This window comes from Herbaspirillum sp. FG34, from assembly GCF_057809315.1.
On sequence record NZ_JBMDJS010000021.1, the window covers coordinates 1 to 55,541 of the forward strand.

The window sequence follows — 55,541 nt, forward strand, 5'->3', positions numbered from 1 at the left end:
CAACACTTGTTTTTCTGGCATCTCAATTCCTTTTGAATCCTTGTCCGGTGCGGCTCAGGGACGTCTTTACATGTTTTCAATTTTTCGCTCTCCCTCTTGCCTCCTTGCGCTGGTCCTCGGTCTGAACCTGGTCATTCCACTTGCCGTCGCACAAACCGCCGTCAACCAGGAGCAGTTGCAACGCCAGCGAGAACGCGCTTTGCGCCAGCAACAAGAGCCGCGTCCCGACGTGAAGCTGGGCGTGCCCGCCGACAACGTGATGGCACAGGAATTTCCCGAGCACGAGCAACCGTGCCGGAGGATCACCTTGATTAGCTTGGAGGGTGAGGAGGCCGACCGCTTCCGCTTTGCGCTCGACAGCGTGACCGGGCCGCAGGGTGCGACTGGCCGCTGCCTCGGTTCGCAAGGGGTCAACCTGGTGCTGGCTCGCGTGGAGAGCGCCATCGTCGCGCGCGGCTACACCACCACCCGCGTGCTGGCGCGTCCGCAGGACTTGTCCACGGGGCGGCTGGTGTTGAGCGTGGTGCCGGGCCGTGTGCGCCACATCCGCTTTGCGGCCGATGCCGACGCGCGCGGGACCGCCTTCAATGCCCTGCCGGTCAGTCCTGGCGATATCCTCAACCTGCGCGATATCGAGCAGGGACTGGAAAACTTCAAGCGTCTGCCGACCGTCCAGGCCGATATCAAGATCACGCCCTCCGAGGATGAGGGCGCCCAGGCAGGTGATAGTGACCTGGTGATCCATTACCGGCAGTCCTTCCCCTTCCGTCTCACGGCATCGTTCGATGATGGCGGCAGCAAGGTCACCGGCAAATACCTGGCCGGGATTACTTTGTCGTATGACAATTGGTGGACCCTCAATGACCTCTTCTACGCGAGCGTGAGCCGCAGCCTGCATCACGATGGCGATCACGGCAGCCAGGCCTACACGCTGCATTACTCCCTGCCCTGGGGCAACTGGATGGCCGCCCTCACCATGTCGGGCAACCGCTATCACCAGACGGTCGCCGGTGCCTTCGAGAATTTCGTCTACAGCGGGCGCGCCGAAACCACCGAGTTCAAGCTGTCACGCCTGCTCTCCCGCGATGCCGGCAGCAAGAGCGTGATCTTTGGCAAAGCCTTGCTGCGCAAGGCCTACAACGCCGTCGATGACCTCGAGATAGGCGCCCAGCAACGCCGCACCACGGCCTGGGAGGCGGGCCTGAATCACCGGCAGTTCGTGGGCGATGTGATTGCCGACGTCACACTGGCCTATCGCCGTTCGCTCGATACGCAAGGAGCCGAACCGGCCTCCTCCTTCGACCTGCCGCAGATCGGTACCCGCTATGGTCTGTGGCTGCTGGATGCCTCGCTCAACGCGCCGTTCCGGCTGGGCGGTGCAAGGCTGCGCTACGACGGGACGCTGCGCGCGCAGTGGAACCGTGGCCGATTGCCGCCGCAGGATCAGTTCTCCATCGGCGGACGTTACACGGTCCGTGGTTTCGACGGCGAGCTGACCCTGCAGGCCGAACGCGGCTGGTTCCTGCGCGATGAGCTGGCGCTGGAAATGGGAGAGAGCGGGCAGGAAGTGTTTGCCGCCGTCGATACCGGCGCGGTAGCAGGCCCGACGGCACAGTTCCTCACCGGCCAGCGCTTGACGGGTGCCGCACTGGGCTTGCGCGGCAGCGTAACCAGGCTGAGCTATGAGATGTTCGTGGGCACGCCGCTATCCAAGCCGCAAGGTTTCCAGACCGCCGCCGTGACGGGAGGCGTCAACCTGCAATGGACATTCTGAGGCGAGTTCTCTGCCGGCAAGACATGCTGCACGATGGGGAGCGCTCAACGGGCGCGGCGGAAAGTAAGGTTGTAGCGGCAGCGTCCGGTGAGCGCATGCTCGCCCTCGCGCAACGGATCGATGCCGTGGAAGGCCAGGCGCGCCGGGCCGCCCCACACCACCACATCGCCACTTTCCAGGCGCATGCGCTGCGGCTTGTCGGTGCGTGCCATGCCCCCGAAGAGGAAAGTCGCAGGCAAGCCCAGCGAGACCGAGACAATCGGTTGGGTCATGTCCAGTTCATTCTTGTCCTGGTGCAGCGACATGCGGGCAGCAGGTTCATAGCGATTGATGAGACAGGCGTCAGGATCGAATCCGGCGAAACCCGCCGCCGCCGCCGCCCGCCCGGCCAATGCCGCGAAGAGGGAGGGCATGGCAGGCCAGTCGCGCTCGACCAGCGGATCGCGTGACTGATAGCGATAGCCGCGACGATCCGTCACCCAGCCATACCGACCGCAATTGCTCATCGCTACCGACATGCGAAAACCTCCCGGTGTCTGCATGTGGCGCAGGGGCGAAGCTTCCAGCACGGTGTCGATGGCGGCCATCAGCCGGATCGCTTCGTCCTCATCGACAAAGGCGCGCAGCAGCAGCGCGCCCTCGGTGAGGGTCTCCATCGAAGGATCACGCGCCAGGCCGGCGAAGAGATCGCCGCTCACCGCGCGGGCTCCGGACGTGGTGGGGGATTGTCGATGAAGTGGCTCACTTCATCCAATGTCGGCGCGATGAAGCGCAGCGGCCTGGCCAGACTGCCGACCAGCGAGGCATGCGAGGTGTTGTCGAAGTAGCGCTCCACCACCGGCACCTGCCGGGCGCGCAGCAGCCTGGCCAGGCCAGCGGTGTTGCGTTCGGCCGAGACCAGCCGGTCCTTGTGCGAGGCGATCAGCAGCGCGGGGGGCGCACCCGCCTGCACGTGGCGCACCGGTTGCGAATCCGGCGGGGAATCGGGGGCGAAGAAAACCGGTTTCACGTCCGCGTTTTCGATGGGCAGGAAATCATACGGTCCGGCCAGTCCGATCCAGCCGCGCAGAGCATCCGGCGAGGCACCCGCTGCGTGCAGCCAGCGTGGGTCCAGCGCCACCATGGCGGCGTTGTAGGCACCGGCACTATGTCCCATGACAAAGACGCGCTGTGGATCGCCACCCAGCTCGCGCACCGAACGCAGGGTCCAGGCCACGGCCTGGGCACTGTCCTTGACGAAATCCGGATAGCGGACTTCGGGATAGACGCGGTAGTCCGGCAGCACCGCGATGTAGCCACGCGAACTCAAGGCCTCGCCGACGAAGGCATAGTCCTTGCGGCTGCCCTCGTTCCAGCTGCCGCCATAGAAGAAGACCACCACCGGCAAGCCAGGACCGGAACCGGCTTGCGGGGCGCCGACCGGGCGATAGATGTCGAGCTTTTGACGCGGGTTATCGGTGTTGGCATACGCCACGCCTTCGGTCTTGACGTAGGAGGAAGTGGGCGTGAGGGCATTGATGGCCGTCAGCGGTGAACAGGCGACGACGCCACCCAGGATCAGTACCGCGCCAGCGAACGCGAGACCGGCCTTGCCAAGTACGTGCATGCGCAACTCCAGCCATGAAGAAAGGCCTATTGTAGCCGCGCACGACAAAGCCTTCAGGAGGGGGCGTCGTCCCGGCTCCCTGCTTCATGCGCGAGCAAGGCGGCCTTCCGCGCGATACCCCAGCGATAGCCCGAGGGCGTGCCATCCAGGCGCACGATGCGATGGCAGGGAATCAGCAAGGCGATCTCGTTGCGGGCACAGGCATTGGCTACGGCGCGCACGGCATTGGGCTGGCCGATGCGCGCGGCCAGTTCGGCGTAGGTCAGCGTGATGCCTGGCGGCACCGCACGCAGGGCTTGCCAGACGCGCTGCTGGAAGGCCGTGCCACGGATGTCCAGCGGCAAGGCAGTGCCCTGGCGAGGGTCGTCCAGCGCTGCCAGTACCTGCGCGAGAGTCTGCTCGAAGGCGGCATCACCGGGGGCGAGATCGGCGTGGGGAAAGCGGTCCTGCAGTTGCTGCAACAGGGGCTCGGGCTCGCTGCCCAGGGCGACAGCGCAGATGCCCTGTTCGGTCGCTGCCACCAGCAAGGCCCCCAGCCAGCATTGCGCCACCGCGAAGCGGATTTTCTCGCCCTGGCCGCCGCGCCGGTAGACGTCAGGCTGCATGCCCAACTGCGCGGTACTGCGGGCATAGAAGCCTCCGCTGGAAGCAAAGCCGACTTCGTAGAGCGTCTCGGTCACGCTGGCACTGCCGCCCAGTTGCGCGCGCAGGCGTGCGGCGCGGTAGGCCTCGGCATAGCCCTTGGGGGTGAGCCCCGTCTGTTGCTTGAACAGACGATGGAAGTGATAGCGACTCAGACCCGCGGCCTGGGCCAGGGTGGCGGTGTCAGGCGGTTCACCGGCCTGCTCGATCAGGCGGCAGGCCTGCGCGATGGCGCGGGCCTGGCGTTCGTGCAGGGGGGGCTGGTCCGGCTTGCAGCGCTGGCAGGGACGAAAACCAGCCGCTTCGGCCGCCGCACAGCTGGCATGGAAGTCCACATTCCTGCGCAAGGGCGTACGTGCGCCACAGGAGGGCCGGCAATAGACACCGGTGCTGCGCACCGAATACCAGAACCGACCATCGAAGCCGGCATCGCGCTGCTGCACGGCTTGCCAGCAGGTTTGCGGGTCGAGGAGCGCAGCATCGGTGGCCGGGCCCGGCATGGGGGTAGAAGTCATGGTCAGCATGGAGTGCTCCCGGAATCAGATGGCACTGATTCTAGGCGCGTGCTACCGACGATGCACTCCGATCATTGCTTTTGAATTTCTGCGTGGATGAAACGCATCATCGGACAATTCAATGATGGCAGCCGTCCATCATTGAATTTTCACATCATGTGGTTCAGCTCATTGCGAGAAACGGATGCGCTGGCGCGACTTCACCGGCTGCATCACGTGTTCCAGCGGCAGCTCGTGCGATTGCTTGACCTTCTTCAAGGTGATGTTGGACTTGACGTTGGTCACGCCCGGCAGGCGCAGCAGCCGGGTCATCATGAATTCGGAAAACGCCGCCAGGTCGGGGGCGACGATGCGCAGGATGTAGTCGCCCTCGCCGGTGACGGAAAAGCACTCGGTCACTTCCGGCATGGATTCCACGGCTTTCTCGAAGAGTTCGCCACGGGTTTCGCCCTGGCGGTCCAGGGTCACGGTGGTGAAGGCGGTCACGCCCAGGCCGACCACGGCCGGGTCCAGCACGGCGGTATAGCGCTCGATGACATGGGCTTCTTCCAGCCGTTGTACGCGACGGCTGATCTGCGAAGTGGACAGATGCACTTTCAGACCCAGCGCGCTATTGGTAATATGGCCGTCTCGCTGCAATTCGGTCAGCAAGGCCAGGTCGTAGCGATCCACGTTGATGATGCTCATTTGTCTCTCCAAAGTTCATATTTAAGAATTATTTGTGCATATTATCTAATATATCGCGCAAAAAACAATCACAAATTGCAGTCTTGACGCAATAAACTCCTCGCATGGGCCGCGCTTGTCGGCCCTCCCTATTCGAGGAGACACCAGATGGGCCACGCAGACACCCAGTTCGCCACCGCAGCCGCCAATACCACCAATACCACCACGGCCAGTGGCGACCTGTTCGACAACCCCATGGGCACCGACGGCTTCGAGTTCGTCGAGTACACTGCCGCCGATCCGGCCGGCATTGCCGCCGTGCTGGAGCTGATGGGCTTCACGGCGGTGGCGCGCCACCGTTCCAAGAATGTCACCCTGTATCGCCAGGGCCAGATCAACTTCATCCTCAACGGCGAACCCCACAGCAATGCCGCCGCCTTTGCCCAGGTGCACGGCGCCTCGGTCAACGCCATGGCCTTCCGGGTGCGGGATGCAGCCCATGTGTACAAACGTGCACTGGAACTGGGCGCTGAAGGCGTGGAAGCCAAGCTCGGTCCGATGGAACTGAACATTCCTGCCATTCGTGGCATCGGCGGTTCGCTGCTGTATCTGGTGGATCGCTATGGCGACAACGGCTCCATCTATGACGTCGATTTTCAGTTCTTCCCCGACGTGGAGCGCAACCCCAAGGGCGTCGGCCTGACCTACATCGACCACCTGACCCACAACGTCATGCGCGGCGCGATGGATACCTGGTCTTCGTTCTACACGCGCCTGTTCAACTTCCGCGAGATCAAGTATTTCGACATCGAGGGCAAGGTCACGGGCCTGCGTTCGCGCGCCATGACCAGCCCCTGCGGCAAGATCCGCATTCCCATCAACGAGAGCGCCGACGACAAGTCGCAGATCGAGGAATTCATCAAGCAGTACAACGGCGAAGGCATCCAGCACATTGCCCTGGGCACCGACGACATCTACCAGACCGTGCGCGCCCTGTATGCACGGGGGGTGCCGCTGCAGGACACCATCGCCACCTACTATGACCTGGTGGAGCGGCGCATCCCCGGTCATGGCGAAGACCTCGATGCCCTGCGCGAGCTGAAGATCCTCATCGACGGCGCGCCCACGGCGGGCCAGGGTCTGCTGCTGCAGATCTTCACCCAGAACCTGATCGGCCCGGTGTTCTATGAAATCATCCAGCGCAAGGGCAATGACGGTTTTGGCGAGGGCAATTTCAAGGCCCTGTTCGAATCCATCGAGCTGGACCAGATGCGCCGTGGCGTGATCTGACCGCCGGGTGAACGCGCTCCTGCAGCCGCCATGCAAAAGACGCAGCGCCCTGGCCGGGCCTGCGTCTTTTCGTTTTTTTACTTTCCGAGACTCAAGATCGCGCCGGGAACGCCGTAAATCCATGCAAAGGCAACACCGCTGTCCCCTTGCAATCCCTTGCGCCCAACGGGCCGGAGTCCGCATGAACGTCGCGTATGAACAAGAAAAACCTGCCCACGCCCCAGCTGAACCGGCCATGGCAGACACGCTGGACCATGACCCCGCCGAACTGGTGGCGCAATTGAGTCATCGTATCCTGCTGCTGCAACAGCAGACCCAATCCCTGGCCCGCTTCCCGGCCAACCGCGACGGCAAGCAGCAGCGTCAGTTGCTGCAGCAGCAGATCCGCACGCTCTACCAGCAGTTGTTCGTGCTGGAACAGCAGCAGGCGCGACAGCGCAGGCGCGGCGAAAACTATCTCAGCATGGCCCTGTCGGTGGCCGCCCATGCCGCACACCAGCATGCCCGTGGCGGGCTGGCGGCAGCGGTGCTTTGAGGACGGTTTTGCTTCCTTGAAGATTCTGCCGGCTCAATAACGCAGCCGCGACAGGCTCACCAGACAAGCCGCACCCGCCAGGGCAGCGGCAAAGCACAGCACCGGTGCATAGGGCGTGGCCGATATGCCCATGAGCATGGCCACCACCGAGGCACCCACAGTCTGCCCGGTCAGGCGTGCCGTTCCCAGCATGCCGCTGGCACCGCCCGTACGCTCACGTGGCGCGGCGCTGATCATGGTGCGATTGTTGGGCGACTGGAACAGCCCGAAGCCAACCCCGCATACCGCAAACATGGCCAGCATCACGCCATCGGGCGTGCTGCGGTCCACCGTCAGCAGGGCCAGCAAGCCCAGGCACATCACCGCCAGCCCCACCCCGCCCAGCAAGCCTGCCGAGATGCGATCCGAGAGCTTGCCCGCCACCACGCCGGTGAGCGCCACCGCAATCGGCCAGGCCGTCAGCAACAGACCGGCGCGCGCTGCGCTCATGCCGAGTTGATTCTGCAGCAGGAAGGGCAGCATCACGAAGACCGACATCTGCGCCGCGAAGGAGCAGAACGAAGTACCGATGGAGAGTGCAAACAGGGGAATGCGCAACAGGTCCAGCGGCAACATGGGCGCACTGGGCGATTGCAGCTTCAACAGCAGCACCAGGCTGATGACAGTCAGCAGCGCGCACAGTGCCACCACCCAGCCGCCTTGCAGATGACCGATGGCATCGATGGTATAGAGCAGCAAGCCGATGAAGCCCATGCAAAGCAAGGCGCTCTGGCGATCAAAACGGCGTTCCGAGAGCGGATTGGCCGGCAAGGCGCGGCTGCCCACGGCCAGCGCTACCAGGCCGAGCGGGATGTTGATGAGGAACAGCCAGTGCCACGAGGCCAGATGCAGGATCAGGCCTGCCACGGTCGGCCCCAGGGCATTGCCGGTACCGGCTACCAGGGCGTTGTAGCCGATGGCACGACCCAGCAGGCGGGCTGGATAGATGAAGCGGATCAGTGCGGTATTGACCGAGAGGATCCCGGCTGCGCCCAGCCCCTGCAGTACCCGCGCCAGGCTCAGTTGCAGCATGTCGCCGCTGGCCGCGCAGGCCAGCGAGGCCAGCGTGAAGAGAAACAGCCCGCCCAGGTAGACGCGCCGGTAGCCGATCACTTCTCCCAGCGACGCCAGCGGCAGCAGGCACACCGCCATGGCGATCTGATAGCTGTTGATGACCCAGATCGCATCGGCGTTGCTGGCCTTGAGATCGGCCGCCATGGCCGGCAAGGCCAGGTTGGCGATGGAGCCGTCGAGCACGGCGATGGTCAGGCCCAACACCACCGTGGCGATGGCCAGCAGGCGCTGGCGCGGCGGCAGGCCGTCATGATCGGGAGAAACGCAAGGAAGAACGGAAGTAACAGACATGACTCTGCGCGGGGGCGCCGGGAAGACAGGGAAAGAAACAGGGCGTCTAGCGGAACGCCGAAATGGGCGTCAACTTCTTGTCGCGGGGAATATTGAACTTGGTCTTGGGACCATACCACTTGGTCCACAGGGCATCGATCTCGCCCTCCTTTTCCAGTGCGGCCAGGGCCTGGTTGACGGCATCGAGCAGCCGGTGCTCTCCCTTCTTGACGCCCAGTGCAGTGGGCTCCCAGGCCAGTGCGCCTTCGACGAAGCGGAACCGTCCGCCCGACTCATTGACGAAACGAATGCCCGAGGGCATCGAAATGGCCAGCGCATCGACCTGACCCTGCGCCAGCGCCAGGAAGGATTGCGGCGTGTCGGTGAAGGTCAGCAAGCTGGCCTTGCGCAGCACGCGCCGCACCGCCTGCTCCGGAGTGGAATCGCGATTGGCGCTGATGCGCTTGCCGTCCAGGTCGGAGACCAGGTTCAGGCCGGAATCACTCTGTACGATCAGCTTGATCGGGTTCTGGTAATGCGAGGCCGTGAAATCGATCAGGCGCGCGCGTTCGCGGGTATAGCCCAAGGCCGCCGAGACCAGGTCCACCTCCCCCTTCATGAGCGCCGGTAGACGCCCCTCCACCGTCACACTGCGGTGCTGCATCTGTACGCCCAGCTTGCGAGCGACCGCGCTGCACATGTCGACATCAAACCCGACGATCTGGCCGGTCAGCGGATCGGAAAATCCCAGCGGCTCATTCTTGGACAGCGTGGCGCAGATCAGCACGCCACGCGCCTCTATCTGCCCCAGGCGGTCTGCGTGCGCCGCAGCGGGAACCAGCCAGGCCCCGGCCAACAGCAGGCTGCCCATGCCCAGTTGCTTGAGTTGCTGCGAAATCTTTTTCATGCTTTTCCTCATCGAGCGTCGAGGATAGCCCGAAACAATCCCGGATGTCACTCGCAGCAGACACTCCCATACACTTTACAAACAAATCTCTCTACGCACCAATACAGTACCCTGACAGTTTTCGGTACACATCACCTGACATGACCTGTTCACCCTGCCCTGCCGCTTCATCTGGCCGGTCCACAAGACAACGGCCCGGTCGGGTGAGGACCGGGCCGTCATCGGACAGCGATCAGACAGTCAACGGACAGTCAACGGACAATTCAGCCGTGGCCCAGATAAGCCTTGCGCACGTCGCTGTTGGCCAGCAGGTTGGCACCGGTATCGGACATGACCACATGGCCGTTTTCCAGCACATAGCCACGGTCGGCCACGCCCAGGGCCTTGTTGGCGTTCTGCTCGACCAGGAACACCGTCACGCCGCTGTCGCGGATGGTGCGGATGATCTCGAAGATCTGCGCAATCACCAGCGGGGCCAGGCCCAGCGTGGGTTCGTCCAGCAACAGCAGGCGCGGCTTGCTCATGAGGGCGCGGCCAATGGCCAGCATCTGCTGCTCGCCGCCGGACATGGTCCCGGCCCGCTGGGCCGCTCGCTCCTTGAGGCGCGGGAAAAGGCCGAAAACGTACGCGATGCCCTGCTCGATCTCGTCATTGCTGGCGAAGAAGGCGCCCATCTGGAGGTTCTCCAGCACGGTCAGACTGGGGAAGACGCGTCGACCTTCCGGCGAGATGGCAAGTCCCCTGCGCATGATCTCGTGGGTCGGCAGCTGGGTGATGTCCTGGCCCTCGAAGATCACACGACCGCCGGAGGCACGCGGACGTCCGCACAGCGTCATCAAGAGGGTGGTCTTGCCGGCACCGTTGGCACCGATGAGGGTGACGATCTCACCCTTTTCCACCTTCAGCGATACGCCGTGCAGGGCCTCGATGGCGCCATAGTGGGTATGCACCTTGTCAAACTGCAGCATCATTCTTCTCCCAGATAAGCCTTGATCACGCGCTCGTCGCTACGCACCTGTTCGGGGGTGCCGGTGACGATGGGCTTGCCGTGCTCCATGACCAGGATGCGGTCGGAGATGCCCATGATGAGGCTCATGTCGTGTTCGATCAGCAGCACGGCCACGCCGTGCTCGCGGCGCAGGCGGTCGATCAGTTGCGACAGCTCCTGCTTCTCCTGCGGGTTCAGGCCGGCGGCCGGTTCATCCAGCAGCAGCAGGCGCGGCCTGGTGATCATGCAGCGGGCAATCTCGACGCGGCGTTGCAGACCATACGAGAGCGTGCCCGCCTCACGATTGGCCAGTGCGGTCAGGCCGAGCTGATCCAGCCAGTAGGCCGCGCGTTGCAGCGCCTCCTGCTCGGAGCGGCGATAGGCCGCGGTCTTGAGCAGGCCCGACAGCAGGTTGGTGTTGACCTGCTGGTGTTGTGCCACCAGCAGGTTTTCCACCACGGTCATGGACTTGAAGAGGCGGATATTCTGGAAGGTCCGCACCAGCCCCTGCTGCGCCACCTGGTGGCTGGGCTGGCGGGCAATCGAGACGCCATCGAGAGCGATCTCGCCCGAGGTCGGCTGATAGAAGCCGCTGATGCAGTTGAAGACGGTAGTCTTGCCGGCCCCGTTGGGACCGATGATGGCGAAGACTTCGCGCTCCTGCACGGCCAGCGAGACGCCATCCACGGCCAGGAGGCCACCGAAGCGCATCGACAGGTTGGACACTTCCAGCATGGTTTTCATGGACGAATTCATTGCGGCAACTCCACGTGCGGACGGGTTGCAGGGAGCAATCCTTGCGGACGCCACATCATCATCAGCACCATCACCAGGCCGAAGATCAGCATGCGGTATTCGGCAAAGCTGCGCGCCAGTTCCGGCAATACGGTCAGCAGGATGGCGGCCAGAATCACGCCCAGCTGCGAGCCCATCCCCCCCAGCACAACGATGGCCAGGATCAGGGCGGACTCGATGAAGGTAAAGGATTCCGGCGTCACCAGACCCTGGCGGGCGGCGAAGAAGGAACCGGCCAGGCCGGCGAAGGCGGCACCGAGCGTGAAGGCGGAAAGCTTCACGCGGGTTGGATTGATGCCCAGCGAGCGGCAGGCGATCTCGTCTTCACGCAGCGCTTCCCAGGCGCGGCCCATGGGCATGCGCAGCAGGCGGCTGGTGACGAACCAAGTAAAGAGCACCATCAGCAAGGCCAGGAAGTACAGGAAGATCACCATATGCGCGCCCTGATAGCTCAGGCCGAACATCTGGTGGAAGGTGGTGCCGCCTTCGGTCAGCGGATTGCGCGCCATCACCACGCCGAACACGGTCGGCTTGGGGATGCCGGAGATGCCATCCGGTCCGCCGGTCAGGCTGGTCATGTTGTTGAGCAAGAGACGGATGATTTCACCGAAGCCCAAGGTGACGATGGCCAGGTAGTCACCGCGCAGGCGCAGCACCGGGAAGCCCAGCAGGAAGCCGAACAGTGCGGCGGCAGCCGCCGACAGCGGCACGCACTCCCAGAACGAGAGGCCGAAGTACTGGTTGCACAGCGCATAGGTGTAGGCACCCACGGCATAGAAGCCGACGTAACCCAGGTCGAGCAGGCCGGCGAAACCGACTACGATGTTCAGACCCAGGCCCAGCACCACGTAGATCAGCGCCAGAGTCATCACGTCCACATAGCCGCGCGAACCGAAGAAGGGCCACACCAGCGCGGCCATCAGCAGGATCATCATGGCCGCGCGCTGCTGGCCCGGCTGCATGCGCGGCAGCGTCGGCAGCTTGATGCCGGCGCGGGTGCGCAAGAGCGCCGGCTTGGCCAGCTGGAACAGGAACACGGCCAGCACCGCCACCAGCACCGGGGTCCAGTGGGTATTGAGGACCACGCGGTAGCCCTCCAGCTGCAGCTGCATGCCCAGCAGCGGGATGGTCAGTACGGCGGTCACCAGCGCCGCCGCCACGGCATTCTTGAAAGTCTCAGGCATCACGCCTCCTTGAATTTGTCGTTGTCCGTCGAGCGCAGCAGGCTCAGACCTTTTCGATGTCGGGCTTGCCCAACAGGCCCGTGGGACGGAACAGCAGGATCAGCACCAGCAGACCGAAGGACACCACGTCCTTGTATTCGGAAGGCAGATAGCCGGCCGCGAAGGTCTCGGCCAGACCCAGCAGTACGCCGCCCAGCATGGCGCCGGGAATGCTGCCGATGCCGCCCAGCACCGCCGCCGTGAAGGCCTTGATGCCGGCGATGAAGCCGATGTAGGGATTGAGCTTGCCGATGGTCAGCGCAATCAACACGCCGCCCACCGCCGCCAGCATCGCGCCCAGGACGAAGGTGAAGGAAATCACCTTGTTGGTATCGATGCCCAGGAGGTTGGCCATGCCCATGTCTTCAGCGCAGGCGCGGCAGGCACGGCCCATGCGCGAGCGTGCGATGAACAGCGTCAGGGCCACCATCAGCACCAGCGTCACGCCCACGATGACCATGCGCGAATACGGCACGGTGACGGTGAAGTCGCTGCCCATCTGGAACTCCAGCGCGCCCGAGATCAGCACCGGCACCGACATGTCGCGTGCGCCCTGGCCGATCTGCACATAGTTCTGCAGGAAGATGGACATGCCGATGGCCGAGATCAGCGGCACCAGGCGCGGCCCGCCGCGCAAGGGACGATAGGCCACGCGTTCGACGGTCCAGCCATAGAGGCCCGTCACCAGCACCGAGACGATGAGCGCACCGCCCAAGAGCAGCGGCAAGGGATAACCGGACTGCACGCCGATGGCTGTGAGCGTCACCAGGCCGACGTAGGAGGCGATCATGTAGATTTCGCCGTGGGCGAAGTTGATCATGCCGATGATGCCGTAGACCATGGTGTAGCCGATGGCGATCAGGGCATAGATCGCACCCAGCGAGAGCCCGTTGACGAGCTGCTGGGTCAGTTGAGGGAGCAATTCATTCATGAGGGAACCCGGAAAGTGGAAATGCCCCATTCCGAAGCAATGGGGCATTTCGCGGTTTGACGTCAGGTCAGACAGTCAGGCCAGCGATTCGAAGAGAATCACTTGGCTTCGGTCTTGGTGGCATCCTTGTGCCAGGTGAAGACCACGAACTTGAAGGCCTTCAGGTCACCCTTCTTGTCGTATTCGACGTTGCCGATGGGGGTCTTGAAGCTGTTGGCATGGATGTAGGCCGCGACCTTTTCGGGATCGGTGGACTTGCTGCCGGTGATGGCGTCGGCGATGATCTTCACGGCCGAGTAGGCCGGCATCTGGAACGGACCGTTGGCGTCACGCTTGGCGGCAGCGAAGGCCTTGACCAGGGCGGCATTGGCCGGGTCGGCGGCGAAGTCGGCCGGCAAGGTCACCAGCATGCCTTCGGAGGCCGGGCCGGCGATGGCGGTGATGTCCTTGTTGCCCACGCCTTCGGGGCCCATGAAGACGGCCTTGACGCCCTGCTCACGCGCCTGGCGCATGATCAGGCCCATCTCCGGGTGGTAGCCGCCGAAATAGACGAAGTCCACCCCCTGCGACTTCAACTTGGTGACGATGGCCGAGTAGTCGCTGTCACCGGCGTTGATGCCTTCGAACACCACCACCGGCACCTTGGCCGCATCCAGCGCCGCCTTCACCGAGGAGGCCACGCCCTGGCCGTAGGACTGCTTGTCGTGCAGCACGGCGACCTTCTTGGGCTTGAGCTTCTCGATCACGTAGCGGGCGGCGGCAGGACCTTGCTGGTCGTCGCGGCCGATGGTGCGGAAGATGAACTTGTGCGGCTTGGCTTCGGTCAGCTGCGGTGCAGTGGCCGAGGGGGTGATCATGACCACGCCTTCGTTCTCGTAGATATCGGAAGCCGGAATGGTAGAGCCGGAGCAGACGTGACCAATCACGTACTTGATATTCTGGCTGACGATCTTGTTGGCCACGGCCACGGCCTGCTTGGGTTCGCAGGCGTCATCCATCATGACGGCTTCGAACTTGTTGCCGTTGGCGCCGCCGGCGGCGTTGATCTGTTCGATGGCGGTGAGGGCACCGGCCTTGACCATGTCGCCGTACTGGGCCACGGCACCGGTCAGGGGACCGGCGATGGCGATCTTGACGGTTTCGGCGTGGGCCAGGCCGGCCGAGGCGGCACAGCCGGCGAAGGTGGCGGCGGCCAGGGCGATCTTGGTCAGACGGCTTGCAAACTTCATTGTCGTTTCCTCCAGGATGGAACGGATTCAAGAGGCGCCGTTACCTGGCCAGCAGGCCGGCGCGCGTAGGGTTGTGGATACCTGACCCCGTTTTACGGGAGGCTGGCCGCAACATGGGGGCAGAGTGTAACACTGCCGTCATTTGGGGCAAATTTTTTTTGAAATTTCGTCAAACCCCATCATTTATGCGCTGCCCACTTCGATTTTGCGCACATTTCATGCTGTTTTTCTTCATTTTCCCACATTCGGTGCAGAACCGCACTGCAACAAGATCCAATTCGGTGCATTGTCCTGAAAGGCTTGATGGGACTGGCTTTGCGGCCTGATCCGGATTTCCCGTGGCAAGCCCGGCTTGCGCCATTTACAATACCGCCTCGCCCTCCGCATTCCCGCAGAACAAGACCTGGTTTCGATGCTTCGCTTCCCTCTTTTTCCCTCCCGCCACCTGCACCCTGCCCTCCTGCGACTGCTGGCCACAGCAAGCCTGGTACCGGGACTGCTCCTGGGAGGCAACAGCCCGCGGGCGCAGGCGGCCGAGGTGCGCCAGTACCAGTATCACCGGGTCTTCATCAGCACCTGCCGCGCCGATCCGCGCAGCGACAGCATCCGCATGTACTGGAAGGATGCCAACGGCACGCCGCTGGGCAATTTCAGCCGGCTCGACGCGCATTTACGCGATCAGGGTCAGCAGATGGTGTGTGCCACCAATGCCGGCATCTATGACAAGCAGTTGCAGCCGCTGGGCTTGTATGTGGAAGGCGGCAACCAGTTGCGCCGCCTCAATACGCGCAAGAACGCGTATGGCAATTTCTATCTGCAACCCAATGGGGTGTTCGTGTTGAGCGAGCGTCAGGCTTACATCGTCGAGACCTCCGACTATCAAGCCGAGCTGGGTCTGTGGAATGCCGTGACGCGCTATGCCACGCAATCAGGGCCCTTGATGATCGTGGACGGCCAGATCAATCCGCGCTTCGATCCCGATTCGGCCAACAAGGTGGTGCGCAATGCGGTCTGCCTGGACGCGGCCGGCATGGTCACGCTGGCCATTGCGCGCAATCCGATCAGCTTTTACGATTTCGCCAGTTTCCTTCGGGATGAACTCAAATGCAGTGACGCCTTGTACCTGGATGGCAGCATCTCGCGCATGTATCCCACGCTGGAAGCCAATATGGGTCCGGCGTTCGGGGCCATGATTGCGGTGGTGAAAGGGGATGGGGGGAAGTAGCGGCGAAAACCGCTACTTGAATGGCAGTACTGAACTTAGATCTTGACCAGCCAGCTTCTGGAAGAATTACCTTGCAGGGGTAAGCACCAGGATCTTGAGCCCAGCGAGCTATCTCGGTACTCGGCATCTTTTCAACCTACATCGAGATCTTTACGAGATCACTGACTTGCGTAGCAACATAGGTTAATTTGAGGACTTGGATGACCACGTAAGGCTCCCACAAGACAAAAAAAAGCCCGCAGCCAATACACTGCGGGCAAGTTCCCTATCAAGAGGGAGGTTGAAGGAACAGTTCAACCACCTGTACGACTACGGGCCGCAAAAAAAAGTTCGGAAAGATTTTTCGCGCACTGATACAGATCCGGCCTGCAAGCCAGGTCATCAGCAAGAAGCTTCACATTTCCCTGAAAAAGCCGCAATCCACCCTCCCCCCCCCGCCAAACAAGAAAACGCCGCGACAGTCGCCCGTCGCGGCGTATGCAGTGCTGTTCCCACTGCGGGAGAGGGTGCGGCTCTTGCCGTTCTTGTTGGCTCTTATGATGTGGCGCTTACTTTTGCGTACCGCTGTCGCCAGTGGTGGCCGGCGGCGTGCTCGGGCTGGTGGCCGCGGAATCCGAAGGCGTGGTCGGGGTCGGAGCAGCCGGCATGGCGGTCGAGCCCGCAGCGGTACCGGAATCCGCCGGCGCCGGCGTGGTCGGGGCGGTGCTTGCCGGTGCCGGTTCCGATGCGGCCGGCGGGGCGGCAGCAGGAGCGGCCGGCGCTTCGTCGCGCTTGTTGCAACCCGCCAGAACAGCGGTGAATACGGCGGCAGCCAAGAGGGTGTGACGAATCTGCATGTGATGCCTCCTAAGGTTGTTGAAGGGATTTGCCGAAATGGCGGCCCGCCAGGCACAGAGCGCCCGCTTGCCGGAATTCGACAGCTTCTGGACACCGATTATTCCCGCTCCGGCCCGCCGAGGCTGTCAGAAAACAGCGCATCTTGATGTCAGCCATCACAGGCAGTGTGGCATCCATGACAACACTTTCCCAGCGAAAAACCCGTATCATCGCCTTCCATGACGACTCCGACCGCCCGCTTCCCTGCCCTCGCCCGCTTGCCTGTCTGCCGCTTGCTGGCCCTTGCCGCCAGCGTCCTGGCCACGTGCCTGCCGCTGGCCGCCCATGCCGACATCACGCCGGTCTCGCCCGCCCAGTGCGCCCAGATGCGCAACAACAAGGTCATCACCTCGGGCAATCCGGTGCGCTGCACGCAACTGGCCACGGTCAGCTTCGACTACACCGATTTCGACGGCGCCACCCGCCACGGCAGCGTGGTGGTACTCGATGCCCTGGCGCCCCAGGTGGAAGCGCTGTTCGGCGAGCTGCTGCTGCGCTCCTTCCCGCTGGCCGGTGCCCAGCCGCTGGAAGCCTATGAAGGCGACGACCAGCGCTCCATGGCCGCCAACAACAGTTCGGCCTTCAATGGCCGGCCCATGACGGGCGGTGGTGGCTGGTCCAAGCATGCCTATGGCGCGGCCATCGACATCAACCCGCTGCAAAACCCGTATGTCAGCAAGGCGGGCAGCACCGAACAGGAGGTCCTGCCGCCGAAGGGCGCAGCCTATCTGCAACGCATGCCGCTGCAACCGGGCATGGCCGAGGAGGTGGTGAGCGTCTTTTATGAACACGGATTCCTGGTCTGGGGCGGCCAGTGGAAACAACCCATCGATTACCAGCACTTCGAGATCGGCAGCCGCAGCTTCATCCTGAAACTGGCCAGCCTGCCCAAGGCCCAGGCACGCGCCGAGTTTGAACGCTACGTCGCCCGCTACCGGCGGTGCGCACATCCGGACGGGGCACAGGCCGATGACGATGCACCCGAAGATACCCGCCTGCGCGATCAGTGCGCCGCGCGCCTGCGCAAGTAAGCAGCGCACGCCGTCCATGCAGGACAGGTAAAGATGCGCAAGTTTCGGTAAACCGCCGCAGCAGACACCAAGTCCCCCCCTATACTGCCCCGGCAATACCGGTCTGGGCGCTGCCCGGGGGACAGCCTTACTTGAGGAGTGTACGCATGTCGATCAATTCCATTTCCGCCATTTATCACGGCAACGCACCAGCCGGCGGCCAGCAGGCGCAGAAGAAACCAGCCATCAATTTCAACGACATCCTGAAAGCCACCGGACAGTCCACCCAAGTGGCCCAGTCCACTACCGCCCAGCCCAGCAGTACGGATACCAGCACCTTCACCACGACACCGACCCGCACGGTGTAAGCGGCACCACCCCGCCCGCAATGACAAAGGCCGGACAGTGCGCAAACACTGCCCGGCCTTTGTTCTGTCACTTCGGGGAAGTGGCCCGGTACAGTTCCACTCCCCCGCGACATGCCACACCATCTGGCCAGTCTCCCCTGCCCGGCCGTCCCTTCAGGATTGCGCATTGGCCTCATTGAGCGCATTGACGATGTCGGCGCGCTTGAGCTCCGGCGCGAACTGCTGGATGAAATCGAAGGCATAGCCGCGCAGATACGCTCCCCGCCGCACTGCGAGCCGCGCGATATTGGCCTTGAACAGGTGCGAGGCATGGATGGCCACCATCTCCTGATGCTTGCCCTGATCCACCGCCATCGAGGCCACCAGCCCCACACCCATGCCCAGCGAGACGTATTGCTGAATCACGTCGGAATCCATGGCCGTGAGCACGATGTCCGGTTCGATGCCGGCCTGGCGGAAGGCTTCATCGATGTGGCCCCGGCCCGTAAAGCCGACGTCGTAGGTGATGAGCGGCCAGGTACCGAGATCGTCCAGCGTGACCTGCTCCAGCCCCAGCAAAGGATGGCCTTGCGGCACCACGATCACGTGGCTCCAGGTATAGCAGGGGAAGGACACCAGTTCCTTGAACTGCGACAGGCCTTCGGTGGCGATGCCGATGTCGGCCTTGCCCGAGATGACCCATTCGGCGATGTGTTCCGGCGCGCTCTGCTGCAGGGCGATGCGCACCTGCGGGAAGGCATCGCGAAACGCCTGCACCACGCGCGGCAGCACGTAGCGCGCCTGGGTGTGGGTGGTGGCAATGGAGAGCGTACCGTTCTGCTCACCGGCGTATTCCTTGCTGGCACGGCGCAGGTTCTCGGCTTCCAGCAGGAGCCGCTCGACGATGCCGAGGATGCCCTTGCCGGGTTCGGTCAGGCCGGTCAGGCGCTTGCCGTTGCGCTCGAAGATCTCCACGCCCAGCTCTTCCTCCAGCTCACGGATCTGGCGGCTCACTCCGGGTTGCGAGGTGAAGAGCACATTGGCCACTTCGGTCAGGTTGAAGCCGCAACGCGCGGCTTCGCGGATGGAACGCAGCTGCTGGAAATTCATCGTGCCTGCCCTCCTTCCTGCTGTGCAAAGACCTGCAGGCGGCGCGGACGCACCACCAGCGTCTCGCCGTTCTTCAAGCCCAGTTGCGCGAAGCGTTCATTGGGGATGACGGCTTCGATCAGCTCGGCATTGTCATCGCGCTCCAGTTCCAGTTGCGCCAGCGGACCGATGGCATGCGCGCGCCGCAGTTGTACCACGATGCCTTCGGCACCGGGCGCATAGCGCTCCACGTCGAGATCATGCGGACGCACGAAACCGACGCCGGCTGCATCGCGGATATCGTCGTGGCCGGGGGCCTCGAAGCGCGCACCACCGGCATCGAGTACGCCTTCATGCAGGCGACCATGGAACAGGTTCACATTGCCCAGAAAGCCGTAGACGAAGGGTGAGGCCGGATGGTTGTAGACCGTCTCGGGCGTGCCGATCTGCTCGACCTGCCCCTTGTTCATCAGCACTACCTGGTCGGCCACTTCCAGCGCTTCTTCCTGGTCGTGGGTGACGAAGATGCTGGTGACGTGCAGTTCATCATGCAGGCGCCGCAGCCAGCGGCGCAGTTCCTTGCGCACCTTGGCATCGAGGGCACCAAAGGGTTCGTCCAGCAGCAGCACGCGCGGCTCCACCGCCAGTGCACGGGCCAAGGCAATGCGCTGGCGCTGGCCGCCCGAAAGCTGCGGCGGATAGCGCTCGGCCAGCCAGTCCAGTTGCACCAGTTCCAGCAGACGCTTGACCTTCTCGCCGATGATGGCCTCCGAGGGACGTTGCGCACGCGGCTTGACGCGCAGGCCGAAGGCGATGTTCTCGAACACGGTCATGTGCTTGAACAGCGCATAGTGCTGGAACACGAAACCGACCTGGCGTTCGCGCACGTGGCGCGCCGAGGCGTCTTCGCCATCGAGCAGCACCTGGCCCGAATCGGGCGATTCCAGACCGGCGATGATGCGCAAGAGCGTGGTCTTGCCGCAGCCGGACGGCCCCAGCAGGGCCGTCAGTTCGCCCGTCGGAAAATCGAGCGAGACGTCGTTGAGCGCGGTGAATCTGCCGAAACGCTTCTGGATGTGATGGACTGCGATGCTCATGGTGACTCCTTAGACTTGTTCGCTGGCGCTGTGCTGCTGGTGCAGCCGCCACTCGATGACACTCTTGATCACCAGCGTGGCCAGGGCCAGGAAGGCCAGCAGGGACGCCACGGCGAAGGCGCCGGTGATGTTGAATTCGTTGTAGAGGATCTCGACCTGCAGCGGGATGGTATTGGTCTCGCCGCGAATATGACCGGAGACCACCGAGACGGCGCCGAACTCGCCCATGGCGCGGGCATTGCAGAGGATCACGCCATACAGCAGGCCCCACTTGATGTTGGGCAGCGTGACGTGCCAGAAGGTGCGCCAGCCGGAGGCGCCCAGCACCAGCGCGGCTTCTTCTTCCTCGCTGCCCTGCGACTGCATCAGCGGGATCAGCTCGCGCGCCACGAACGGGAAGGTCACGAAGAGCGTGGCCAGCACGATGCCCGGCACGGCGAAGAGGATCTTGATGTCGTGCTCGCGCAGCCAGGGGCCGAGATAACCTTGCAGGCCGAACAGCAGCACGTAGATCAGGCCCGAGATCACCGGCGAGACCGAGAACGGCAAATCGATCAGCGTCAGCAGCACGTTCTTGCCACGGAACTCGAACTTGGCGATGGCCCAGGCGGCAGCCACCCCGAAGACCAGGTTCAGCGGTACCGCGATGGCGGCGGTGATGAGGGTCAGCTTGATGGCAGACCAGGCATCGGCTTCGGTGATGGACGCAACATAGACATCCCATCCCTTGCGCAGGGCTTCGTAGAACACGGCCACCAGTGGCACGAACAAGAACAGGGTCAGGAACACCAGCGCGATGCCGATCAGCAGCGCCCGGACCCAAAACGGTTCGGTGGTGGCAGCCGGCGTCAAGGGCGGTTCGCCACGCGCAATCGCCTGGGCCTGGTGGAGGACGGAACCGGGGGTGGCACTCATCTCAGTTCCTTTCCGACTGGCCGCGCTTGCGGGTCCAGGCTTGCAGCAGATTGATGGTCAACAGCAGCAGGAAGGACACCACCAGCATCACCATGGCGATGGCCGTGGCACCGGCGTAGTCGTATTGTTCCAGCTTGGTGACGATGAACAGGGGCGTGATTTCCGACACCATCGGCATGTTGCCGGCGATGAAGACCACCGAGCCGTATTCACCGGAGGCGCGCGCAAACGCCAGTGCAAACCCGGTCAAGAGCGCCGGCAGAATGGTCGGGAAGATCACCCGGACAAAGGTTTGCCAGCGGCTGGCACCGAGGCTGGCGGCAGCTTCTTCCAGCTCGCGCTCGGCTTCTTCCAGCACCGGTTGCACGGTGCGCACCACGAAGGGCAGACCGATGAAGGTCAGCGCCACCAGCACGCCCAGCGGCGTGAAAGCGACCTTGATGCCCAGCGGCACCAGCAGCTTGCCCAGCCAGCCGTTCTGCGAATACAGCGTGGTCAGGGCGATGCCGGCCACCGCAGTGGGCAAGGCGAAAGGCAGGTCCACCAGGGCATCGATGATGCGCTTGCCGGGGAAGCGATAACGCACCAGCACCCAGGCCACGATGCCGCCGAAGATCACGTTGAGGAAGGCGCCGATCAGCGAAGCGCCGAAGCTCAAGCGATAGGAAGCCATCACGCGCGGCGAGGTCACCGCGTCGATGAAGCCGCTCCAGGTCAGGGTGAAGGTCTTCAGGAACAAGGCCGACAGCGGGATCAATACGATCAGCGCCAGGTAGAAGATGGTGAAGCCCAGCGACAGCCGGAAACCGGGCAGCACACGTCCACTGGTGCCGGCAGCGGCCTTGGCCGGCACCGCCCCGGGGGCGGCAAGGGATACAGGGGAAGAAGACATGTCGTTCTCTTGTTATTACCAATGCGACTATGGATGCGCGATATTCGCACCCGCTGGTTATAAAGAGAACGAAGCTTTTTGCATGTCTTTAGAAGAAAAGCGCATAAACCGCGGTCTTCAACGGGCCTGATGCGCTTGAGAACGGCGACAGCAAACGCTCAATTGATGCGTTCGAGCAACTCCAGCAGCCACTGTTGCCCTTCGGTCCAGTCGCCCAGTCCGGATTCGGAATTGATGTGGCCGCGTGCGCCCACCGAGCGGAACTGCGCGCCCCAGGCCTCGGCCCAGTGGCGGGCGCGCTCGGCGCTCATCCACGGGTCGTTCTCGCTGCTCACCACCAAGGCGGGATACGGCAGCTTGTGCCGCACCGCTGCGCTCAGGCTGAATTTGACCGGGTCAGCGGGCGCCACCAGCAAGGCCGCCACGATGGGATGCGCAGAGCCCTCGGAGGCCGCCTGCAGGGCCGCCGTGCGATGCACGGTGGTCAGGCAGCCGAAGCTGTGCGCCACGATCACCGTAGGTCGGCCATCGCGCGCCAGCACTTCGCCCAGGCGGGCCGACCAGCGCGGCAGGTCGGGGGTTTCCCAATCCTCCTGCTGCACCCGTTCGAAGGCGGGATACAGCCGCTGCCAGCGCGACTGCCAGTGTTCCGGGCCGCTGTCGGAGAGGCCCGGTGCCACCAGCACACGAAAATCCGCCAGCCGCGCCGGCGTGATGGAGGAAGAAGGAGAGGTCAGACTCATGCAGGCTCCACAGCGAGTGATGATTCATGCAGTATGCCTGAGGCCATGGGGCTGCGGGCAAAGATCCCGCGCCGCTGACGATGCGCACCGGCGGGGAGCTCATGCGATCACAACTTGGCGATCGACACCTCGGTGGCCTTGACCAGCGCCACCACTTCGCTGCCGATGGTCAGGCCCAGGTCCTTCACGGAGCGGGTGGTGATGACCGAGGTCACGATGCCGGCCGGGGTTTCCACATCCACTTCGGATACCACCGAGCCTTCGATGATGGCCTTGACCTTGCCCTTGAACTGGTTACGGACGTTGATTGCTTGAATGGTCATGCTTTGCTCCTTGATGAAACGGCGTCGGTACCTGCCGCGCCGCAGGGGTTGAAATGGGATACGACTACAAAACCGAAAATCGGGTCAAACCTTCATGCGCTCAAACTCACACCGCCCACTGCACCTGCTGTACGCCACGTGGCGTGAAGAAAGCTTCAGATGGCTCTGTCACCGCCTCGCTACCGGGGTGCCGCAGCACCCGCGCCAGGATGGCTTCTTCCAGCGCGGCAAACTGGGCCTGACCGCGTGAACGCGGGCGCGCCAGGTCGATGCGCTGGTCCAGCGCCACGCGTCCGTCCTCGATCAGCAGCACGCGGTCGGCCAGGGCGATGGCTTCCTGTACGTCGTGGGTCACCAGCAAGGCGGTGAAACCACGTTCGCGCCAGAGCGATTCGATCAGGGTCTGCATCTCGATGCGGGTAAGTGCATCAAGGGCGCCCAGCGGTTCATCCAGCAGCAGCAATTGCGGGTCGTGCACCAGCGCGCGCGCCAGCGCCACACGCTGACGCTGGCCACCGGAAAGCACCGCCGGCCATTCACCGGCGCGTTGCTCCAGGCCGACCTGGCGCAGCGCCTTGAGCGCTTGTGGCGCCGCCTGCGCCGGCAGGCCCAGCGCCACGTTGGCCTGGACCCGCTTCCACGGCAGCAGGCGCGCCTCCTGGAACATGATGCGAACCTCGGCCGGGCCGCTGCCGGCGTGTTCATAGCGGACTTCGCCGCCGCTGGCGCCATCGAGCCGGGACACCAGGCGCAGCAAGGTGCTCTTGCCGCAGCCGCTGCGACCGACGATGGCGACGAATTCGCCGGGTTCGATATCCAGATCGATGTCGTGCAGCACGCTGCGGCCGCTGAATACCTTGGACACGGCGCGCAGTCTCAGGCCCACGCCCCGGGCGGCGGTGCGGCTCAACTGCTGGTGTTCCTGGAGGTCATTGCGCATGATGGGTTCCTGATGCGTTCATGGGGGATGTCATTGGTAGCCGGGATGCCAGCGCAGCCAGTAGCGCTCCAGCACCCGCGCCGCGGTATCGGCCAGCTTGCCCAGCAGGGCGTACAACAGGATGCCCACCAGCACCACATCGGTCTGCAGGAATTCGCGGGCATTCATGGTCATGTAGCCGATGCCGGCCTGCGCCGAAATGGTCTCGGCCACGATCAGCAGCACCCACACCAGCCCCAGCGCAAAGCGCAGGCCCACCAGAATGGAGGGCAAGGCGCCCGGCAGGATCACGTCGCGGTACAGCGGCCAGCCCGACAGACCATAGCTGCGCGCCATCTCGATCAACCCCCGGTCCACCGCGCGGATGCCGTGGAATGTATTGAGATAGACCGGGAAGAACACGCCCACGGCGACCAGGAACAGCTTGGCCGTTTCATCGATGCCGAACCACAGGATCACCAGCGGAATCAAGGCCAGCGCCGGGATGTTGCGCACCATCTGCAAGGTGGTATCGAGCAGCAATTGCGCCCAACGCAGGCTGCCCGAGAGCAGTCCCAGGATCAGCCCCAGCCCGGCACCGACGGCAAAGCCGGAGGCTGCACGCGCGCTGGAGACGGCCAGGTGGTGCCACAGTTCACCGGTGGCCGAGAGCTGCCAGGCAGCCTTGAGCACCGCGAACGGTTCGGGCAGGATGCGGCTGGAGAGCCAGCCGGCCTGGGCGGCGATTTCCCACCCCACCAGCAAGAGCAGCGGCAGGATCCAGCCAATCCAGGCATCGCGCTGCGGGCGCGATTTCTTGGCGACGGCCTTGGTCTTGGCCGATGGCTGCGCGGCGCTGGCAGCGCCCGGCAGTACGGTATCGGAGGCACTCGTCATGCTGACCTCAGCTGGCCGACACGCGCACCGGCGCGGCCTTGGGCAGTTCGGTATTGCCGACGATCTCGCCGAAGGGACCGGTCAGGTTGTAGCCGGTCGGGGTCCCGCGCCGGGCACGCGGCAACAGCGGGAACACCAGTTCGGCGAAACGGTAGGATTCTTCCAGGTGCGGATAACCGGACAGGATGAAGGTATCGATACCGAGATCCGCATATTCCTTCATGCGTGCAGCCACCGTCGGGCCGTCTCCCACCAGTGCCGTGCCGGCACCGCCGCGTACCAGGCCGACGCCAGCCCACAGGTTGGGGCTCACTTCCAGCTTGTCGCGTCTGCCGCCGTGCAGAGCGGTCATGCGCCGCTGCCCTTCCGAATCCATGCGGGCAAAGTTGGCCTGGGCCTTGGCGATGGTCTCGTCATCGAGACGGCTGATGAGTTCATCGGCGGCGCGCCAGGCGGCTTCATTGGTGTCGCGCACGATGACGTGCAGGCGGATGCCGAAACGCAGCGTGCGCCCTGCCCGGGCGGCGCGTTCGCGCAGGCGGGCGATCTTCTCGGCCACCGCGGCGGGCGGTTCGCCCCAGGTCAGGTAGACATCAACCTGCTCGGCAGCCAGGTCGATGGCCTCTTCCGAGGAGCCACCAAAGTACAGCGGCGGATAGGGTTGCTGCACCGGCGGATAGAGCGCCTTGGCGCCCTTGACGCTGAGGTGCTTGCCCGTGAAATGGGTCTCTTCGCCGGTATGGGTCTTGCTCAGGACCTCACGCCAGATCTTGAGAAATTCATCGGAGATTGCATAACGCTCGGCGTGGCTACCGAAGACACCATCACTCTCCTGCTCCACCGGATCGCCGCCGGTGACCACGTTGATCAACAGGCGGCCATTGGAGAGGCGGTCGAAGGTGGCGGCCATGCGCGCCGACAGCGCAGGTGCAGTCAGGCCGGGGCGCACCGCCACCAGGAATTTCAGGCGCCGGGTGGCATCGATCAGGCTGGCCGCGGCCACCCAGGCGTCTTCGCAGGAGCGGCCGGTGGGCAGCAGCACGCCGTCGTAGCCCAGCGTGTCGGCGGCCACGGCGACCTGTTTCATGTAGTCATGGGTGACCGGGCGCGCCCCTTCGGCAGTACCAAGATAGCGGCTGTCGCCGTGGGTGGGGATAAACCAGAAAACGTTCATGGAAGACTCCTGTGCTTCGACAATTCAACCGGTGTGATAAAAATTATTTTAATTATTTAAATTATTTACATTATTTAAATAATTTAAAACTGCTGATCATTTGAGGACGGCATCACTGACCTTGAGCGGGCTGGCGTCCAGGGCCGACAGGCTGGCCGACAACTGCTCCACGCCCTCATTGACGCGGGCTTCGATGGGAGCGTCCAGCACCAGACCTTTTTCTTCACTCCAGCTCAGTTGCGCCTCGGTAGCGTAGATGCTGGGCAGCACGTGCCGGGGGTTCAGCGACGACAGCACCGGGCGCAGCGCATAATCCAGCGCCAGCATGTGCGACTGGCTGCCGCCGGTGGCCAGGGGCAATACCAGCTTGTTGGTCAGCCCGAACTGCGGCAGCAAATCCAGGAAGGCTTTCAGGATGCCGCTGTAGGCCGCCTTGTAGACCGGGGTGGCCACCACGACGGCGGAAGCTTCTTCGACAGTGGCCAGCGCAGCCTGGATATCGGCATCGTTCCAGTCGGCGCGCAGGATGGCCTGCCCCGGCAGATCGCGCACGTCCAGGCGGGCGTAGCGGTGGCCGCGCCGGGCCAGCTTGTCGCCGACGTGGTGCAGCAGACGGGTGGAACGGGAGGGGGCCGAGGGGCTGCCGGCCAGTAACAGGATGCTCATGTCGTGTGCTTGTGCTGAGGGGTAGATGGAACCGGCCAGGCCGGTCCCTCTTGCAGGTTCAGGTCACTTCTTGTTGGGCGCGTAGAGCTGGTCGAAGGTGCCGCCATCGGCGAAGTGCGTCTTCTGCGCCTTCTGCCAGCCGCCGAACTCCTTGTCGATGGTCACCAGATTCAGCTTCGGGAATTGCGCAGCGTACTTGGCAGCGATCTTGGGATCGATGGGACGGTAGTAGTTCCTGGCGATGATCTCCTGGCCCGCGTCCGAGTACAGGTACTTCAGGTATTCTTCGGCTACCTTGCGGGTACCGCGCCGGTCGGCCACCTTGTCTACCACCGCCACCGGCGGCTCGGTCAGGATGGAAAGGGAGGGCGCGACGATATCGAACTTGTCGGGCCCCCATTGCTTCAGGGAGATCAGGGCTTCGTTTTCCCAGGCCAGCAGCACGTCGCCGATGCCGCGTTCGACAAAGGTGATGGTGGCGCCGCGAGCGCCCGAATCCAGCACCGGCACATTCTTGAAGAGCTTGGCGATGTAGTCGCGGGCAGCGTCGTCGCTACCGCCCTTGCGCTTGGCATAGGCCCAGGCCGCCAGATAATTCCAGCGGGCGCCGCCCGAGGTCTTGGGGTTGGGGGTGATGACGGACACACCTGGCTTGATCAGGTCGTCCCAGTCCTTGATGCCCTTGGGGTTACCCTTGCGCACCAGGAACACGATGGTGGAGGTATAGGGCGAGCTGTTGTGCGGCAGGCGCTTTTGCCAGTCGGCCGGCAGCAGCTTGGCCTTTTCCGAGATTTCGTCGATGTCGTAGGCCAGCGCCAGCGTCACCACGTCGGCATCGATGCCGTCGATCACCGAACGGCCCTGCTTGCCCGAGCCCCCGTGGGAAGCCTTGATGGTGACGTTGTCACCGGTCTTTTGCTTCCAGTACTTGGCGAAAGCCTTGTTGTAGTCGGCATAGAGTTCGCGCGTCGGGTCGTAGGAGACATTGAGCAGCGAAATATCCGCCGCCTGTGCCACGTGTGCGGCTTGTGCCAGCACCAGGGCGGCGGCGACCGATTTGATGATCTTCTTGAGCATATCCGTTCCCGCATGTTCTGTTGTTTTGGAGAACACAGGTTAATGAGCCGGCTGACCAAAAAGAACGAATACTTTCTTCTCTCGATATGCACAAAACAGATATGAAAGATCAGGGCGCAGCAACAAGACCACCGATCCATCTCGCCCAAGCCTTGCGTGCCGGGACGAGCGTGCGGAAATACCACCGTCCCACCCTCCCCGTCCGGCGCCACTTTGCGGGGGGATCGATGTTCCGGGTGAAGCTCCCGTCATTCAAGAAAAGCACGCTCGGACTTTTTGTTCTTTTCACATTGTGGTATAACCGTCATATTGCAACGCACCAGGCCGCGCCATGAAAAAAGAAGCTGCAGGCGAGACAGAACACATTTCCATCCAGGTCATCGAGCGCATGGTCTCGCTGCTCGACGCGCTGGCGGAGTATCCCGACCCGGTCAGTCTGAAGGAATTGTCGGCGGCGACCGATCTGCATCCGTCGACGGCGCACCGCATCCTCAACGATCTGGTGGTCAAGCGTTTCGTTGATCGCGTCGAGCCGGGTACCTATCGGCTGGGCATGCGTCTGCTGGAGCTGGGCAATATCGTCAAGAGCCGGCTGTCGGTGCGCGAGGCGGCGCTGGACTTCATGCGCGCCCTGCATCGCAAGACGCACCAGACGATCAACCTGTCGGTGCGCCAGGCGGACGAAATCGTATATATCGATCGCTCCTTTTCTGAGCGTTCCGGCATGCAGGTGGTGCGCGCCATCGGTGGCCGGGCGCCGCTGCACCTGACCTCGACCGGCAAGCTGTTTCTATCGGTGGATGATCCCAAGAACGTGCGCGCCTATGCCACCCGTACCGGGCTGGCCGGGCACAACAAGAATTCCATCACCGATCTGAGCAAGCTGGAGCGCGAACTGTCGATGGTGCGCGCGCTCGGCTACGCACGCGACAACGAGGAACTGGAGCTGGGCGTGCGCTGCATGGCCGCCGGCATCTGCGACGACAGCGGCAAGCTGGTGGCGGGCCTGTCGATCTCGGCACCGGCCGACCGCCTGCAGGATGAATGGGTGGATGACCTGGTGAGCACGGCCAGCCAGATTTCGTCGGCGCTGGGGTATCGCCAGGAGCGCGACTGAAGCTTCATGCTGCAGCTAATGGAAGAGAATGAAGAGAATGAAGAGAATGAAGAGAATGAAAGAGTATAAAAAAAGCGAACCCGCGGGTTCGCTTTTTTATTGGGAAAACGGAAGCAGAAATTAACCCTCGTCGGCCCGTACCATTTTTACGCGGGTCAGGTTGGGCTGGTCTTCCACCAGCCACTTGCGCATGCGCGTGGCATCGCCCACGTGAGACAGACGACCCTTGGAGTCCAGGAATACCATCACGATGGGGCGTCCCTCGATACGGGTGTACATCACCAGGCAGTGACCGGCTTCGTTGATGAAACCGGTCTTTTGCAGGCCGATGTCCCACTCCTTGTTGGAGGTCAGGCGGTTGGAGCTGTTGTACTGCATGGCGTGACCGCTGGGCTCGACCATGTACCTGGGATCGGTGGAGTACTGGCGGATGATCGGATAGTGATACGCCGCCACCACCAGCTTGGCCAGGTCGCGGGCGCTGGCCACGTTCTGGCTGGACAGGCCGGTCGAATCGACGTAATGGGTATCCATCATGCCCAGCGAACGGGCCTTGGCGTTCATCGCCGCCACGAAGGCCGGCAGGCCGCCCGGATAGTTGCGTCCCAGGGCCGAGGCGGCACGGTTTTCGGAACTCATCAGGGCAATGTGCAGCATGTCGTCGCGGCTGAGGGTAGCCCCCACGCGCAGGCGCGAGCTGCTGTGCTTCTCACGGTCGACATCGTCATCGGTGACGGTGAGCACTTCTTCCATGTTCTGGCGCGCTTCCACCACCACCAGTGCCGTCATCAGCTTGGTGACCGAGGCGATAGGCAGGGCGACTGAAGAATTCTTCTCGAACAGGACTTGCGAACTCGCCTCGTCGATCACCAGAGCGACATTGGAGCGCAGGGCCAAGGGATCAGGGGTGAGGTTCAGCCCGGCCAGGTCGCCCGCCGTCATCACCGGCGGCACCACCGGCACCGAAGGCGCGGCCGAGACACGCTGGTAGCTGATATGACGCTTGCCCTTGACCACACTGACCTTGCGAACCAGTTTTTCGCGGCTGTTCAGGGAGCCCTTGGCCACCGTCTTGCTGACGGCCTGGGCCGGGCGCTTGGCGACGACTTTCTTGGCCGGCGCTTTCCGGGCGGCATTGTTGACCGTCTGGGCGGCGGCAGGTGCCAAACCAGCGTGGATGAACAGTAGTGATGTGAAAATGGCCAGCGCTGATTTGATCATAGGTGGAACTCCCCCCAATTTACCCTGAAAGTACACAAGAGAAACGTTGACAGTGTAGCAAAATGCAGATTTTTCGCAAGAGAATTAAGACGTTAGCGCGTTTTTTTAAACGCGTTTCTATCTCCGCGACCGATACGGTGCCCCACACTTTTTCGGGATTTTCCTGCAATTTTGCCGGGTTGGTGCTCGATATTTTTCGATTTTTATCAAGCAATTCCCAGGCCAACGAAACGAATTGGCCGCCAGTGTAGCTGTCAGCTGCTTGTCACAATCGCGATAACAGACGGCAATAGCTGTCCCAGATATTCGCTTTACGATGTTCTGGAGTGAACGGATAACGGGGGAATGTCACCTGACGTTGACGCCCCGCCTGCATCGGCCAGGGGCCGGGCGGAGCGTCGGCAGAGGTCGGTTGATCAGGGCTTGCGCACATCCAGCATGACCACGTCGATGGAGAAGGAACAGGCCTGGTCCAGCGCGAAATAGTCCTTCACTTCAGCCGGAGCGGCCTGCCAGAGCGCGCGGATGGCGGTGATATGGTCTTGCGGAGTGCGCATGCGGGCCACCCAGGAGTCGAATTCCAGGCGCAGCTTCCAGGTCTTGTCGCTGGTGACGGCAAAACCGGCGGCCACCAGCAGCTTGCGCCAGGAGTGGAGGCTGATATTGCGGACGTGGGAGGTATCGCGCAGCAGCTCGATGGCCTGCACATAGGTATCGGCCAGGACATCGGCCGGGGCGGCGGTATCGATGACGATGAAGCGTCCGCCCGGCTTGAGCACGCGCAGCACTTCATCCAGGGCCTGCGGCAACTGACGCCAATGGTGGGCCGAGAAGCGGGTGCAAACCAGGTCGAAACTGGCATCGGGAAAATCCAGGCGGTCGGCGCTGCCCTGGCGTACCGCCAGATTGTCCAGGCCGCGCTCGGCGGCCGCGGTGGCGACGACGGCCAGCATCTCTTCGGACAGGTCATAGGCAATCACCTTCTCCACCACCGGCGCCACGGCAAAACTGGCGTGGCCGCCACCGCAACCCAAATCCAGCACCCGTGCGCCCGGCAGGGAAGCGGCGATCTGAGCCAGTTCCTGCAGGTCCGCGCCCTGGGCGTGGACGCTGCTGGTGAGATAGGCGGCGGCGGTAGTGCCGAACTGTTCGGTGACGACTTGCTGATGGCTGCGCATGGCGGGGCTCCGGGGCGATATGAAGGAAAACACAGCTGTGCTGTGGAGGAATCGCCAGTCTAGCGATTTCTTATCCTGTTACAAGTGAAGCATTTATACTATTACCCCGACCACCACCCTACCCGCCTCATGGAACCCGATCTCGCCCGCCGCGCCCTCGGCGACTTTCTCAAATCCCAGCGCGAACAGACCGCTCCGGCCCAGGCCGGCCTGCCGCACCTGGCCCACGGCCGCCGCCGCACACCGGGTCTGCGGCGCGAGGAAGTGGCACAACTGTGCGGCATCAGCGTGACCTGGTACACCTGGATCGAGCAGGGACGCACCGATTCGGTCTCGCCCCAGGCACTGGCGCGCATCGCCGATGCACTGCACCTGCCACGCGCCAAGCGTGCCTATCTGTTTGAACTGGCGGGCAAGAAAGATCCGGCCTTGCCGGAGCAGCAGGCGGCCACGGTGGTAGCGCCGGAAATCCTGGAGGTGGTCAGCCAGTTCCGCACCCCCGCCTATCTGCTGGATCGCTACTGCAATGCGGTGGCCTGGAATCCGGCCGCCCGCAAGCTCTTCACGGGCTGGCTGGATGGCCGGGAAAAGCCGCCCAATCTGCTGCGCTTCATGTTCTCCAGCCCGGCCGCACGTAGCTTGACGGTGCAATGGGAAGAGCGGGCGCGACGCCTGGTGGCGGAATTTCGGGCCGACAGCGCCAGCCTGCTGGATGATCCGGAACTGCTGGCGCTGGTGACGGAGTTGTCGGCGACCAGCCCGCTCTTCCAGCGGGCCTGGCATCTGCAGGATGTGGTCGAGCGCGAAGGCGGCGAGCGCCACTTCCAACATCCGCAACTGGGGGAGCTGCGCTATCACCAGGTCAATTTCCGCGTCGCCAACCGACCGGAGCTGAAGCTGGTGACGCTGATGCCGGCCAGCGCCGACTGAAGCAGGCCCGAGCTGCCTACTTGCGGACCACGAAGGCCACGCCGATCACGCCCACCAGCATGCCCAGCGCGCCGATGAGGCTGAAGGCTTCGCCAAACATCAGCCAGGCCATGATGGCCGTGGTCGGCGGCGTCAGGTACAGCAGGCTGGTGACGCTGGTGGCGGCACTGCGGCGGATCAACGCGAACAGCAGGAAGATGGCGCCAATGGACAGCGCCAGGATCGACCACAGCAGTGCGCCGATGAATTGCGGGGTCCAGTGGACGTTGCCGAGGTGCCAGTCCAACCCTTCGATGGCCACGGCAAAGGGCAGCACCACCACGATGGAGGCCATGAACTGGATCACGGTGCCGGTGCGCAGATCGAAGTGCGAGCAATACCGTTTCTGGTACAGCGTACCGGCGGTGATGCACAGCAAGGCGAACACGCACAGCGCAATGCTGGCGGTGGACAGGCCGATCAGGGAAATCTTGTTGGCCACCACCAGCCCCACCCCGCACAGCCCGAGGGCCAGGCCGACCCACTGCCGACCGCGCACCGATTCACCCAGCAAGGGGGCGGCGAACGCGGTCAGGATGGGTTGCAGGCCGACGATCAGAGCCGACAGGCCGGCCGGCATGCCGATCTTGATGGCACACCAGACACCGGCCAGGTAACCGGCCTGCAGCAGCACGCCGGCCACGGCGACATGGCGGATACGACCATGCGGCCAGGGGGCGCGAAACAGCAGTACCAGCGGCAACAGCACGACCAGCACACCGGTAAAGCGCAGCAGCAGGAAGGTCAGCGGTGGCGCATACGGCAGGCCGAACTTGGCCACGATGAAGCCGGTACTCCAGATCAGCACGAACAACAAGGGCACCAGGCTCATCAGGAGCTGGCGAGGCCGGCGGGCACCGGCGGCGGATTGCATCATTTCTTTTCCATCAGCGGGCGCACGCCGGTGCGCCCGGGTCATCTCATCGTTCGCTCCAGCGGGCGGCATGGAGGCTGGCGAGTCTTATCGTTTGTATATGGACAGCCACGGTCTGTTCGATATCTCTTCCGTAACCGCCCGCCATCGTAACCGCAACCGGGATTTTGTGCTCGTGGGCGTAGCCGAAGACAGTTTCGTCCCGCGCCGCCAGGCCCGCCAGGCTCAGTTTCATCTTGCCCAGACGATCCCCCTCGTGCGGGTCCGCGCCGGCCAGGTAGATCAGCAACTGCGGCGCGAAGCGCTGTTGCAGCGTATGCAGGGCCAGGCGCAGGGCTTGCAGGTAATCGGCGTCGCCCACGCCGTCGGGCAGGGCCACGTCGAGATCGCTCTGCTCTTTCTCGAATGGATAATTGTTCTGTCCGTGCAGCGACAAGGTGAATACGGATTCATCGCGCGCGAGTATCGAGGCGGTGCCATTACCCTGGTGCACGTCCAGATCGACAATGGCTACGCGCGCGGCACGACGTTCAGCCTGCATCAGTCGGGCCGCGATGGCAGCGTCGTTGAAGACGCAGAAACCGGCGCCATGATCGGCATAGGCATGATGGGTGCCGCCAGCCAGGTTGACGGCCAGGCCCTCGCTGAAGGCGGCGCGGCAGGCGGCGATGGTGGCGCCGGAAGACCGGCGCGAGCGTTCCACCATCTGCGGCGACCAGGGGAAGCCAATCTCGCGCTGCTCGGCAGATGTGAGTTGGCCAGCACTGGCACGGGCGATATAGTCAGGATGGTGCGCCAACGCCAGTTCGCCATCACTGGCAGGCTGGGCTTCGTGAAAATCCAGATCCGGTACGGCTGCCGCCGCGCCCTCACGGATCATCCGATACTTCACCATCGGGAAGCGGTGCCCCGGTGGCAAGGGCAAAACGAAGTGATCACTGTAGTAAGCCTTCACAATTTTTTCCCATCTTGTTTTCATGCTTGCCGCACCGCAACAAGAACGCTTGCTGCGCAGCGCAAACGATTGCGCGACGCGGAACGATAACCGCTTTTGATGCTGCAACGCAAAAGGTAGTCCGGAATGGCATCTCTTTTCAGAAAATCCTCAAAAATGCGCTAAGTCCTTGATTAGACTTGGATCAATTTTGAAGCGCTTTTCGTGATTCCCGCGCGATGAAACGTTTGACTTTATGCACGATTGAACTAGAATCCGTTTGTGCATCGCATCATATTCAAACAAGAAATTACATCGGAGATCCACCTTTCAACACTGATCGGTCCGTAAGCAATCACTGTCGCTGCCTTGTCATCAACCCATCAACGAGAAGGATGTTTCAACATGACGACCTACACCGAGCAATTTTCCGCTGCTGCCAAAGCCAACGCTGAAGCGCAAATCGCTTTGTTCAGCCAGCTGGCAAGCAAGACCTTTGAAGGCATGGAAAAACTGGTGGACCTGAACCTGAAGGCGGCCAAGTCCTCGCTCGAAGAAAGCCAGGCCGCAGCCCAGAAGCTGTTTTCGGCCAAGGATCCGCAGGAATTTTTCACTCTGACCAGCTCGCACGCCCAGCCGACGCTGGAAAAGTCGGTCGCCTATGGCCGTCACCTCAGCGGTATCTTCTCCAGCACCCAGGCTGAACTGACCAAGGCTGCCGAAGCCCAGATCGCCGAAGTCAACCGCAAGGTCGTGGCGATGATCGACGAAGTGGCCAAGAACGCCCCGGCTGGTTCCGAGCAGGCCATCTCCATGTTCAAGTCGGCCATCGGCAACATGAGCGCCGGCTACGAACAGTTCACCAAGAACGCCAAGCAGGCTGCCGAAGTGATGGAAGCCAACGTCACCAATGCCGTGGAACAGATGTCCCAGGCCGGTGCCAAGGTGACCCGCGCTGCCAAGAAGTAATCTTCGGGTTCGCCCGCAGAAAGCAATGCCCCGGTCTGGCCGGGGCATTTTTTTGACCTGCGTCTTCACCCGCGCTTGCCGTCGCCTCAGTTGCTGATCTGGAATTCGGCACGCAGCGCGCGCAAGCCTTCCTGCATCGTCTCGAAAGCCGGCTCCACCTGGGACGGGTCCCCCTTGACGCCCAGGTCGATGTGGCGGCGGGTCTGGTTGTCGCCCACGTGCGGCAGGCTGAACACCTTCACCAGCGGGAATTGCGCCTCGATGGCTTCCATCAGTGGCGTCAGGGTCGACTCCATCGCCTCGAACACCAGCATGGAGCGCTCGGCCCAGGCCTGGCGGTGGAACTGGTCGGCGTAATAGGTTTCCAGTACCCATTCGAACATCGGCCAGGCCATCACCGGGAAGCCCGGTGCAAAATAGTGCGCGCCGGTGCCGCTGGTGTTGTTGAGCCAGAAACCGGGGATCTTGTTGTAGGGGTTGGGAATGATGGAGGCGCCCTGCGGGAATTCACCCATCTTGAGACGATGCAGGTTGTCGGGGGCATTGAAGTCGGGCGTGGTGCCGGCTTCGCGGCCCATGTCGGCGATGCGCTCCTGGATCTTCTCCCTGGCCTCGGGGTGCAGGACCACCGGTACGCCCAGCGCCGCCGCGGCACACTGGCGGGTATGGTCGTCGGGCGTGGCACCGATGCCGCCGGTGCAGAACACCACGTCGCCACTGGCCAGGGTGCGCTTCAAGGTGGCGGTGATGCGCTCGGGGTCGTCGCCGAGGTACTCGGCCCAGGACAGTTGCAGTCCGCGCTGGCCGAGCAACTCCAGGACCTTGGGAAAATGCTTGTCAATACGGCGGCCCGAGAGGATCTCGTCGCCGATGATGATGAGTCCGAATGCCATGAGTCTGTCTGCCCGAAAGGTTGATGAAACACTGCGCCGATTATGCCCGATTCAGGCCGCGGACGGATCGCCCTGCCCCGCCTTCGTCTCAGGCAGACGCCATCAAACCAGGGTCAAGGTGGCGTCAACGTGGCGTCACATCGATGACGTCCACCTGCGCTGGAGCATCGGGCGCCTGGCCGCTGCGGTAGCGCAGCAGCGCTTCCAGGCAGTAGAACTGGAACCACAAGCCGGTGAAGACGAACACCACCACATACAGCCAGATCGCCACCGCCGCCAGCGCGGGCAGCAGAATCACCGACAGCACCCCGCCCAGCCACAGCAGCGTGGGCGCCGCGCCGAGCGCACCGGCGATGGTGCCCACGGCCAGCAGCGGCCAGCGATGCAGGTGCAGCACGGCACGCCGTTCTTCGGTGCTGGCGTAGTCGGCCAGGGTGTCATAGGCCATCACCCGATAGGTCAGCCAGCCCCACAGCAGGGAATGGATCACGAAGGCCAGCGGCGGGATCAGGAATACCCAGATCGTGGCCAGCCACAGCACCGTGAAGACGGCGAAGCACCACAGCGAAGTCCAGAGACTGCCGGCTACGCTGCCGCCATGGCGCTTGTCCAGCATGGGATAGTGGCGGGTACCGATATGGCGGGCGATGGCCGGGATGGTGAACAGGCCCACGAATACCAGGGCGGTAAGGATCATCAGGGGCAGCAGCGTCCACATGGCCAGCAATGGCACCAGCACCGTCTTGAGCGCCCCCATGCCGAACCAGGCCAGCATGCCGCCGATCTCGCCGAACATGCCATGCGAGACGAAGTAGCCCTGCAGCCAGTCGATGATGGGTTGCAGCCCCAGCCACAGGCACACCGCCCACAGACCCAGCGACACCACGAAGGGGAGCGCCGTCAGCCAGAGCATGCGGATATGCAGCTGCGCCAGCAGGGCGCGCCCGAAGGAGGCGATGAAAAGACGCATCAGCGGGGCTTCCTGCGGGTCAGTTCGACCAGGCGTTTCAAGCCCAGCCACTGCTGTGCCCAGAAGCCGCGTCCGTAGTCGCGGCCCTTGCCGGCCGGTGGCGGCAGCTGGTCGCGCACGCCGGTCATGGCGAAGCTCTGGCTGAAATGGGCGGTACGGAAGAGCAGGTCCCAGATCGATAGCAGCACCCCGAAGTTGTGTCCGCCCAAGGAGTTGCGGCCCCGGCTTTCATGCCCCACACCGATGGCGTGATGGGTGCGATGGAAGCGCGGCGACACCAGCAGGTATTCGCCCAGGCGGCCGAAGTGGATGCGCACGTTGGCATGCTGCAGGCTTTGCAGCATGCGCGAGAGCGAGATGAGCAGGATGTACTGCGAGGGTTCCACACCAATCACCAGGGCGATGAGACCGAAGATGATGTCGTGCACCAGGTTGTCCAGCATATGGTTGCGGTCGTCGCTCCACAGGTTCATGTTCTGCTGGCTGTGGTGCAGGCTATGCAGCGCCCACATCCAGCGCACATTGTGCTGGGCCCGGTGGTAGAGGTATTCAAACAGGTCCAGCACCACCATGTAGAGCAGGAAGCTGACCAGGGCGCGATCGGTTACGCCAGGCCAGATCTGGTCGAGATTGAAAGTGCCCCAGCCTTCCAGGTGCAGGGCGTCCTGAAGATAGGACAGCGTCGGATCCAGCAGCAGGAAGGCGAGGATGGGAATGATGCCCAGGCGCTGCAGCACGGTGTAGATGAAATCGTTCCAGCGCGCGCGCGGGTCGGTGATGGGATGGACCGGGATCATGGACTCCAGCGGGCGCAGAATCAGGAACAGGATCACCAGTTCACAGAGGCCCACCAGGACGAATTCGGTGCCGGTGAAGGCTTCCTCGACGAATTCGCCCATGCCGGTGAAGAACACCAGCGGTTGTACCAGGGTCTCGAAGAGCCAGCCCTGGACGGTGGCAAAGAGGTCGGAAATGGTCTGGATCATGGATAGCATGGATTCGGTAAGACGGTGCCGGCAGCAGCTCCCCTCCCCTGGGCCGGCGCCGGCTTGGACTGACGTGCGGGCTCAGTGTTCCTTGGCGGCGGCAAACAGGTGTCGGTAGGACGGATGATCGCGCAGGGTGGCAAAGCAGAACCCCTTCTGCTCCAGCCCGCTGATGAGCGGCTCCAGCACGGCTGGCGCCCACGGATCCTGGCGCGACCAGATGCCCATATGGGCCAGGAAGATATCACCATCCTTGAGTCCGGCGAGCGCTTTCTTCAACAGCATCTCGTTGGGAAACCTGTCGCTGGGCAGTTCATCGCCCGAAAAACCGGCCGGGGCCCAGGCCACGTGGGCATAGCCGCAGGCCTGTCCGGCCTTGAGCAGGTTGGGCGTCAGCCGTCCCCCGGGCGCCCGCCAGAGCGGATCGAGCTTGTGGCCGGTCAGTTGCTGGAAACGCTGGTCGACGCGCTTCATTTCCTCGCAATACTGGGCCGGCGTCCACTGTAGCTTCTTGCCGGCCTGGGCACCGAATTGCGGCCGCACCTCGATGCGACCTTCGGGCAGGTCGCGCAGCACGTAGACATGGTCGAAGGTATGTGTACCGAAGGCGTTTCCCTCGGCCACCAACCGCTTCCACAAGGGCGCCCAGGCAGGGTCGAGGGAATAGTCGCCGTGGATGGTCTTCTCGTTGGCGAGGAAGAAGGTGGCCTTGATATGGTGGCGCAGCAGGGTCTGCTCGATCAGCTCGGCCTGGGACTGGCTGCCGGTATCGAAGGTGAGATAGATCCTGCCCTTGCAGGCGGGTGCTTGCGGGCTTGCCGGTTGCGCAACGGCCTGCCCTGCCGCCAGGATGGCGAAGAGGAACAGGCCGCGCAGGGAGGGATTGACAGGACGCAGTGTCATCGGTCGGTCCTCCTGGCTGAGCAAGGCATTACAGGTCCGGGGCGCGGTTGTAGAGGTAGATGCCATGCGGCGAGCGGCCCACCGGAATCACCTTGGTCACCGAGCGGCTGGCCAGGTCGATCACGGCGACCTTCTTGCTCCAGCGCAGGGTGGTCCACATGGTCTTGCCATCGGCGGTCACTTCCATGCAGTCCGGCCCCCCGGGGACCTTGATGGTGCCGACGTTTTCCAGCGTCGTCATGTCGACCACGCTGATGGTATTGGCCACGCGGTTGGAAACATAGACGTAGCGCTTGTCACCCTGGCCACGGAAGTTGTGGGCGCCGACGCCAGTCTTGATCTTCTTGACCATCTTCTGGGTGCGCCAGTCGATCACCTCGACATAGTCGCTGCCCATGATGCCCACCATCAGGTACTTGTTGTCGGGGGTCATGATGATGCCGGCCGGCAGCTTGCCTACCGGCATGGTCCACTTGACCTGCTGGGTGGCCAGGTCGATGGCGCTGATCTGGTCGCTGCCCTGCTGGGTCACGAAGGCGGTAGTGCTGGCATTGTCAAAGGCGATGTGGCTGGGGGTCCGGGCCAGCGGGATGCGCCTGGACAGCTTCAGGTCGTGGCCGTCATAGCTGTAGACATCGACACGGTCCAGGCGCAGGCCGGTGGCGACGAACCACTTCTGGTCGGGGCTGAAGCCGATCTGGTAGGGATCGATGATGTCGCGCAGCTTGCGCTGCACGGCACCGGTCCTGGGATCGAGGAACAAGAGCTGGTTGCCGGTGGCGCTGGCCACGATCAGCGACTTGTTGTCCGGGGTGGCCATCAGGTGGTGCGGTTCCTTGCCCACAGAGAAGGTCGACAACTCCTTCTCGCCGGTTTCGTCCAGCAGCGACACCGATGCGTCACCGGAATTGAGCACCACCACCACATTGGCATGGGCCGACACGGCCAAGATCGCCGAGACGCATGCTGCGCGGAAGGAAAGGGATAAAAGTTGGCTGAATCGACGCAACATGACGAACTTTACTCAAAAATGCCTGATCTATCGTGGCCCTAGGGCACGTCCTCGCTTCTTAACGCTGGCTGACACGTTCCCGCTGACAGCCCACTGAGGCAATATGAAAAATTTCTAGATTTTTGGTTTACACTGCCTGCCGATCCGGTCGCATGATGCGCCGGGGCGGCCTGAAAGCCAGTCGCAGCACGCCTGCGGCACCTGATGCACGAGCTGGTGCGCAAGATGTTTCCGGTGGACATCCTGCGTCCTCAGCTTCGGTCAGGATACGGACGATCCGGCTGCCAACCCATCCCCTCACCGAAAGGAAACCGATGTCCACGATCACGACAGCTTCCGGGCTGCAATATGAAGAAATCAACGTTGGCGCTGGCGATGAAGCCAAGGCCGGCAGCCACGTCAGCGTGCACTACACCGGCTGGCTGCAAAATGCAGACGGCAGTGCCGGCAGCAAGTTTGACTCCAGCAAGGACCGCAATGACCCGTTCGCGTTCCCGCTGGGTGCCGGCCACGTCATCAAGGGCTGGGATGAAGGCGTTCAGGGCATGAAGGTTGGCGGTATCCGCAAGCTCATCATTCCGGCCGGCCTGGGCTATGGCGCCCGTGGCGCAGGTGGCGTGATTCCCCCGAATGCTACCCTGATCTTCGAAGTCGAACTGCTGGCCGTCTGAGCCTGAGGGAGGAGAGACATGAGCACCCTGCAAGAACAGTTCGAAGCCGCCGTCGCAGAATCCAAGACCCTGCCCGAGCGTCCCGACAACATGACCCTGCTGAAGATGTACGGTCTCTACAAGCAGGGCAGCAATGGCGACGTCCAGGGCGAACGCCCCGGCATGACCGACTTTGTGGCCCGCGCCAAGTTCGACGCCTGGGCCGCGCTCAAGGGCAAGCCACAGGCCCAGGCGCAGCAGGAATACATCGACATCTTCAATGAACTGAAGGGTTGATGCGGTCACGACGGCGGCCTCATCCAGAGGCTCCGTCTGCCGAAGAAGAAACGGGCGCACCTGGGATCAGGTGCGCCCGTTTTGCTTCAGGGCCGGGCTTGCTGGCCGCATCAGCGCGCAGCCACGTCGGGATTGAGCAGATTGGGCGGACGCTGGCCCGACAGCGCCGCAATCAGGTTATCGGCCGCACAATTGGCCATGGCCAGGCGCGTGGGCGTGGAGGCGCTGGCAATGTGCGGAGTCAGCACGACGTTGCTCAGGGTGAGGAATTCGGGCTTGAACGCCGGTTCATTCTCGAACACATCCACCCCGGCCGCCGCGATGCGGCCTTCGCGCAGGGCGGCGATCAGTGCCGCGTCATCGACGATGCCGCCGCGCGCGATGTTGGTGAGCGTGGCGGTCGGTTTCATCAAGGCCAGCTCGGGGGCGGCGATGGTGTGATGCGTCTGCTTCGAGTAGGGCAGCACCAGCACCACGTGGTCCGCCTGTTGCAGCAATTCTTCCTTGCTGACGTAGCGGGCGTTGTTGGCGCGCGCTTCCAGCTCGGGGGTCAGGCGGGAACGGTTGTGGTACAGCACCTGCATGTCGAAGCCCAGCGAACGGCGGGCGATGGCCTGGCCGATACGGCCCATGCCGATGATGCCCAGCGTGGCGCCGTGGATGTCGGGGCCGACGAAGCTGTCATAGCTCCACTTCTTCCACTGGCCGGCGCGCAGGAAGTGCTCGGATTCGGTGATGCGGCGCGCCGCCGCCATCATCAGCGCCCAGCCGAAGTCGGCAGTGGTTTCATTCAATACATCGGGCGTATTGGTGGCCATGACGCCGGCCTGGGTGGCGGCAGCCACATCGATATTGTTGTAACCCACGGCCATGTTGCAGACCGCCTTGAGTTGTGGATTGGCAGCGAAGAGCGCAGCCGTCACCGGTTCGCTGGGAGTGGTGAAGAGGCCATCCTTGCCGCGGGCCTTGGCCAGCAGCTCATCGGCAGTGTAGATGCGGTCATCCTGGTTGGATTCGACCTCGAAGTGCTGTTCCAGGCGGGCCAGGACTTCAGGGAAGACGGCGCGGGCGACGAAGATCTTGGGTTTCATGCGGGGTCTCGTGGTCTGGTTTTCGTTATCGGAAGGGGTGAAACACTCAGAAGAACAGGAAGCTCATGACGATGAACAGCGGCACCAGGATGCCCGCCGACCACGCCATGTAGCCGAAGAAGCTGGGCATGCGGATGCCGCGCTCCTCGGCGATGGCCTTGACCATCATGTTGGGCGCATTGCCGATGTAGCTGTTGGCCCCCATGAAGACCGCGCCGGCGGAGATGGCCGCCAGCGTCGAGGCCAGCGGCCCCATCAGTTCCCGTGCATCGCCGGAGGCAGTGTTGAAGAACACCAGGTAGGTCGGCGCATTGTCCAGGAAAGACGACAGCAAGCCTGTCATCCAGAAGTACATCACATCATCCGGCTTGCCATCAGGCCCCGTGACGGCGCGTACCACGGCGGCAAAGGCGCCGTGCTCGCCTGCGCGCAGCATGGCGATCACCGGGGCGATGGTCAGAAAGATGGCGGCAAAGAGCTTGCCCACTTCCAGCATCGGTCCCCAGCCGAATTCATTGCCGCTGCGTGCCGTCTTCGGCGTCAGCCATAGCGAAAGCAGAATCACCACCAGCAAGGCGCCATCGCGCAGCAGGTTCTGCCATTCCAGCGGCGTGCCCAGCAATTCGGTGGCCACGCCCGGTTTCCACAGGCCGCTCATGAGCACCAGGCCGACCACGGCCCCCAGCAGCAGGAAATTGAGCTTGCCCTCCAGCTGCAGCGCCGAGTCGGGCGTGGGATCGAACGGGCGACGCTCTTCGCGGTTGAGGTAGAAATGGCGGTCCAGCAGATAGAACACCAGCAGCAGCGCGCCGCACAGGAAGGCCATCGGCCCCAGCAGGTGGCGCGCGGTCCAGAAGAAATCGACCCCCTTGAGGAAGCCCAGGAACAACGGCGGATCACCCAGCGGCGTGAGCGAGCCGCCGGCATTGGCGACCAGGAAGATGAAGAACACCACCACGTGGACCGTGTGCTTGCGATCGTCATTGGCGCGGATGAGCGGGCGGATGAGCAGCATGGCCGCGCCCGTGGTCCCCATGATGCTGGCCAGCAGCGTGCCCAGCGCCAGCAATCCCGTATTCAAGGCGGGCGTACCATGCAGGTTGCCGCGCACGCAGATGCCACCGGCCACGGTGAACAGCGCCGTCAACAGGATGATGAAGGGCAGATATTCCGCCACCAGTGCATGCACGCTGATGGCCAGCGCCGCATGCGCACCGTGCGCGGCGGCAAAGGGCAGCAGGAAGGCCAGCGCCCAGGCTGCGGCGACCTTGCCGAAATGGTGATGCCACAAACGCGGTGCCAGCAGCGGCAGCACGGCAATGGACAGCAGGACACCGGCAAAGGGCAAGGCCCAGGCCAGCGAGAGAACGGCACCATCCAGCTCGGCACTCCATCCCGGCAGGGGAAGCAGCGCAGCCACGATGGCAAAGAGGGCGGGGGCAGTCGGTCGTGTCAGCAAATGTGGTCCTGATGGGATGCAGATGAATAAACTCTTCGGGACAGCTGCCGGCGCAGGCCATCCCGAGGGGTCACACTATAGCAGCCGACCTGCCGCGCGCACGCAAAAACGCCCGAGTGGAAAAACTTTCAGGTATCGTTCAAATCCGGTCAAGCCTTGATCTGGAACACCTGGCGCAGATAATTCACATAGGCCGGGTCGTCGCACATGTTCTTGGACGGCGTATCGGACAACTTGGCCACCGGCTGGCCGTTGCAGCGAACCATCTTCATGACGACCTGCAAGGGCGTATAACCGAGGTCATTGGTCAGATTGGTCCCCACGCCGAAGGCCACCTTGGCGCGATCCTTGAAGCGCAGGTAGAGCGCGCGCACCTTGTCGAAATCCAGGCTGTCAGAGAACACCAGCACCTTGCTGGAAGGGTCGACGCGATTGTCGCGATAGTGCTGGATCAGGCGCTCGCCCCACTCGAAGGGATCGCCCGAATCATGGCGCGCACCATCGAAGAGCTTGCAAAAGTACATGTCGTAGTCGCGCAGGAAGGCATCCATGCCATAAACGTCCGAGAGCGTAATGCCGAGGTCGCCGCGATACTCGCGCGCCCACATCTCGAAGGCGAAGGTCTGCGAATCGCGCAGGCGCGGCCCCAGCGCCTGGCAGGCCTGCAGGTATTCGTGGGCCATGGTGCCCAGCGGAGTCAGGTCGTGCTGCATGGCGTACATCACGTTGGAGGTGCCAGCGAAGTGGCTCCCCATGTGCTGCTTCATCTCGTCGATGACTTCGGCATGCCAGCTGCGCGAGAAACGGCGGCGGGTGCCATAGTCGGCAATCTTGCAGCCGGCCAGTTCGGCATCATCGGTGATGACCGACATCTTCTTGCGCAGGCGCGCCCTGCCCTCTTCCAGGTCCGGCGAACGCTGGGTGGCGCGGAAATACACTTCATTGACGATGGCCAGCACCGGCACCTCGAACATGATGGTGTGCAGCCACGGCCCCTTGACCTGGATGTCGATCTCGCCATTGCCGGCCGGATCAGGCTGAACGGTGATGTACTTTTCGTTCAGGTGGAACAGGTCGAGGAAATCGACGAAGTCGCTCTTGATGAAGCGCAGGCCGCGCAGATAGTTCAGCTCCTCTTCCTTGAAGCGCAGCCGGCAGAGTGCGGCGATCTCCGCACGGATCTCGTCGACGTAAGGGGTCAGATCGATGTGCTCGTTGCGGCATTTGAACTTGTATTCGACCTGGGCGCCGGGGAAGTGATGCAGAACCACCTGCATCATCGTGAATTTGTACAGGTCGGTGTCGAGTAGGGATGTGATGATCATGAAGTCCGGATGCGGACAGGCCGCATGCTGCCATGTTGATGGTCCACGTGCATGGCGGGCCGCCCCGGAGCGGTCCGCACGATGCGTTGGCCACGCCCTGAAGCGTCGCGACCGCTATCTTAACCGAGATCGCCCAAGGCAAAGCCCCCTGCCCTGAGGGGGCTTTGCGGTGTGGATGCGGTGCGAAAGCGCGACTTACCTGCCCGCCGAAGCCGGACGCCGTGTGCGTACGTAGGTCGGTGGCGGCAGGTAGGGCGTACCGTCCAGGTAGCGCCATTGGCGCATCGTGCTGCGACCGTCCTTCTGCGAGACCAGACCGATGAAGGCCCCCATCGAGGCTTGCTGGTCCAGTGCGCGCAAGCTCAGCTCACCCAGCGGCGAAGACCAGCGCAGGCCGCGCAACGCGTCCAGCAGCGCGTCTCCTGGCGCGCCCTCGCTTTTCTTCAGACCGCCTGCAATGGCCATCATGGTGCTGTAGCCAATGAGCGCCGACAATTGCGGCGGCTCGCTGAATTTCTTCAGATAGGCATCCAGGAAGCGCTGGTGCTCGGGCGTATTGATCTGGTCCCAGGGGTAGCCGACGGCGACCCAGTCGTGGATCGCTTCACTCTGCCCGGGCTCCACGATTTGCCCAACGGGCGAGGTCATCGACACCACCTGCACGCCCTTGAACAACTGCTGGTCATTACCTGCCTGCACGAATTTTTGCAGGTCTTCGCCGAAGGTGGCGTTGAAGATGCCATCCGGACGCGATTGACGGATCGCCCGTACGACGTCATCGGCCTTGATCTTGCCCAGCGCCGGCCACTGGTCGCTGACGAATTCCACATCCGGACGCGCCTGCTTCAACAGCATCTTGAAACTGGCCACCGCGCTCTGGCCGTATTCATAGTTGGGCGCCACCATGGCCCAGCGTCGGCCCGGCATGCGCGCGGCTTGTTCGGCCAGCATCGCGGCCAGCATGTAGGTGGAGGGACGTACGCGGAAGGTGTAGCGATTGCCCTTGTCCAGGGTCACGGCATCGGAGAGTGCATCACCCACCACCAGCACGGTCTTGCTGCGGGCGGCCTGGCGCGCCACCGCCAGGGCCACGTCGGAGGGCATGGTGCCGGTCAGCACTTGCACATGCTCCTTGCTGACCAGTTCGCGTGCATTGCGGGCAGCCTGGTCGGCATCGCCCTCATCGTCACGGCTGATCATCTGCAAGGGATGACCGTGGATGCCGCCGGACTCGTTGATCTGCTCCAGCGCCAGTGCCAGGCCGTTGCGGTAGGCTTGTGCGGCAGCCGCGGCGTGTGCCTGGCTGTTGATCTCGCCGATGAGGATAGGCTCGGCAGCACCGGCGGCCAGTGGCAGCGCCAGCGCAACGGTCACCGCCAGCCTGCCCAGCAGGGCCGGCAGCAGGGAAAGACGGAATCGGGGGGAGGACTGGGGGCCTGCAGCGTTCACGCCGGAACTTCCTTGTATTGATGTGCGGTAAGCCGCGTCCTGTCGGCGGACCTGCTCCATGGGCTGGAGCGGCAGGCCACGGGACCCTGGCGACGGCTGGGCTTATCGCGCGCTTGTTTATTTACTTATACGTAATCTGTATAAGCCTCATTTGTGGGAAAAATCGAATTACCTTAAAATACAAGGCTTTGCGGCGGGTTGCGCAGCGGCATCTCGAAAGCCTTCAAGGGCCTCCTCCAGGCGTCCACAAGACGCCAGATACCGGCAAAAGCACCTCAACAAAGGTTGACCAGCCGCAACATGATTTTAACCGTGCCATATTGCCATCAATTGCGGCGCAGTTAGCCATCGGTTTGAAGAAATTTTACAGATAGGACAGTTATGACCCACGTTGTCACCGATTCCTGCGTCCGTTGCCGCTATACGGATTGTGTGGATGTTTGCCCGGTGGATTGTTTCCGCGAAGGCCCCAATTTCCTCGCGATTGACCCCGATGAGTGCATCGACTGCGCCGTCTGCGTGGCCGAGTGCCCGGTCAATGCGATCTACGCGGAAGAAGACGTGCCGGCTGACCAGCAGCAGTACATCGCCCTGAACGCCGATCTGTCCCGCAACTGGCCCTCCATCACCAAGACCAAGGCACCGCTGCCGGAAGCCGAGGAGTGGAAGGACAAGACCGACAAGCTGCAATACCTGCAGCGCTGATTCCTGCGGAGAATCAAGCGGACCGGGCCTGACCCGGTCCACAATGGCGGTTGCGCATCCAGCCCGGCAGCTTCATCGCCCACGCCAGATGCGCAGCCGTTTGCATTTGGCCGCCGGCAACAACCCTGAGAGCCGCATGGTCGGGCCTGCCCCACGCTTGGTCGACCCGTTGCGCTCGGTTCAGCACCTTGCGGCAGCTTGCAGCATCTCTTTACCTGGCCTCTCCCCCTGCCAGCGGCTCCGCCGCCAGCCCGCGCGCAGCGCTTCGGGGAAAAGCCGCCCTACTGATCTGATCTACTGAAACAGGAATATCAAGAAATCATGGAAAACAATGTCCAGACTGCGGCAGTCAACGGTGTCATCGATGCCGATGCCGTCATCATCGGCGCCGGCCCGGTGGGCCTGTTCCAGGTATTCGAACTCGGCCTGCTGGAAATCAAGGCGCACGTGATCGATTCGCTGCCCGTGGTCGGCGGCCAGTGCGTGGAGCTGTATCCGGACAAGCCCATCTATGACATCCCCGCCGTGCCCGTCTGCACCGGCCAGGAACTGACCGACAACCTGTTGAAACAGATCGAGCCCTTCTCGCCGACCTTCCACCTGGGCCAGGAAGTGACCCTGGTGAACAAGCGCGAAGATGGCCGTTTCGACGTCGAAACCTCCACCGGCACCAAGTTCATCACCAAGACCATCTTCATCGCCGCCGGCGTGGGCTCGTTCCAGCCGCGCACCCTGAAGGTCGAAGGCATCGAACAGTTCGAAGGTTCGCAGGTGTTCTACCGCGTCAAGGACCCGGCCCTGTTCGAAGGCAAGAACATCGTCATCTGCGGCGGCGGCGACTCCGCGCTGGACTGGGCGCTGAACTTCGTGGGCAAGGCTGAATCGGTGATCCTGCTGCACCGTCGTGAAGAATTCCGTGCCGCCCCGGCTTCGGTGGCCAAGATGAAGGAACTGTGCGAACAGTATGAAATGCAGCTCCTGATCGGCCAGGTCACCGGCACCGAGATCAAGGATGGCAAGCTGGCCGAAGTCAAGGTCACCGGCGCCGACGGCGTCACCCGCCGTCTGCCGCTGGACATGCTGCTGGTCTTCTTCGGCCTGTCGCCCAAGCTGGGCCCGATCGCCGAGTGGGGCCTGGAAATCGAGCGCAAGCAGCTCAAGGTGATGGATACCGAGAAGTTCGAGACCAACGTCCCGGGCATCTTCGCCGTGGGCGACATCAACACCTATCCGGGCAAGAAGAAGCTGATCCTGTCGGGCTTCCACGAAGCCGCGCTGGCTGCCTTCGGCGCTGCGCCCTACATCTTCCCGGAAAAGAAGATCCACATGCAGTACACCACCACCTCGCCCAAGCTGCACAAGATCCTGGGCGTGGAAAGCCCGGTGTTCGACTGATTTATTGGTCGTAACATCATCAGCGCCGCTGCAAGCGGCTTGCAGAGCCCCCGTCCGGTACGGGGGCTTTTCATTTATGAAGGTTTTTGCAGAAACCTGTGGGACTGGCACCACTGGTCTGACCAGCAAGCGGGGCGTAAGGCAAAGCATGCTATGCTACTGCGTCGCAACAAGGAAGAAGTTGACAAGTTAAACACAATATGAACTTTGTCAGCCGATGATCGTCGCCAAACGTTTGTGGCACATGCTTGCTGCGCACCTGGTCCGGGTTATCCGCCCGGACGGGAAAGCCAGCCGGTGCTTGTATAAAGGTCAGCTATGCTTTATCAACTGCATGAACTCAATCGCGCGTTCCTGAACCCCATGATGCAATGGGCCGAAACCTCGGCCAAACTGTTCTCGGACCCGGTTTCCCCGCTCGCTCACACCCCCTTCTCGCAACGCATTGCCGCCGGCTATGAGCTGTTGTATCGCCTGTCCAAGGAATACGAAAAGCCGCAATTCAACATCGGCGAAGTCGCTGTCGATGACAAGCCGGTCGGCATCACCGAGGAAGTGGTCGAAACCAAACCCTTCTGCCGCCTGATCCACTTCAAGAAGGACCTGTCGGCCCGCCAGAGCGCCGCGTTGAAACAGCCCACCGTGCTGGTGGTAGCGCCCCTGTCCGGCCACCATTCCACCCTGCTGCGCGAGACCGTCAGGGCGCTGCTGCAGGAACATGACGTCTTCATCACCGACTGGACCGATGCGCGCATGGTTCCGGTCGAACAGGGTGACTTCCACCTGCACGATTATGTTTATTACGTGCAGGACTTCATCCGCACCCTCGGTCCGGACGTGCACGTGATCTCGGTCTGCCAGCCCACCGTACCGGTACTGGCGGCCATTTCGCTCATGGCCAGCGCCAACGATCCCAAGCTGCCCAAGAGCATGACCATGATGGGCGGCCCCATCGATGCCCGCAAGTCGCCCACGGCGGTCAACGACCTGGCCACCGAAAAGCCCTTCTCCTGGTTCGAAAACACGGTGATCTACAGCGTACCGGCCAACTACCCCGGCTTTGGCCGCAAGGTCTACCCCGGCTTCCTGCAACATGCCGGCTTCGTGGCCATGAACCCGCGCCGTCACGCCCAGAGCCACTGGGATTTCTACATGCACCTGCGCGATGGCGACGATGCCTCGGCCGAGGAACACCGCAAGTTCTACGATGAGTACAACGCCGTGCTGGACATGCCGGCCGAGTTCTACCTGGAAACCATCAAGGTAGTGTTCCAGGACTTCAATCTGGCCCGTGGCACCTGGGAAATCGAAGGCCAGCTGGTACGTCCGCAGGACATCAAGTCGGTCGCCCTGTTCACCATCGAAGGCGAGTTGGACGACATCTCCGGCTCCGGCCAGACCCAGGCGGCCCAGGAACTGTGCAGCAGCATACCGAAGTCGCGCAAGCAGCACTTCACCGTGCCCAAGGCCGGCCACTACGGGATCTTCTCGGGCCGTCGCTGGCGCGAGATCGTCTGCCCCAAGATCGGCGAATTCATCCGCGCCAACGCGTAAGTACCGCCATCACGGCAAGAACGGCGCCCCGTCCCGACGGTGGCGCCGTTTTGCTTTGAGCTGCCGGCATGACTTGGCGGCGGTTTGGCCGGATAATAGCGCCCTTATTCCGTTGAACTGCCTGACCGCCGTGCCGCCATCCGCCACCACCGCGTCCGCCACCCTGGCCGACCGCCTCGAAGACCTGCTGCCGCAAACCCAATGCACCAAGTGCGGTTATCCGGCTTGCCGTCCCTATGCCGAAGCCATGGCCGAAGGCCGCGCTGCGTACAACCAGTGCCCGCCGGGCGGTGCCGAAGGCGTAGCGCGGCTGGCGCAATTGCTGGGCCAGCCGGTGATCCCCTTGAATCCCGCCCACGGCAGCGAGCAGCCACGCCGTGTCGCGGTGATCGATGAAGCCATCTGCATCGGCTGCACGCTCTGCATCCAGGCCTGCCCGGTCGATGCGATTGCCGGTGCGGCCAAGCAGATGCACACCGTCATCGAATCGCTGTGCACCGGCTGTGATCTGTGCGTGGCGCCCTGCCCGGTCGACTGCATCAACATGGTCGAGGCCACGCCCGGTCGCACCGGCTGGCAGGCATGGAGCCAGGAGCAAGCCGACGCCGCCCGTGCGCGCCACGACTGGCGCACCTTGCGCCTGAAGCGCGAGAAGGAAGAAAACGACGCCCGCCTGGCTGCCAAGGCCGCCGCCAAGTTGAAGGAAGTGGAAGCGGCCGCGGCCGGCACGCCCGAGGAACAAGCCGAACTGGCCCGCAAGAAAGCCATCATTCAGGCCGCCATGGAGCGCGCGCGCCTGAAGAAACTGCAAGCCGAACAAGCCAGCCCCCCGACCGGACGCGAACAGCCATGAACCCGACCAAACGCCGCGAGATCTTCGAGCGCCTGCGCCAAGCCAATCCCACCCCCACCACCGAACTGGAATACACCACCCCGTTCGAACTGCTGATCGCCGTGCTGCTCTCGGCCCAGGCCACCGACGTCTCGGTCAACAAGGCCACGCGCAAGCTCTATCCGGTGGCCAACACGCCCGAGGCGATCTACCGCCTGGGGGTGGAGCAGCTCATGCCCTACATCCAGACCATCGGGCTGTACCGCACCAAGGCCAAGAACGTCATCGAGACCTGCCGCATCCTGATCGAGCAGCACGGCGGCGCGGTACCGGAGTCGCGCGAGGCACTGGAAGCCTTGCCCGGCGTGGGCCGCAAGACCGCCAACGTGGTCCTGAACACGGCCTTCGGCCATCCCACCATCGCGGTGGACACGCACATCTTCCGGGTCTCCAACCGTACCGGCATTGCACCAGGCAAGGACGTGGACGAAGTCGAACGCAAGCTCATCAAGTTCGTCGCGCCCGAATTCCGCCAGGATGCGCACCACTGGTTGATCCTGCATGGCCGCTACACCTGCATCGCGCGCAAGCCCCAGTGCTGGAATTGTCTGATCGCCGACCTGTGCGAATTCAAGCAGAAAACGCCACTTCCAGCCAAGGGCGTGTGAACGGGCCCTAGCGAGGAAGCCCGTTCAGACGGGCGATGGGCACCCAGCGCTGGTCCTGAACTTCATAGAGGGTAAAAGTCGGGTTGAGCAGGTCGCCTTCCTCGTTGAAGGCGACCGGTCCGCTCACGCCCTCAAAGCGCAGGCGGTGCATGGCGCGGGCAATCACCTCCGGATCGGTGCTGCCGGCATGGCGCAGACCGAGGATGATGGATTGCGCCGCCTCATAGGCAAAGACCGCATAGAGGTCGATTTCCGAATCGAAGGCATCGATGTAGCGCTGGCGGAAATGCCGCCAGCCCGGCATCTTGTCCTGCGGCGGACCGGGTTCCAGCACCAGCGCCCCGTTGGCATCGGGTCCGGCGCGCATGAGGAAGGGCAAGCCCAGCGTACCGGGCGAGGTCATCAGGCGCGCCTCCAGTTTCAATCGACGGATGGATTTGGCCAGCACGCCTGCCTGCCAGTCCAGTCCGCCGAAGAAAATCAGGTCCGGCTTCAGGCTGCGGGCCTGCAGCAGCGGGGCGTTGAAGTCGGAGGTCTTGTCACTGACGTCGTACCGGGCCAGCACCTTGCCGCCCTGCGCCTGTACTTCGCGGGCGAACTGTTCGGCCAGGCCCTGGCCGAAGGGCGTGCGGTCGTCCAGGGTGACCACGGTGCGCACACCGAGCTTCTCGACCGCGTAGCGGGCCGACCAGCGGCCGATGCTCTCGTTGTTGGGAATGGTACGGAAGATGCGCGGATAGGACAGCGCCGTGAGCGTGCGGCTCATCGCCGAGGGCGTGACCTGGATCACGCCTGCCGCATGGTAGACCGGAGCAGCGGCCAGGCTGGTGCCGCTGGTCCAGTGGCCGACCACACCGATGACGTGCTGGCTCACCAGATAGCGCGCCACATATTGCGCCGTACCGGGGTCGGCGCGATCGTCCTGCGCGATCAGCTTGAGACGGTAGCGCGTGCCACCGATGACCACACCGCGCCGGTTGGCCTCGTCCAGCGCCAGTTGCACGCCATTGCACATGCTGCGACCAACGCCCAGCGACGGCCCGCTCAGGGGGCCGGCAAAGCCGATGGCCAGCGTTGCTTCATCGCCCGACGGCTCGTCGCTGGTCATGGCCGCCTTGCCGGCGGCCGAAGGCGCCGCCAGCGCACCCTGCGCCAACCAGCCCGCGGCAACCAGCGCCACGCACAACAACGGTCTTGTCCATGACCACGACATTGAACGGCGCACAGGCCGAATCCGGCCTTCACCAAAACGCATGCCTTATCCCTTCTCGCTGCCCGGCCTTGCGTTTCCCCCCATCGCGTCACGGCGATGCGGCCGGGTACTGCCTTGGATGGATTATTTTGATGCTTGTCTTAGGGAAAGAATATTACTTCATATCCGCCTGCCATGTCGCCGCTCCGGAGGCGGCTCCTGATGCGGCGGACAGACCGGCGTAGAATAGCGCTTTATCTCCGATTGATGCACCGCCATGTTCACGCCGTCCCAGCACGATGTCCGCCGCTTCTTCTGCGAAGCCTACCGCAAGCACCAGGGCAATCAGGTGCTCACGCCCCTGGAAGCCATCGCCCGCGACTGGATCGTCCAGCATCCGGAATACCATGAAGCCCTGCGCGACGTGGACGAAGCACTGGCGGCCGACTATTCCATCGAGCGCGGCCACAGCAATCCCTTCCTGCATCTGTCAATGCACCTGTCGATCACCGAGCAGATTTCCATCGACCAGCCCCCCGGCATCCGCGGCGCCTTTCAGTTGCTGGCGCAGCGCCGCGGCTCGGAGCATGAGGCCCATCACGAGATCATGGAAGCCCTGGGCGAGATGATCTGGAACGCCCAGCGCAGCGGCTTGCCGCCGGACGGGGCGGCTTATATCGACAATATCAAACGGCGAGCACAGGGATAGAAGCGCGCAAGACAACAAAAAACCACGCTGCAACACCCTGCCGGCGTGGTTTTTTTCCCTGCAGAACGGGCCCTTCTTATTTGCGCAGCACCAGGCTCCCCGGCAGGCTGTGCAGATACGCGGCGATGTCGTTGATGTCTCGGTCGGTCAGCGGCTTGGCCTGGGCCGACATGATGGCGTTGGTGCGACCGTTCATGGCGGTGTCGCCACGGCGGTAGGCCGTCAGCGCATGCTTGAGGTAGTCCGCATGCTGGCCGGCCAGCTTGGGATAGCCCGGGTCGATGGGCGAGTTGTAGTCCTTGCCGTGGCAGGAGGCGCAATTGTACTTCTCCACCAGCGCGCGGCCATGGGCCACGTCGGCAGCGCTGGCCGCTTGCGACAGCAGGGCCGTGGCGGCCAGCAGCATCAGGGCAATCAGATTGTTCTTCATCTCGTGGCTCCCCCTCACTTCTGCTGCGAATAGTAGGCGGCCAGGTCGGCAATGTCCTGGTCCGACAGGCTGGCGGCCACGCCCATCATGGTCGGATGCTTGCGCTCCCCCTTCTGGTAGGCGCGCAGCGCATTCTCGAGGTACTTGGCAGACTGCCCGCCCAGCATCGGCACCTGGTAGACCTCGGGATAGCTGGCTTTGTAGCCGGGGATGCCATGGCAACCGATGCACATGGAGACTTTGTTTTCAGCAGCCTTGGCATTGCCGACAATGTCGGCCGCAGACGCACTGCCAAGCATGCCGGCCAGGGCAAGAAACACGAGGTGTTTTTTCATGTGAGCAGGGTAAGTGAGTGAACTTGCCATCCGCCCCGCCTCAACGACGGCGCGACGGACACCCGACGAAACGCATCTTTTTTGCTGCCAGCGGCAAACTTTATCGTGCTTGTTCGATTGCCCTGGTACTGCAGGTTTGGCTGTTCTGCTATGGCTGAACCGATGTTTCGGATCAAGCTTGTCTCTCCACTCCCCCTGCCTTGCGCAAAAAACGCTTCCGATTCTAACCAATAAAACCGGCAGCGTCATCCCTGCCTGCAAACCCGCACCATCAGACGCAATCGCCCGCCAGGCAAGGCCGGGCGGGCGATTCACGGATTATATGCGCTGCAATATTAACGCTATGGCATCTGGCTGATGCCAAGCCTAGGCGACATGTTGTGTGGTCTGAACCTGCATATCTTGCTTGTGCTCAAGTGAAGCCAGGCGCGGCTGCGGCTCATCCTCGGCGGACCCGCCCTCGCCGTCATCGTCGCCTTCCTCGTCGTCTGCGGAGTCATCCTGCACTGCCGCATCGGTCTTTTGCGGAAGGATGAAGAACAAGGGCCGCGCGACGAATCGGCGCAACACCGCCCGCATGGCGATGTTGCGGGCCCGACGCGGCAGATCGCGCGAGCGCAGCGCCAGCGCCAGGGCACAGGCGAAGGCGACCGCCACCGACAACAAGGCCGTGACCACCACGCCACCGGCCGCCAACCAGAAGGCCGGCGTCATCAGCGCATCCCAGCCCAGGCTGAAGACCGCCGCCGTCAGCGTGCCGGCGGCCAGCGTCACATGGCGGATATCCAGCGGCAGACTGAAGAAAGCGGCCACGACCGGCGCCATCCCCAGCAGCAGGGCCAACGCCAGGCTACCGGCGATGGTGGCGACATTGCGCTCCAGCCAGGCAGCGCAGCGCTGGGCACGCAAGGCACCCAGTGCGTGCACCAGGCGGCGATGGTTGGACACCACCTCGCGTACCCGGCGCAGGGCGAACCAGTTGTCAGCAAACCCCGCCGCCAGGCTGGCCAGCCAGAGCAACACACCGGTCAATGCGGCATACAACGGGGTAGGCCCCACCAGCGAAAGCGCGCTGATGGCCTGGCGCGCCTGGTCAAGCGGCATGGGCCTGGCGCCCAGCGCAAACCAGCCCAGCGCGCACAAGGCGGCCGTCACCGGAATCACGGCCAGCAGGTTGCCGAAGATGCCCGCCGACTGCGAGCGCAGCAGCTGGCCGGATTCGGCGATGAGATCGCGCATGCCCTCGCTATCGAGGTCCCCCATCCGGGAGGCCAGCGCGGGGGCCGTCACGGCCGGCTGGCGGGTGGCCAGCACACCGCCCAGCGCGGCAATGAGCAGGAAGCTGGCGGCGTAGTTGAGTGAAGCCAGAGCGCCATCGACGAAGTGCACCACGCCCAGCGTGGACAGGCTCTGCTTGAGCAGCGCGGTGGCGGCGATGACCGCCCCGCCCAGCAGGCCCGCGCGCATCACGCGGCGGTAACCGGCACCGTCACGGGCAATGGCCTGCTCGCGATGATCGGCATTGCGCTCCACCATCTTGCGCGCCAGCAGGGCAAAGCTGCGTCGCATCAGGCCGCGTACCGAATCGCGATGGTGATGGGCGGAGATCAGGTCGCACAGCAGCAACTGCATGCGCCCTGCCCCGGCCAATGCAGCCGGCCTGGCCACCATGCCGGGGATGGCCGGGCTG

Annotated in this window: 57 protein-coding genes (1 of these 57 running past the window's edge); 17 read left to right on the forward strand and 40 right to left on the reverse strand. The window is 63.2% G+C overall.

Annotated elements, in window-relative coordinates:
• Nucleotides 1-70 precede the first annotated feature (70 nt).
• Nucleotides 71-1,774, forward strand: a complete 1,704-nt coding sequence (locus ACODSZ_RS20380; protein ID WP_488928429.1) for a ShlB/FhaC/HecB family hemolysin secretion/activation protein — start codon at nt 71-73, stop codon at nt 1,772-1,774.
• Nucleotides 1,775-1,818: 44 nt separating this feature from the next.
• Here the strand turns inward: ACODSZ_RS20380 and alkB are convergent, their stop codons facing one another.
• The 4 genes from alkB to ACODSZ_RS20400 all read right to left on the reverse strand — a co-directional run bounded on the left by alkB (nt 1,819) and on the right by ACODSZ_RS20400 (nt 5,224).
• Nucleotides 1,819-2,472 carry a DNA oxidative demethylase AlkB gene (gene alkB / locus ACODSZ_RS20385; RefSeq protein WP_175343182.1) on the reverse strand — a complete coding sequence of 218 codons (654 nt, stop codon included), beginning with the start codon at nt 2,470-2,472 and terminating at the stop codon, nt 1,819-1,821.
• A complete protein-coding gene (locus ACODSZ_RS20390; RefSeq protein ID WP_008327503.1) occupies nt 2,469-3,380 on the reverse strand; it encodes an alpha/beta hydrolase in 912 nt (303 codons plus the stop codon). Before ACODSZ_RS20390 ends, alkB begins: the two co-directional genes overlap by 4 nt.
• Nucleotides 3,381-3,433: 53 nt before the next feature.
• A complete protein-coding gene (gene ada / locus ACODSZ_RS20395) occupies nt 3,434-4,546 on the reverse strand; it encodes a bifunctional DNA-binding transcriptional regulator/O6-methylguanine-DNA methyltransferase Ada (RefSeq protein WP_008327501.1) in 1,113 nt (370 codons plus the stop codon).
• Nucleotides 4,547-4,705: 159 nt separating this feature from the next.
• Entirely contained in the window at nt 4,706-5,224 is a 519-nt protein-coding gene (locus ACODSZ_RS20400; protein WP_008327495.1) for an Lrp/AsnC family transcriptional regulator, read from the reverse strand.
• A gap of 147 nt (nt 5,225-5,371) precedes the next feature.
• Here ACODSZ_RS20400 and hppD point away from each other — a divergent pair, with 147 nt between their 5' ends.
• Nucleotides 5,372-6,493, forward strand: a complete 1,122-nt coding sequence (gene hppD / locus ACODSZ_RS20405) for a 4-hydroxyphenylpyruvate dioxygenase (RefSeq protein WP_488928430.1) — start codon at nt 5,372-5,374, stop codon at nt 6,491-6,493.
• 181 nt (nt 6,494-6,674) lie between these two features.
• Nucleotides 6,675-7,028, forward strand: a complete 354-nt coding sequence (locus ACODSZ_RS20410) for a hypothetical protein (RefSeq protein ID WP_488928431.1) — start codon at nt 6,675-6,677, stop codon at nt 7,026-7,028.
• Between the two features lie 33 nt (nt 7,029-7,061).
• On the opposite strand, the gene ACODSZ_RS20415 is transcribed toward ACODSZ_RS20410, so the two are convergent.
• The 7 genes from ACODSZ_RS20415 to ACODSZ_RS20445 form a co-directional block, all read right to left on the reverse strand.
• Nucleotides 7,062-8,432, reverse strand: a complete 1,371-nt coding sequence (locus ACODSZ_RS20415; protein ID WP_488928432.1) for an MFS transporter — start codon at nt 8,430-8,432, stop codon at nt 7,062-7,064.
• 46 nt (nt 8,433-8,478) lie between these two features.
• Complete coding sequence (locus ACODSZ_RS20420) at nt 8,479-9,318, reverse strand: ABC transporter substrate-binding protein (protein WP_008327491.1); 840 nt, start codon at nt 9,316-9,318, stop codon at nt 8,479-8,481.
• 263 nt (nt 9,319-9,581) lie between these two features.
• Nucleotides 9,582-10,286 (reverse strand): ABC transporter ATP-binding protein, encoded by a 705-nt coding sequence (locus ACODSZ_RS20425; RefSeq protein WP_034350128.1) that lies wholly within the window; start codon nt 10,284-10,286, stop codon nt 9,582-9,584.
• Complete coding sequence (gene livG, locus ACODSZ_RS20430) at nt 10,286-11,062, reverse strand: high-affinity branched-chain amino acid ABC transporter ATP-binding protein LivG (RefSeq protein WP_175343177.1); 777 nt, start codon at nt 11,060-11,062, stop codon at nt 10,286-10,288. Before livG ends, ACODSZ_RS20425 begins: the two co-directional genes overlap by 1 nt.
• Nucleotides 11,059-12,285, reverse strand: coding sequence for a high-affinity branched-chain amino acid ABC transporter permease LivM (locus ACODSZ_RS20435; RefSeq protein WP_175343176.1), 1,227 nt, complete (start codon nt 12,283-12,285; stop codon nt 11,059-11,061). Before ACODSZ_RS20435 ends, livG begins: the two co-directional genes overlap by 4 nt.
• A 43-nt stretch (nt 12,286-12,328) precedes the next feature.
• The gene (livH, locus tag ACODSZ_RS20440) at nt 12,329-13,255 is read right to left on the reverse strand and encodes a high-affinity branched-chain amino acid ABC transporter permease LivH (RefSeq protein ID WP_034350126.1); all 927 of its coding nucleotides are present in this window, start codon (nt 13,253-13,255) and stop codon (nt 12,329-12,331) included.
• A gap of 98 nt (nt 13,256-13,353) precedes the next feature.
• Nucleotides 13,354-14,484, reverse strand: coding sequence for a branched-chain amino acid ABC transporter substrate-binding protein (locus tag ACODSZ_RS20445; protein WP_008327475.1), 1,131 nt, complete (start codon nt 14,482-14,484; stop codon nt 13,354-13,356).
• Nucleotides 14,485-14,896: 412 nt separating this feature from the next.
• Between ACODSZ_RS20445 and ACODSZ_RS20450 the strand changes: the two genes are divergently transcribed.
• Nucleotides 14,897-15,709 (forward strand): phosphodiester glycosidase family protein, encoded by an 813-nt coding sequence (locus ACODSZ_RS20450; protein WP_488928433.1) that lies wholly within the window; start codon nt 14,897-14,899, stop codon nt 15,707-15,709.
• 548 nt (nt 15,710-16,257) lie between these two features.
• Here the strand turns inward: ACODSZ_RS20450 and ACODSZ_RS20455 are convergent.
• Nucleotides 16,258-16,545 (reverse strand): hypothetical protein, encoded by a 288-nt coding sequence (locus tag ACODSZ_RS20455; RefSeq protein ID WP_175343175.1) that lies wholly within the window; start codon nt 16,543-16,545, stop codon nt 16,258-16,260.
• Between the two features lie 219 nt (nt 16,546-16,764).
• Between ACODSZ_RS20455 and ACODSZ_RS20460 the strand changes: the two genes are divergently transcribed.
• Nucleotides 16,765-17,616, forward strand: coding sequence for a M15 family metallopeptidase (locus tag ACODSZ_RS20460; RefSeq protein WP_175343174.1), 852 nt, complete (start codon nt 16,765-16,767; stop codon nt 17,614-17,616).
• Between the two features lie 146 nt (nt 17,617-17,762).
• Nucleotides 17,763-17,963 (forward strand): hypothetical protein, encoded by a 201-nt coding sequence (locus tag ACODSZ_RS20465; protein WP_008327471.1) that lies wholly within the window; start codon nt 17,763-17,765, stop codon nt 17,961-17,963.
• Nucleotides 17,964-18,116: 153 nt separating this feature from the next.
• Here ACODSZ_RS20465 and ACODSZ_RS20470 read toward each other — a convergent pair whose 3' ends face one another.
• From ACODSZ_RS20470 to ACODSZ_RS20520, 11 genes are all read right to left on the reverse strand, one after another.
• Complete coding sequence (locus tag ACODSZ_RS20470) at nt 18,117-19,052, reverse strand: CysB family HTH-type transcriptional regulator (protein ID WP_008327469.1); 936 nt, start codon at nt 19,050-19,052, stop codon at nt 18,117-18,119.
• Nucleotides 19,049-20,128 carry a sulfate/molybdate ABC transporter ATP-binding protein gene (locus ACODSZ_RS20475; RefSeq protein ID WP_488928434.1) on the reverse strand — a complete coding sequence of 360 codons (1,080 nt, stop codon included), beginning with the start codon at nt 20,126-20,128 and terminating at the stop codon, nt 19,049-19,051. Before ACODSZ_RS20475 ends, ACODSZ_RS20470 begins: the two co-directional genes overlap by 4 nt.
• A gap of 9 nt (nt 20,129-20,137) precedes the next feature.
• Nucleotides 20,138-21,043, reverse strand: a complete 906-nt coding sequence (cysW, locus tag ACODSZ_RS20480) for a sulfate ABC transporter permease subunit CysW (RefSeq protein ID WP_008327466.1) — start codon at nt 21,041-21,043, stop codon at nt 20,138-20,140.
• Nucleotide 21,044: 1 nt separating this feature from the next.
• Nucleotides 21,045-21,935: a sulfate ABC transporter permease subunit CysT gene (gene cysT, locus ACODSZ_RS20485; RefSeq protein ID WP_008327465.1), complete on the reverse strand. Its 891-nt coding sequence runs from the start codon at nt 21,933-21,935 to the stop codon at nt 21,045-21,047.
• 158 nt (nt 21,936-22,093) lie between these two features.
• Nucleotides 22,094-22,678: an RBBP9/YdeN family alpha/beta hydrolase gene (locus tag ACODSZ_RS20490; RefSeq protein WP_175343170.1), complete on the reverse strand. Its 585-nt coding sequence runs from the start codon at nt 22,676-22,678 to the stop codon at nt 22,094-22,096.
• A gap of 107 nt (nt 22,679-22,785) precedes the next feature.
• Complete coding sequence (locus ACODSZ_RS20495) at nt 22,786-23,001, reverse strand: TOBE domain-containing protein (protein ID WP_006464491.1); 216 nt, start codon at nt 22,999-23,001, stop codon at nt 22,786-22,788.
• Between the two features lie 106 nt (nt 23,002-23,107).
• Nucleotides 23,108-23,941, reverse strand: coding sequence for an ATP-binding cassette domain-containing protein (locus tag ACODSZ_RS20500; protein WP_488928435.1), 834 nt, complete (start codon nt 23,939-23,941; stop codon nt 23,108-23,110).
• Between the two features lie 30 nt (nt 23,942-23,971).
• Entirely contained in the window at nt 23,972-24,817 is an 846-nt protein-coding gene (gene ssuC / locus ACODSZ_RS20505) for an aliphatic sulfonate ABC transporter permease SsuC (RefSeq protein WP_488928436.1), read from the reverse strand.
• A gap of 7 nt (nt 24,818-24,824) precedes the next feature.
• Nucleotides 24,825-25,991, reverse strand: coding sequence for an FMNH2-dependent alkanesulfonate monooxygenase (ssuD, locus tag ACODSZ_RS20510; protein ID WP_488928437.1), 1,167 nt, complete (start codon nt 25,989-25,991; stop codon nt 24,825-24,827).
• 96 nt (nt 25,992-26,087) lie between these two features.
• On the reverse strand, nt 26,088-26,657 hold the full coding sequence (gene ssuE, locus ACODSZ_RS20515) for an NADPH-dependent FMN reductase (protein ID WP_175343166.1): 570 nt from the start codon (nt 26,655-26,657) through the stop codon (nt 26,088-26,090).
• A gap of 63 nt (nt 26,658-26,720) precedes the next feature.
• Nucleotides 26,721-27,734 (reverse strand): sulfate ABC transporter substrate-binding protein, encoded by a 1,014-nt coding sequence (locus tag ACODSZ_RS20520; RefSeq protein ID WP_175343165.1) that lies wholly within the window; start codon nt 27,732-27,734, stop codon nt 26,721-26,723.
• Between the two features lie 331 nt (nt 27,735-28,065).
• Between ACODSZ_RS20520 and ACODSZ_RS20525 the strand changes: the two genes are divergently transcribed.
• On the forward strand, nt 28,066-28,851 hold the full coding sequence (locus ACODSZ_RS20525; protein WP_008327443.1) for an IclR family transcriptional regulator: 786 nt from the start codon (nt 28,066-28,068) through the stop codon (nt 28,849-28,851).
• Between the two features lie 120 nt (nt 28,852-28,971).
• Here ACODSZ_RS20525 and pbpG read toward each other — a convergent pair whose 3' ends face one another.
• Entirely contained in the window at nt 28,972-30,072 is a 1,101-nt protein-coding gene (gene pbpG, locus ACODSZ_RS20530) for a D-alanyl-D-alanine endopeptidase (protein WP_175343164.1), read from the reverse strand.
• Between the two features lie 416 nt (nt 30,073-30,488).
• Nucleotides 30,489-31,250: a class I SAM-dependent methyltransferase gene (locus ACODSZ_RS20535; protein ID WP_488928438.1), complete on the reverse strand. Its 762-nt coding sequence runs from the start codon at nt 31,248-31,250 to the stop codon at nt 30,489-30,491.
• A 129-nt stretch (nt 31,251-31,379) separates the two neighbouring features.
• Here ACODSZ_RS20535 and ACODSZ_RS20540 point away from each other — a divergent pair, with 129 nt between their 5' ends.
• Nucleotides 31,380-32,180 (forward strand): helix-turn-helix transcriptional regulator, encoded by an 801-nt coding sequence (locus ACODSZ_RS20540; protein WP_488928439.1) that lies wholly within the window; start codon nt 31,380-31,382, stop codon nt 32,178-32,180.
• Nucleotides 32,181-32,196: 16 nt separating this feature from the next.
• On the opposite strand, the gene ACODSZ_RS20545 is transcribed toward ACODSZ_RS20540, so the two are convergent.
• Complete coding sequence (locus ACODSZ_RS20545; RefSeq protein WP_034350122.1) at nt 32,197-33,096, reverse strand: DMT family transporter; 900 nt, start codon at nt 33,094-33,096, stop codon at nt 32,197-32,199.
• A gap of 43 nt (nt 33,097-33,139) precedes the next feature.
• The gene (locus ACODSZ_RS20550) at nt 33,140-34,072 is read right to left on the reverse strand and encodes a histone deacetylase family protein (protein ID WP_175343163.1); all 933 of its coding nucleotides are present in this window, start codon (nt 34,070-34,072) and stop codon (nt 33,140-33,142) included.
• A 360-nt stretch (nt 34,073-34,432) separates the two neighbouring features.
• Here ACODSZ_RS20550 and ACODSZ_RS20555 point away from each other — a divergent pair, with 360 nt between their 5' ends.
• Complete coding sequence (locus ACODSZ_RS20555; RefSeq protein ID WP_008327434.1) at nt 34,433-34,996, forward strand: phasin family protein; 564 nt, start codon at nt 34,433-34,435, stop codon at nt 34,994-34,996.
• 86 nt (nt 34,997-35,082) lie between these two features.
• On the opposite strand, the gene ACODSZ_RS20560 is transcribed toward ACODSZ_RS20555, so the two are convergent.
• The 5 genes from ACODSZ_RS20560 to ACODSZ_RS20580 all read right to left on the reverse strand — a co-directional run bounded on the left by ACODSZ_RS20560 (nt 35,083) and on the right by ACODSZ_RS20580 (nt 39,760).
• Nucleotides 35,083-35,889 (reverse strand): competence/damage-inducible protein A, encoded by an 807-nt coding sequence (locus tag ACODSZ_RS20560; RefSeq protein WP_008327433.1) that lies wholly within the window; start codon nt 35,887-35,889, stop codon nt 35,083-35,085.
• Nucleotides 35,890-36,013: 124 nt separating this feature from the next.
• On the reverse strand, nt 36,014-36,859 hold the full coding sequence (locus tag ACODSZ_RS20565; protein ID WP_008327432.1) for an EI24 domain-containing protein: 846 nt from the start codon (nt 36,857-36,859) through the stop codon (nt 36,014-36,016).
• Nucleotides 36,859-37,845: a sterol desaturase family protein gene (locus tag ACODSZ_RS20570; protein ID WP_008327431.1), complete on the reverse strand. Its 987-nt coding sequence runs from the start codon at nt 37,843-37,845 to the stop codon at nt 36,859-36,861. The genes ACODSZ_RS20565 and ACODSZ_RS20570 overlap by 1 nt, the downstream gene beginning before the upstream one ends.
• 81 nt (nt 37,846-37,926) lie before the next feature.
• Nucleotides 37,927-38,748 carry a polysaccharide deacetylase family protein gene (locus tag ACODSZ_RS20575; RefSeq protein WP_299537846.1) on the reverse strand — a complete coding sequence of 274 codons (822 nt, stop codon included), beginning with the start codon at nt 38,746-38,748 and terminating at the stop codon, nt 37,927-37,929.
• Between the two features lie 28 nt (nt 38,749-38,776).
• Nucleotides 38,777-39,760, reverse strand: a complete 984-nt coding sequence (locus tag ACODSZ_RS20580) for a YVTN family beta-propeller repeat protein (protein WP_034350116.1) — start codon at nt 39,758-39,760, stop codon at nt 38,777-38,779.
• A gap of 314 nt (nt 39,761-40,074) precedes the next feature.
• Between ACODSZ_RS20580 and ACODSZ_RS20585 the strand changes: the two genes are divergently transcribed.
• The gene (locus ACODSZ_RS20585; RefSeq protein ID WP_008327428.1) at nt 40,075-40,431 is read left to right on the forward strand and encodes an FKBP-type peptidyl-prolyl cis-trans isomerase; all 357 of its coding nucleotides are present in this window, start codon (nt 40,075-40,077) and stop codon (nt 40,429-40,431) included.
• A gap of 18 nt (nt 40,432-40,449) precedes the next feature.
• The gene (locus tag ACODSZ_RS20590; protein WP_008327426.1) at nt 40,450-40,707 is read left to right on the forward strand and encodes an acyl-CoA-binding protein; all 258 of its coding nucleotides are present in this window, start codon (nt 40,450-40,452) and stop codon (nt 40,705-40,707) included.
• A gap of 110 nt (nt 40,708-40,817) precedes the next feature.
• On the opposite strand, the gene ACODSZ_RS20595 is transcribed toward ACODSZ_RS20590, so the two are convergent.
• The 4 genes from ACODSZ_RS20595 to ACODSZ_RS20610 all read right to left on the reverse strand — a co-directional run bounded on the left by ACODSZ_RS20595 (nt 40,818) and on the right by ACODSZ_RS20610 (nt 46,031).
• Complete coding sequence (locus ACODSZ_RS20595) at nt 40,818-41,798, reverse strand: 2-hydroxyacid dehydrogenase (protein WP_175343162.1); 981 nt, start codon at nt 41,796-41,798, stop codon at nt 40,818-40,820.
• A 46-nt stretch (nt 41,799-41,844) separates the two neighbouring features.
• A complete protein-coding gene (locus ACODSZ_RS20600; protein ID WP_488928440.1) occupies nt 41,845-43,257 on the reverse strand; it encodes a sodium:proton antiporter in 1,413 nt (470 codons plus the stop codon).
• Nucleotides 43,258-43,406: 149 nt separating this feature from the next.
• Entirely contained in the window at nt 43,407-44,582 is a 1,176-nt protein-coding gene (gene pncB / locus ACODSZ_RS20605; RefSeq protein WP_488928441.1) for a nicotinate phosphoribosyltransferase, read from the reverse strand.
• A gap of 195 nt (nt 44,583-44,777) precedes the next feature.
• Nucleotides 44,778-46,031, reverse strand: coding sequence for an ABC transporter substrate-binding protein (locus ACODSZ_RS20610; protein WP_175343161.1), 1,254 nt, complete (start codon nt 46,029-46,031; stop codon nt 44,778-44,780).
• Between the two features lie 381 nt (nt 46,032-46,412).
• Here ACODSZ_RS20610 and fdxA point away from each other — a divergent pair, with 381 nt between their 5' ends.
• From fdxA to nth, 5 genes are all read left to right on the forward strand, one after another.
• Complete coding sequence (fdxA, locus tag ACODSZ_RS20615; RefSeq protein ID WP_034350114.1) at nt 46,413-46,736, forward strand: ferredoxin FdxA; 324 nt, start codon at nt 46,413-46,415, stop codon at nt 46,734-46,736.
• A gap of 321 nt (nt 46,737-47,057) precedes the next feature.
• A complete protein-coding gene (locus ACODSZ_RS20620; RefSeq protein ID WP_008327414.1) occupies nt 47,058-48,131 on the forward strand; it encodes an NAD(P)/FAD-dependent oxidoreductase in 1,074 nt (357 codons plus the stop codon).
• 318 nt (nt 48,132-48,449) lie between these two features.
• Nucleotides 48,450-49,685, forward strand: a complete 1,236-nt coding sequence (locus tag ACODSZ_RS20625; RefSeq protein WP_008327412.1) for a polyhydroxyalkanoate depolymerase — start codon at nt 48,450-48,452, stop codon at nt 49,683-49,685.
• Between the two features lie 130 nt (nt 49,686-49,815).
• Nucleotides 49,816-50,538, forward strand: coding sequence for an electron transport complex subunit RsxB (rsxB, locus tag ACODSZ_RS20630; RefSeq protein ID WP_175343160.1), 723 nt, complete (start codon nt 49,816-49,818; stop codon nt 50,536-50,538).
• A complete protein-coding gene (gene nth / locus ACODSZ_RS20635; RefSeq protein ID WP_175343159.1) occupies nt 50,535-51,185 on the forward strand; it encodes an endonuclease III in 651 nt (216 codons plus the stop codon). Before rsxB ends, nth begins: the two co-directional genes overlap by 4 nt.
• 7 nt (nt 51,186-51,192) lie before the next feature.
• Here the strand turns inward: nth and ACODSZ_RS20640 are convergent, their stop codons facing one another.
• Nucleotides 51,193-52,374 carry a branched-chain amino acid ABC transporter substrate-binding protein gene (locus ACODSZ_RS20640; RefSeq protein ID WP_488928450.1) on the reverse strand — a complete coding sequence of 394 codons (1,182 nt, stop codon included), beginning with the start codon at nt 52,372-52,374 and terminating at the stop codon, nt 51,193-51,195.
• A gap of 280 nt (nt 52,375-52,654) precedes the next feature.
• Here ACODSZ_RS20640 and ACODSZ_RS20645 point away from each other — a divergent pair, with 280 nt between their 5' ends.
• Nucleotides 52,655-53,086, forward strand: coding sequence for a DUF1841 family protein (locus tag ACODSZ_RS20645; RefSeq protein ID WP_008327399.1), 432 nt, complete (start codon nt 52,655-52,657; stop codon nt 53,084-53,086).
• A 76-nt stretch (nt 53,087-53,162) separates the two neighbouring features.
• On the opposite strand, the gene ACODSZ_RS20650 is transcribed toward ACODSZ_RS20645, so the two are convergent.
• The 3 genes from ACODSZ_RS20650 to ACODSZ_RS20660 form a co-directional block, all read right to left on the reverse strand.
• Nucleotides 53,163-53,516: a c-type cytochrome gene (locus ACODSZ_RS20650; RefSeq protein WP_175343157.1), complete on the reverse strand. Its 354-nt coding sequence runs from the start codon at nt 53,514-53,516 to the stop codon at nt 53,163-53,165.
• 14 nt (nt 53,517-53,530) lie between these two features.
• Nucleotides 53,531-53,851: a c-type cytochrome gene (locus tag ACODSZ_RS20655; RefSeq protein WP_034350112.1), complete on the reverse strand. Its 321-nt coding sequence runs from the start codon at nt 53,849-53,851 to the stop codon at nt 53,531-53,533.
• Between the two features lie 366 nt (nt 53,852-54,217).
• A protein-coding gene (locus ACODSZ_RS20660) for a site-specific recombinase (RefSeq protein ID WP_488928442.1) crosses the window boundary here: on the reverse strand, nt 54,218-55,541 show its 3' portion. Its footprint extends 926 nt past the window's final position; only the last 1,324 of its 2,250 coding nucleotides appear in the window; its start codon lies beyond the right edge, outside the window; the stop codon is at nt 54,218-54,220.

Bases quoted from the DNA above. Each gene is read 5' to 3' on its own strand.
- ACODSZ_RS20380 (WP_488928429.1), top strand. From the start codon at position 71: ATGTTTTCAATTTTTCGCTCTCCCTCTTGCCTCCTTGCGCTGGTCCTC.
- ACODSZ_RS20390 (WP_008327503.1), bottom strand. From the start codon at position 3,380: ATGCACGTACTTGGCAAGGCCGGTCTCGCGTTCGCTGGCGCGGTACTG.
- ada (WP_008327501.1), bottom strand. From the start codon at position 4,546: ATGCTGACCATGACTTCTACCCCCATGCCGGGCCCGGCCACCGATGCT.
- ACODSZ_RS20400 (WP_008327495.1), bottom strand. From the start codon at position 5,224: ATGAGCATCATCAACGTGGATCGCTACGACCTGGCCTTGCTGACCGAA.
- hppD (WP_488928430.1), top strand. From the start codon at position 5,372: ATGGGCCACGCAGACACCCAGTTCGCCACCGCAGCCGCCAATACCACC.
- ACODSZ_RS20410 (WP_488928431.1), top strand. From the start codon at position 6,675: ATGAACGTCGCGTATGAACAAGAAAAACCTGCCCACGCCCCAGCTGAA.
- ACODSZ_RS20415 (WP_488928432.1), bottom strand. From the start codon at position 8,432: ATGTCTGTTACTTCCGTTCTTCCTTGCGTTTCTCCCGATCATGACGGC.
- ACODSZ_RS20420 (WP_008327491.1), bottom strand. From the start codon at position 9,318: ATGAAAAAGATTTCGCAGCAACTCAAGCAACTGGGCATGGGCAGCCTG.
- ACODSZ_RS20425 (WP_034350128.1), bottom strand. From the start codon at position 10,286: ATGCTGCAGTTTGACAAGGTGCATACCCACTATGGCGCCATCGAGGCC.
- livG (WP_175343177.1), bottom strand. From the start codon at position 11,062: ATGAATTCGTCCATGAAAACCATGCTGGAAGTGTCCAACCTGTCGATG.
- ACODSZ_RS20435 (WP_175343176.1), bottom strand. From the start codon at position 12,285: ATGCCTGAGACTTTCAAGAATGCCGTGGCGGCGGCGCTGGTGACCGCC.
- livH (WP_034350126.1), bottom strand. From the start codon at position 13,255: ATGAATGAATTGCTCCCTCAACTGACCCAGCAGCTCGTCAACGGGCTC.
- ACODSZ_RS20445 (WP_008327475.1), bottom strand. From the start codon at position 14,484: ATGAAGTTTGCAAGCCGTCTGACCAAGATCGCCCTGGCCGCCGCCACC.
- ACODSZ_RS20450 (WP_488928433.1), top strand. From the start codon at position 14,897: ATGCTTCGCTTCCCTCTTTTTCCCTCCCGCCACCTGCACCCTGCCCTC.
- ACODSZ_RS20455 (WP_175343175.1), bottom strand. From the start codon at position 16,545: ATGCAGATTCGTCACACCCTCTTGGCTGCCGCCGTATTCACCGCTGTT.
- ACODSZ_RS20460 (WP_175343174.1), top strand. From the start codon at position 16,765: ATGACGACTCCGACCGCCCGCTTCCCTGCCCTCGCCCGCTTGCCTGTC.
- ACODSZ_RS20465 (WP_008327471.1), top strand. From the start codon at position 17,763: ATGTCGATCAATTCCATTTCCGCCATTTATCACGGCAACGCACCAGCC.
- ACODSZ_RS20470 (WP_008327469.1), bottom strand. From the start codon at position 19,052: ATGAATTTCCAGCAGCTGCGTTCCATCCGCGAAGCCGCGCGTTGCGGC.
- ACODSZ_RS20475 (WP_488928434.1), bottom strand. From the start codon at position 20,128: ATGAGCATCGCAGTCCATCACATCCAGAAGCGTTTCGGCAGATTCACC.
- cysW (WP_008327466.1), bottom strand. From the start codon at position 21,043: ATGAGTGCCACCCCCGGTTCCGTCCTCCACCAGGCCCAGGCGATTGCG.
- cysT (WP_008327465.1), bottom strand. From the start codon at position 21,935: ATGTCTTCTTCCCCTGTATCCCTTGCCGCCCCCGGGGCGGTGCCGGCC.
- ACODSZ_RS20490 (WP_175343170.1), bottom strand. From the start codon at position 22,678: ATGAGTCTGACCTCTCCTTCTTCCTCCATCACGCCGGCGCGGCTGGCG.
- ACODSZ_RS20495 (WP_006464491.1), bottom strand. From the start codon at position 23,001: ATGACCATTCAAGCAATCAACGTCCGTAACCAGTTCAAGGGCAAGGTC.
- ACODSZ_RS20500 (WP_488928435.1), bottom strand. From the start codon at position 23,941: ATGCGCAATGACCTCCAGGAACACCAGCAGTTGAGCCGCACCGCCGCC.
- ssuC (WP_488928436.1), bottom strand. From the start codon at position 24,817: ATGACGAGTGCCTCCGATACCGTACTGCCGGGCGCTGCCAGCGCCGCG.
- ssuD (WP_488928437.1), bottom strand. From the start codon at position 25,991: ATGAACGTTTTCTGGTTTATCCCCACCCACGGCGACAGCCGCTATCTT.
- ssuE (WP_175343166.1), bottom strand. From the start codon at position 26,657: ATGAGCATCCTGTTACTGGCCGGCAGCCCCTCGGCCCCCTCCCGTTCC.
- ACODSZ_RS20520 (WP_175343165.1), bottom strand. From the start codon at position 27,734: ATGCTCAAGAAGATCATCAAATCGGTCGCCGCCGCCCTGGTGCTGGCA.
- ACODSZ_RS20525 (WP_008327443.1), top strand. From the start codon at position 28,066: ATGAAAAAAGAAGCTGCAGGCGAGACAGAACACATTTCCATCCAGGTC.
- pbpG (WP_175343164.1), bottom strand. From the start codon at position 30,072: ATGATCAAATCAGCGCTGGCCATTTTCACATCACTACTGTTCATCCAC.
- ACODSZ_RS20535 (WP_488928438.1), bottom strand. From the start codon at position 31,250: ATGCGCAGCCATCAGCAAGTCGTCACCGAACAGTTCGGCACTACCGCC.
- ACODSZ_RS20540 (WP_488928439.1), top strand. From the start codon at position 31,380: ATGGAACCCGATCTCGCCCGCCGCGCCCTCGGCGACTTTCTCAAATCC.
- ACODSZ_RS20545 (WP_034350122.1), bottom strand. From the start codon at position 33,096: ATGATGCAATCCGCCGCCGGTGCCCGCCGGCCTCGCCAGCTCCTGATG.
- ACODSZ_RS20550 (WP_175343163.1), bottom strand. From the start codon at position 34,072: ATGAAAACAAGATGGGAAAAAATTGTGAAGGCTTACTACAGTGATCAC.
- ACODSZ_RS20555 (WP_008327434.1), top strand. From the start codon at position 34,433: ATGACGACCTACACCGAGCAATTTTCCGCTGCTGCCAAAGCCAACGCT.
- ACODSZ_RS20560 (WP_008327433.1), bottom strand. From the start codon at position 35,889: ATGGCATTCGGACTCATCATCATCGGCGACGAGATCCTCTCGGGCCGC.
- ACODSZ_RS20565 (WP_008327432.1), bottom strand. From the start codon at position 36,859: ATGCGTCTTTTCATCGCCTCCTTCGGGCGCGCCCTGCTGGCGCAGCTG.
- ACODSZ_RS20570 (WP_008327431.1), bottom strand. From the start codon at position 37,845: ATGATCCAGACCATTTCCGACCTCTTTGCCACCGTCCAGGGCTGGCTC.
- ACODSZ_RS20575 (WP_299537846.1), bottom strand. From the start codon at position 38,748: ATGACACTGCGTCCTGTCAATCCCTCCCTGCGCGGCCTGTTCCTCTTC.
- ACODSZ_RS20580 (WP_034350116.1), bottom strand. From the start codon at position 39,760: ATGTTGCGTCGATTCAGCCAACTTTTATCCCTTTCCTTCCGCGCAGCA.
- ACODSZ_RS20585 (WP_008327428.1), top strand. From the start codon at position 40,075: ATGTCCACGATCACGACAGCTTCCGGGCTGCAATATGAAGAAATCAAC.
- ACODSZ_RS20590 (WP_008327426.1), top strand. From the start codon at position 40,450: ATGAGCACCCTGCAAGAACAGTTCGAAGCCGCCGTCGCAGAATCCAAG.
- ACODSZ_RS20595 (WP_175343162.1), bottom strand. From the start codon at position 41,798: ATGAAACCCAAGATCTTCGTCGCCCGCGCCGTCTTCCCTGAAGTCCTG.
- pncB (WP_488928441.1), bottom strand. From the start codon at position 44,582: ATGATCATCACATCCCTACTCGACACCGACCTGTACAAATTCACGATG.
- fdxA (WP_034350114.1), top strand. From the start codon at position 46,413: ATGACCCACGTTGTCACCGATTCCTGCGTCCGTTGCCGCTATACGGAT.
- ACODSZ_RS20620 (WP_008327414.1), top strand. From the start codon at position 47,058: ATGGAAAACAATGTCCAGACTGCGGCAGTCAACGGTGTCATCGATGCC.
- ACODSZ_RS20625 (WP_008327412.1), top strand. From the start codon at position 48,450: ATGCTTTATCAACTGCATGAACTCAATCGCGCGTTCCTGAACCCCATG.
- nth (WP_175343159.1), top strand. From the start codon at position 50,535: ATGAACCCGACCAAACGCCGCGAGATCTTCGAGCGCCTGCGCCAAGCC.
- ACODSZ_RS20645 (WP_008327399.1), top strand. From the start codon at position 52,655: ATGTTCACGCCGTCCCAGCACGATGTCCGCCGCTTCTTCTGCGAAGCC.
- ACODSZ_RS20650 (WP_175343157.1), bottom strand. From the start codon at position 53,516: ATGAAGAACAATCTGATTGCCCTGATGCTGCTGGCCGCCACGGCCCTG.
- ACODSZ_RS20655 (WP_034350112.1), bottom strand. From the start codon at position 53,851: ATGAAAAAACACCTCGTGTTTCTTGCCCTGGCCGGCATGCTTGGCAGT.